The sequence below is a fragment of the Pseudomonadaceae bacterium SI-3 genome (genome assembly GCA_004010935.1).
GTDB lineage: Bacteria > Pseudomonadota > Gammaproteobacteria > Pseudomonadales > Pseudomonadaceae > Stutzerimonas.
This window is the reverse complement of sequence record CP026511.1, coordinates 1,436,826-1,494,496: the sequence shown is the minus strand read 5'-3', so window position 1 is coordinate 1,494,496 and position 57,671 is coordinate 1,436,826. Positions and strand designations below refer to the sequence as shown.

The 57,671-nt window shown below is 59.9% G+C and carries 48 protein-coding genes and 3 pseudogenes (2 of these 51 cut by a window edge); 18 read left to right on the top strand and 33 right to left on the bottom strand.

Annotation, left to right across the window (positions count from 1 at the left end; all coding sequences use genetic code 11):
• Nucleotides 1-11, top strand: partial view of a glycerophosphodiester phosphodiesterase gene (locus tag C1896_07175; GenBank protein AZZ44712.1) — the 3' end only. Its footprint begins 712 nt before the window's first position; only the last 11 of its 723 coding nucleotides appear in the window; its start codon lies off the left edge, out of view; it ends in the stop codon at nt 9-11.
• A 113-nt stretch (nt 12-124) separates the two neighbouring features.
• Here C1896_07175 and C1896_07170 read toward each other — a convergent pair whose 3' ends face one another.
• The 10 genes from C1896_07170 to C1896_07125 form a co-directional block, all read right to left on the bottom strand.
• Nucleotides 125-1,519: a Si-specific NAD(P)(+) transhydrogenase gene (locus C1896_07170; GenBank protein AZZ44711.1), complete on the bottom strand. Its 1,395-nt coding sequence runs from the start codon at nt 1,517-1,519 to the stop codon at nt 125-127.
• A 190-nt stretch (nt 1,520-1,709) separates the two neighbouring features.
• The gene (locus C1896_07165; GenBank protein AZZ44710.1) at nt 1,710-1,940 is read right to left on the bottom strand and encodes a (Na+)-NQR maturation NqrM; all 231 of its coding nucleotides are present in this window, start codon (nt 1,938-1,940) and stop codon (nt 1,710-1,712) included.
• Nucleotides 1,937-2,962, bottom strand: a complete 1,026-nt coding sequence (locus C1896_07160) for a thiamine biosynthesis protein ApbE (GenBank protein AZZ44709.1) — start codon at nt 2,960-2,962, stop codon at nt 1,937-1,939. Before C1896_07160 ends, C1896_07165 begins: the two co-directional genes overlap by 4 nt.
• A gap of 1 nt (nt 2,963) precedes the next feature.
• Nucleotides 2,964-4,187: an NADH:ubiquinone reductase (Na(+)-transporting) subunit F gene (gene nqrF / locus C1896_07155; protein AZZ44708.1), complete on the bottom strand. Its 1,224-nt coding sequence runs from the start codon at nt 4,185-4,187 to the stop codon at nt 2,964-2,966.
• 15 nt (nt 4,188-4,202) lie between these two features.
• Nucleotides 4,203-4,811: an NADH:ubiquinone reductase (Na(+)-transporting) subunit E gene (nqrE, locus tag C1896_07150; protein AZZ44707.1), complete on the bottom strand. Its 609-nt coding sequence runs from the start codon at nt 4,809-4,811 to the stop codon at nt 4,203-4,205.
• Nucleotides 4,811-5,479: an NADH:ubiquinone reductase (Na(+)-transporting) subunit D gene (locus C1896_07145; GenBank protein AZZ44706.1), complete on the bottom strand. Its 669-nt coding sequence runs from the start codon at nt 5,477-5,479 to the stop codon at nt 4,811-4,813. The genes nqrE and C1896_07145 overlap by 1 nt, the downstream gene beginning before the upstream one ends.
• A gap of 2 nt (nt 5,480-5,481) precedes the next feature.
• Nucleotides 5,482-6,270 (bottom strand): NADH:ubiquinone reductase (Na(+)-transporting) subunit C, encoded by a 789-nt coding sequence (locus C1896_07140; protein AZZ44705.1) that lies wholly within the window; start codon nt 6,268-6,270, stop codon nt 5,482-5,484.
• Complete coding sequence (locus C1896_07135; GenBank protein AZZ44704.1) at nt 6,263-7,474, bottom strand: NADH:ubiquinone reductase (Na(+)-transporting) subunit B; 1,212 nt, start codon at nt 7,472-7,474, stop codon at nt 6,263-6,265. Before C1896_07135 ends, C1896_07140 begins: the two co-directional genes overlap by 8 nt.
• A 3-nt stretch (nt 7,475-7,477) precedes the next feature.
• Nucleotides 7,478-8,815: an NADH:ubiquinone reductase (Na(+)-transporting) subunit A gene (locus C1896_07130; protein AZZ44703.1), complete on the bottom strand. Its 1,338-nt coding sequence runs from the start codon at nt 8,813-8,815 to the stop codon at nt 7,478-7,480.
• Nucleotides 8,816-9,135: 320 nt separating this feature from the next.
• The gene (locus C1896_07125) at nt 9,136-10,587 is read right to left on the bottom strand and encodes a glyceraldehyde-3-phosphate dehydrogenase (GenBank protein ID AZZ44702.1); all 1,452 of its coding nucleotides are present in this window, start codon (nt 10,585-10,587) and stop codon (nt 9,136-9,138) included.
• A 159-nt stretch (nt 10,588-10,746) separates the two neighbouring features.
• On the opposite strand from C1896_07125, the gene C1896_07120 reads away from it, so the two are divergent.
• The 3 genes from C1896_07120 to C1896_07110 all read left to right on the top strand — a co-directional run bounded on the left by C1896_07120 (nt 10,747) and on the right by C1896_07110 (nt 18,013).
• The gene (locus C1896_07120; protein AZZ44701.1) at nt 10,747-14,193 is read left to right on the top strand and encodes a transcription-repair coupling factor; all 3,447 of its coding nucleotides are present in this window, start codon (nt 10,747-10,749) and stop codon (nt 14,191-14,193) included.
• A 981-nt stretch (nt 14,194-15,174) separates the two neighbouring features.
• Nucleotides 15,175-17,517 carry a helicase gene (locus C1896_07115; protein AZZ47563.1) on the top strand — a complete coding sequence of 781 codons (2,343 nt, stop codon included), beginning with the start codon at nt 15,175-15,177 and terminating at the stop codon, nt 17,515-17,517.
• 10 nt (nt 17,518-17,527) lie between these two features.
• Nucleotides 17,528-18,013: a GNAT family N-acetyltransferase gene (locus C1896_07110; GenBank protein ID AZZ44700.1), complete on the top strand. Its 486-nt coding sequence runs from the start codon at nt 17,528-17,530 to the stop codon at nt 18,011-18,013.
• Between the two features lie 82 nt (nt 18,014-18,095).
• On the opposite strand, the gene C1896_07105 is transcribed toward C1896_07110, so the two are convergent.
• The 5 genes from C1896_07105 to C1896_07085 all read right to left on the bottom strand — a co-directional run bounded on the left by C1896_07105 (nt 18,096) and on the right by C1896_07085 (nt 21,629).
• Nucleotides 18,096-18,695 (bottom strand): NAD(P)H:quinone oxidoreductase, encoded by a 600-nt coding sequence (locus C1896_07105; GenBank protein ID AZZ44699.1) that lies wholly within the window; start codon nt 18,693-18,695, stop codon nt 18,096-18,098.
• 56 nt (nt 18,696-18,751) lie between these two features.
• A complete protein-coding gene (locus tag C1896_07100; GenBank protein AZZ44698.1) occupies nt 18,752-19,450 on the bottom strand; it encodes a hypothetical protein in 699 nt (232 codons plus the stop codon).
• Between the two features lie 151 nt (nt 19,451-19,601).
• The gene (locus C1896_07095) at nt 19,602-20,477 is read right to left on the bottom strand and encodes an alpha/beta hydrolase (GenBank protein ID AZZ44697.1); all 876 of its coding nucleotides are present in this window, start codon (nt 20,475-20,477) and stop codon (nt 19,602-19,604) included.
• Nucleotides 20,478-20,556: 79 nt separating this feature from the next.
• On the bottom strand, nt 20,557-21,267 hold the full coding sequence (locus C1896_07090) for an LrgB family protein (GenBank protein ID AZZ44696.1): 711 nt from the start codon (nt 21,265-21,267) through the stop codon (nt 20,557-20,559).
• Nucleotides 21,264-21,629 carry a CidA/LrgA family protein gene (locus C1896_07085; protein AZZ44695.1) on the bottom strand — a complete coding sequence of 122 codons (366 nt, stop codon included), beginning with the start codon at nt 21,627-21,629 and terminating at the stop codon, nt 21,264-21,266. The genes C1896_07090 and C1896_07085 overlap by 4 nt, the downstream gene beginning before the upstream one ends.
• A gap of 390 nt (nt 21,630-22,019) precedes the next feature.
• Between C1896_07085 and ccoG the strand changes: the two genes are divergently transcribed.
• Both ccoG and C1896_07075 read left to right on the top strand, forming a co-directional pair.
• Nucleotides 22,020-23,429 carry a cytochrome c oxidase accessory protein CcoG gene (gene ccoG / locus C1896_07080; protein ID AZZ44694.1) on the top strand — a complete coding sequence of 470 codons (1,410 nt, stop codon included), beginning with the start codon at nt 22,020-22,022 and terminating at the stop codon, nt 23,427-23,429.
• A gap of 69 nt (nt 23,430-23,498) precedes the next feature.
• Nucleotides 23,499-24,908 carry a GntR family transcriptional regulator gene (locus C1896_07075; GenBank protein AZZ47562.1) on the top strand — a complete coding sequence of 470 codons (1,410 nt, stop codon included), beginning with the start codon at nt 23,499-23,501 and terminating at the stop codon, nt 24,906-24,908.
• 56 nt (nt 24,909-24,964) lie between these two features.
• Here C1896_07075 and C1896_07070 read toward each other — a convergent pair whose 3' ends face one another.
• The 4 genes and pseudogenes from C1896_07070 to C1896_07055 form a co-directional block, all read right to left on the bottom strand.
• Entirely contained in the window at nt 24,965-25,744 is a 780-nt protein-coding gene (locus tag C1896_07070; GenBank protein ID AZZ47561.1) for a phenazine biosynthesis protein PhzF, read from the bottom strand.
• A 154-nt stretch (nt 25,745-25,898) separates the two neighbouring features.
• Nucleotides 25,899-28,901 (bottom strand): glycosyl transferase family 51, encoded by a 3,003-nt coding sequence (locus C1896_07065; GenBank protein AZZ47560.1) that lies wholly within the window; start codon nt 28,899-28,901, stop codon nt 25,899-25,901.
• 264 nt (nt 28,902-29,165) lie between these two features.
• Nucleotides 29,166-30,848 (bottom strand): annotated as a pseudogene (locus C1896_07060) (hypothetical protein).
• Nucleotides 30,849-30,861: 13 nt separating this feature from the next.
• Entirely contained in the window at nt 30,862-31,461 is a 600-nt protein-coding gene (locus C1896_07055; protein AZZ44693.1) for a glutathione S-transferase, read from the bottom strand.
• A gap of 147 nt (nt 31,462-31,608) precedes the next feature.
• On the opposite strand from C1896_07055, the gene C1896_07050 reads away from it, so the two are divergent.
• The gene (locus C1896_07050) at nt 31,609-32,169 is read left to right on the top strand and encodes a TetR family transcriptional regulator (protein AZZ44692.1); all 561 of its coding nucleotides are present in this window, start codon (nt 31,609-31,611) and stop codon (nt 32,167-32,169) included.
• Between the two features lie 29 nt (nt 32,170-32,198).
• Here the strand turns inward: C1896_07050 and C1896_07045 are convergent, their stop codons facing one another.
• Complete coding sequence (locus tag C1896_07045) at nt 32,199-35,273, bottom strand: multidrug transporter AcrB (GenBank protein AZZ44691.1); 3,075 nt, start codon at nt 35,271-35,273, stop codon at nt 32,199-32,201.
• Between the two features lie 5 nt (nt 35,274-35,278).
• Nucleotides 35,279-36,376 (bottom strand): efflux RND transporter periplasmic adaptor subunit, encoded by a 1,098-nt coding sequence (locus C1896_07040; GenBank protein ID AZZ44690.1) that lies wholly within the window; start codon nt 36,374-36,376, stop codon nt 35,279-35,281.
• Between the two features lie 95 nt (nt 36,377-36,471).
• On the opposite strand from C1896_07040, the gene C1896_07035 reads away from it, so the two are divergent.
• Nucleotides 36,472-37,125, top strand: a complete 654-nt coding sequence (locus C1896_07035) for a TetR family transcriptional regulator (protein AZZ44689.1) — start codon at nt 36,472-36,474, stop codon at nt 37,123-37,125.
• A gap of 81 nt (nt 37,126-37,206) precedes the next feature.
• Here the strand turns inward: C1896_07035 and C1896_07030 are convergent, their stop codons facing one another.
• Nucleotides 37,207-38,415: an ammonium transporter gene (locus tag C1896_07030; protein AZZ44688.1), complete on the bottom strand. Its 1,209-nt coding sequence runs from the start codon at nt 38,413-38,415 to the stop codon at nt 37,207-37,209.
• Nucleotides 38,416-38,761: 346 nt separating this feature from the next.
• Nucleotides 38,762-40,258, bottom strand: coding sequence for a dGTPase (locus tag C1896_07025; protein ID AZZ44687.1), 1,497 nt, complete (start codon nt 40,256-40,258; stop codon nt 38,762-38,764).
• A gap of 119 nt (nt 40,259-40,377) precedes the next feature.
• Here C1896_07025 and C1896_07020 point away from each other — a divergent pair, with 119 nt between their 5' ends.
• The 4 genes and pseudogenes from C1896_07020 to C1896_07005 all read left to right on the top strand — a co-directional run bounded on the left by C1896_07020 (nt 40,378) and on the right by C1896_07005 (nt 43,794).
• A complete protein-coding gene (locus C1896_07020; protein AZZ44686.1) occupies nt 40,378-40,566 on the top strand; it encodes a hypothetical protein in 189 nt (62 codons plus the stop codon).
• Between the two features lie 38 nt (nt 40,567-40,604).
• Nucleotides 40,605-41,282, top strand: coding sequence for an MOSC domain-containing protein (locus tag C1896_07015; protein ID AZZ44685.1), 678 nt, complete (start codon nt 40,605-40,607; stop codon nt 41,280-41,282).
• Between the two features lie 145 nt (nt 41,283-41,427).
• Nucleotides 41,428-41,746 (top strand): annotated as a pseudogene (locus C1896_07010) (DUF2025 domain-containing protein).
• Nucleotides 41,747-41,871: 125 nt separating this feature from the next.
• The gene (locus tag C1896_07005) at nt 41,872-43,794 is read left to right on the top strand and encodes a methyl-accepting chemotaxis protein (GenBank protein ID AZZ44684.1); all 1,923 of its coding nucleotides are present in this window, start codon (nt 41,872-41,874) and stop codon (nt 43,792-43,794) included.
• 362 nt (nt 43,795-44,156) lie between these two features.
• On the opposite strand, the gene C1896_07000 is transcribed toward C1896_07005, so the two are convergent.
• Nucleotides 44,157-45,053 carry an O-acetylserine/cysteine exporter gene (locus C1896_07000; GenBank protein AZZ44683.1) on the bottom strand — a complete coding sequence of 299 codons (897 nt, stop codon included), beginning with the start codon at nt 45,051-45,053 and terminating at the stop codon, nt 44,157-44,159.
• Nucleotides 45,054-45,268: 215 nt separating this feature from the next.
• On the opposite strand from C1896_07000, the gene C1896_06995 reads away from it, so the two are divergent.
• Both C1896_06995 and C1896_06990 read left to right on the top strand, forming a co-directional pair.
• Nucleotides 45,269-45,973 carry a YebC/PmpR family DNA-binding transcriptional regulator gene (locus C1896_06995; protein AZZ44682.1) on the top strand — a complete coding sequence of 235 codons (705 nt, stop codon included), beginning with the start codon at nt 45,269-45,271 and terminating at the stop codon, nt 45,971-45,973.
• A gap of 32 nt (nt 45,974-46,005) precedes the next feature.
• On the top strand, nt 46,006-46,350 hold the full coding sequence (locus C1896_06990; protein ID AZZ44681.1) for an HNH endonuclease: 345 nt from the start codon (nt 46,006-46,008) through the stop codon (nt 46,348-46,350).
• Between the two features lie 21 nt (nt 46,351-46,371).
• Here C1896_06990 and C1896_06985 read toward each other — a convergent pair whose 3' ends face one another.
• Entirely contained in the window at nt 46,372-46,803 is a 432-nt protein-coding gene (locus C1896_06985; protein AZZ44680.1) for a universal stress protein, read from the bottom strand.
• Between the two features lie 121 nt (nt 46,804-46,924).
• On the opposite strand from C1896_06985, the gene C1896_06980 reads away from it, so the two are divergent.
• The 3 genes from C1896_06980 (at nt 46,925) to C1896_06970 (ending at nt 48,844) form a co-directional block, all read left to right on the top strand.
• Nucleotides 46,925-47,368: a globin gene (locus tag C1896_06980; GenBank protein AZZ44679.1), complete on the top strand. Its 444-nt coding sequence runs from the start codon at nt 46,925-46,927 to the stop codon at nt 47,366-47,368.
• Nucleotides 47,369-47,495: 127 nt separating this feature from the next.
• Nucleotides 47,496-48,044, top strand: coding sequence for a non-canonical purine NTP pyrophosphatase (locus tag C1896_06975; protein AZZ44678.1), 549 nt, complete (start codon nt 47,496-47,498; stop codon nt 48,042-48,044).
• Between the two features lie 8 nt (nt 48,045-48,052).
• Nucleotides 48,053-48,844 (top strand): Sir2 family NAD-dependent protein deacetylase, encoded by a 792-nt coding sequence (locus tag C1896_06970; GenBank protein ID AZZ44677.1) that lies wholly within the window; start codon nt 48,053-48,055, stop codon nt 48,842-48,844.
• Nucleotides 48,845-48,920: 76 nt separating this feature from the next.
• Here the strand turns inward: C1896_06970 and C1896_06965 are convergent, their stop codons facing one another.
• Entirely contained in the window at nt 48,921-49,397 is a 477-nt protein-coding gene (locus C1896_06965; GenBank protein ID AZZ47559.1) for a hypothetical protein, read from the bottom strand.
• 271 nt (nt 49,398-49,668) lie between these two features.
• Complete coding sequence (locus C1896_06960) at nt 49,669-51,609, bottom strand: sodium transporter (protein ID AZZ44676.1); 1,941 nt, start codon at nt 51,607-51,609, stop codon at nt 49,669-49,671.
• Nucleotides 51,610-51,773: 164 nt separating this feature from the next.
• Between C1896_06960 and C1896_06955 the strand changes: the two are divergent.
• Nucleotides 51,774-52,606, top strand: a pseudogene (locus C1896_06955) (NTP pyrophosphohydrolase).
• 705 nt (nt 52,607-53,311) lie between these two features.
• Here the strand turns inward: C1896_06955 and C1896_06950 are convergent.
• The 6 genes from C1896_06950 to C1896_06925 form a co-directional block, all read right to left on the bottom strand.
• The gene (locus C1896_06950; protein AZZ44675.1) at nt 53,312-54,310 is read right to left on the bottom strand and encodes an RNA polymerase sigma factor RpoS; all 999 of its coding nucleotides are present in this window, start codon (nt 54,308-54,310) and stop codon (nt 53,312-53,314) included.
• Between the two features lie 98 nt (nt 54,311-54,408).
• Complete coding sequence (locus C1896_06945; protein AZZ47558.1) at nt 54,409-55,224, bottom strand: peptigoglycan-binding protein LysM; 816 nt, start codon at nt 55,222-55,224, stop codon at nt 54,409-54,411.
• A gap of 56 nt (nt 55,225-55,280) precedes the next feature.
• Entirely contained in the window at nt 55,281-56,216 is a 936-nt protein-coding gene (locus C1896_06940) for a DUF368 domain-containing protein (protein AZZ44674.1), read from the bottom strand.
• 17 nt (nt 56,217-56,233) lie between these two features.
• On the bottom strand, nt 56,234-56,911 hold the full coding sequence (pcm, locus tag C1896_06935; GenBank protein ID AZZ44673.1) for a protein-L-isoaspartate(D-aspartate) O-methyltransferase: 678 nt from the start codon (nt 56,909-56,911) through the stop codon (nt 56,234-56,236).
• The gene (locus tag C1896_06930; protein ID AZZ44672.1) at nt 56,908-57,657 is read right to left on the bottom strand and encodes a 5'/3'-nucleotidase SurE; all 750 of its coding nucleotides are present in this window, start codon (nt 57,655-57,657) and stop codon (nt 56,908-56,910) included. The genes pcm and C1896_06930 overlap by 4 nt, the downstream gene beginning before the upstream one ends.
• On the bottom strand, nt 57,657-57,671 hold the final stretch of the coding sequence (locus C1896_06925; protein AZZ44671.1) for a tRNA pseudouridine(13) synthase TruD. The gene runs 1,026 nt beyond the window's last position; 15 of the gene's 1,041 nt are visible here — the last part of the coding sequence; its start codon lies beyond the right edge, outside the window; the stop codon is at nt 57,657-57,659. The genes C1896_06930 and C1896_06925 overlap by 1 nt, the downstream gene beginning before the upstream one ends.

Here is a 57,671-nt window from a genome sequence, read left to right as displayed (position 1 = left end):
GCAACGCATAAAGCGAGGCCGCCTGATTGGCGGCCCGGCAACCTGCCTTAAAAACTTTCCCGATTAGGCCACCGCCAGCCTCGGGGATCTTCTCCGACCGGCTCAGGCCACCGGTCGGAGCCGCTCAAAAAAGCCGGTTTAGCCCGTCGAAAGCGGCCACGCGGTAGGCTTCGGCCATGGTCGGGTAGTTGAAGGTGGTATTGATGAAATACTTGATCGTGTTCGCCGCGCCCGGCTGGTTCATGATCGCCTGACCGATGTGCACGATCTCCGATGCCTGATAGCCGAAGCAATGCACGCCTAGTACCGCCAGCGTCTCGCGATGGAAGAGGATCTTCAGCATGCCGACCGGCTCGGCTGAAATCTGCGCGCGCGCCATGCCTTTGAAGAAAGCCTTGCCCACTTCGTATGGCACCTTCGCTTCGGTCAGTTCACGTTCGTTCTTACCGATGGAACTGATCTCCGGAATGGTGTAAATGCCGGTGGGCACATCATCGACAAAACGCCAGCTGTCGTTCTCCACGATGCTACCTGCCGCCGAGCGCCCCTGATCGTAAGCGGCACTCGCCAGGGACGGCCAACCAATTACATCGCCAGCCGCGTAAATATTTCCGACGTCCGTGCGGTAGTGCTCGTCGACCTTGATCTGTCCGCGGCTGTTGACCTTGAGACCGATGTTTTCCAGGGCGAGCTTGTCGGTATTGCCGGTTCGGCCGTTACACCAGAGGAAAGCATCAGCCTTTATCTTCTTACCCGATTTAAGGTGCAGGATCACGCCGTTATCCACACCTTCCACACGCTCGTACTCCTCGTTATGACGGATGAGTACGTTGTTGTTACGCAGGTGATAGCTCAGCGCGTCGGAGATTTCGTCGTCGAGGAAACTGAGTAGCTGGTCGCGGTTGTCGATCAAGTCAACCAAGACACCGAGACCACTAAAGATCGATGCGTACTCTGAGCCGATCACACCGGCTCCGTAGATGATCAGACGACGCGGTGTGTGACTCAGGGTAAGAATGGTGTCACTGTCATAGACACGGGGATGGGTAAAGTCGACATCATCGGGGCGATAGGGCCGTGATCCTGTCGCGATGATGAACTGGTTGGCCACCAGGGTTTCAACCATGCCATTGGCACTGACCACCTCCACGGTCTGCTCGTCGGCAAAACTAGCGGTGCCGAAGAAGATATCGATGCGGTTACGCGCGTAATACCCCGTGCGGGAAGTCACCTGCTTACCGATGACGCTTTCGGCACTTTTCAGGACGTCGGGAAACGAAAACCAACGGGGCTCCCCGATCTGACGGAACAATGGATTGGTGTTGTACTGCATGATCTGCCGTACCGAGTGGCGCAGCGCTTTTGACGGGATAGTCCCCAGATGGGTCGAGTTACCACCCACATGCGGCCTGCTATCAACCACGGCGACCTTGCGCCCAGCTTTGACCGCGTTCATCGCCGCGCCTTCGCCGGCAGGGCCCGAGCCCAGTATCACCACATCGTAATTGTAGACAGCCATATTCACCCCAGACCACGCAGCAGGCAGCCCTGCCGCTGTTAACGAATTCGGTAAAACCGGGTGGCGGAAGTTGCTATCGACGCCCCGCCGCCTGGATCGTCGCGCCGATGCATGGGTCGCACCAGCGCTGCATGCAAAGACCAACGCCCGGAGCGCTAGATATCCCCGGCCTTTCGATCAAAAACGGCTATCAGCGTCTGGTCGCGTCGTATGCGAGATCTGCTTTGTCACCGTGGCTCGCCTCTTGATTCACCTCTTCACACTTCTCACGGCTACCGCCGCAAATCGAGCATTCCTTCTCGATGCCAAGATTGGCGATGCCCCCACAGGAGCCTGCAATGGGCTTGCGGCCCATGATTACGCCGATGGACATCCCGAAGACCACCAGCAACATGACCAGAAACACGATCAACCAAGTCATTTGCTTACTCCCGCACCGAATAGCTCATCAAAGGCCTCAGTGCTTTTGCTAATGAATTCCTGCCCTTCACGAATCACGAAGAACGCTGCAATGTTTCGCTCCCCCGCGTATGCCAAACCCCGTTCGGGGCCCAGTACCATCAACACAGTAGACAACCCATCTGCCCTCAATGTCGAGGGATCGACAACCGTCACGGCGGCCAAGTGATGATCAATCGGCGCACCGGTCAATGGATCAAGCGTGTGCGAATATCGCTTACCGTCACGCTCAAAATAGTTTCGATAGTCACCTGACGTGGAGACACCAAATCCGTCGAGTTCGACAATCCGCTGCGCTACTCGCTCGTTGTCGTGCGGTGCCTCGATTGCGATACGCCAGGGCTCCCCGCCGGGTTTACGGCCGAGAGCCTTGAGCTCGCCGGTGATTTCCACAAGGTAACGGCGGACGCCGGAAGCCTCTAGATGTGCGGTCACCCGGTCCACTGCATAACCCGCAGCGATACTGTTGAAATCAATCTGTACGGCTGCGTCTTTACAGAGCTGCTCGCCGTCAATCCGGAGATGCTCATGCCCCATGTTGCCGCGAGCCGTGGCTATCTCTTCGGCAGAGGGCACGCGCTCGCCGGTTCCGTGTGGACCGAAGCCCCATAGATTGAGCAACGGTTCAACCGTCAGATCGAAAGCCCCGTCGCTCTCCTCCGACAGCTGCTGGCCGGCTCGGAGGAGCTCGAGGACCCCCTCAGGCATGGCCATGCAGGCGCCGGCAGGAAGCGCGTTGAAAGTCTCGATATCCGAATCGGCACGGTACGTAGACATCTGGCTGTCGATCTCGGCCAGAATTGCATCCGTCTCGTTTCGCAGCTGCTCTTTGGACACGGCGACATCATCGGCCACGTACTTCACCGAGTAGGTGCTTCCCATGGTGGGACCACCGAAACTTTCTACCTCGTCCTGAAACAGACAGCCCGTCAGGGCTGCCGCCAGGGCGGCAACGATGACGGGCTGAAGTAACGCATGGGTCATACTAGCCGCCAAAGTCGTCGAGCAGGATGTTCTCCGGTTCGACGCCAAGGTCGGTGAGCATCTTGATCACCGAGGCGTTCATCATTGGCGGACCGCACATGTAGAACTCACAATCCTCGGGCGCCGGATGGTCCTTCAGGTAGTTCTCGTACAGCACGTTGTGAATAAAGCCGGTTGGGCCGTTCCAGTTGTCTTCCGGCTGCGGATCGGACAACGCCAAATGCCACTGGAAGTTGTCGTTCTCGGCCTGCAGCTGATCGTACTCCTCAACGTAGAAGGCCTCGCGCATCGAGCGTGCGCCGTACCAGAAGCTCATCTTGCGCTTAGACTTCAAACGCTTGAGCTGATCAAAGATATGCGAACGCATCGGTGCCATACCGGCACCACCACCGATGAAGACCATTTCCGCATCGGTATCTTTGGCGAAGAACTCACCGAAGGGCCCGTAAACGGTCACTTTATCGCCGGGTTTCAAGCTGAATACCCACGAAGACATCTGGCCTGGAGGCAGGTCATCCTTACCTGGAGGCGGAGAGGCGATACGGATGTTGAACTTCACCAGTCCAACCTCTTCCGGATAGTTGGCCATGGAGTAGGCGCGGATCACGGTTTCTTCGACCTTCGACACGTACTTCCACTGGTTGAACTTGTCCCAGTCGCCGCGATATTCCTCTTGGATATCAAAATCTTTGTAGCGGACCTCGTGAGGCGGACATTCCAGCTGAACATACCCGCCAGCCCGGAAATCGACTTTCTCACCTTCCGGCAACTTCAAGGTCAATTCTTTGATGAAGGTAGCGACGTTCGGGTTTGACAGAACCGTGCATTCCCACTTCTTGACCCCAAAAACTTCTTCCGGGACCTCGATCTTCATATCCGCTTTGACCGGGGTCTGGCAGGACAGGCGCCAACCTTCGCCAGCTTCGCGACGCGTGAAGTGCGACTCCTCGGTAGGCAGCATCTCGCCACCACCGCTCTCGACGATGCACTTGCACTGAGCGCAAGTGCCACCGCCGCCGCAGGCAGACGAGAGGAAGATGTTGTTAGCGGCCAATGTTTGCAGGAGCTTGCCACCCGCCGGTACCGTAATGGTGCGTTCGCCGTTGATCTCGATGCTCACATCGCCACTGGAGACCAGCTTGGCGCGAGCCGCGAGGATGATCACCACCAGTGCAAGCACGATGGCGGTGAACATGCCGATGGCGAGGAAAATTTCGTAACTCATCAGTTCATCCCGTCCTTACAGCTGTACGCCAGAGAAAGACATGAAGCCCAGCGACATCAGTCCGATGGTGATGAAGGTGATCCCGAGGCCCTGTAGGCCATCCGGCACATCGCTGTACTTGAGCTTCTCGCGAATGCCGGCAAGCAAGGCGATAGCGAGCGCCCAAGACAGACCAGAACCCATGCCGTAAACCACACTTTCAGCGAGGTTGTAGTCGCGTTCGACCATGAAAAGCGTGCCGCCCATGATGGCGCAGTTCACAGTGATCAGCGGCAGGAACACGCCCAGCGCGTTGTAGAGGCTGGGTACGTACTTGTCGAGGGTCATCTCCAGGATCTGAACGATTGCCGCGATCACGCCGATGTAACTCAGCAGGCCGAGGAAGCTCAGATCGACTTCCGGCAAGCCAGCCCATGACAACGCACCTGCTTTCAACAGATAGGTGTAGATCAGGTTGTTCGCAGGAACGGTGATGGCTTGGACGACAATAACCGCGATGCCAAGACCAATGGCCGTTTCGACCTTCTTCGAGATTGCGATGAACGTACACATGCCAAGGAAGAACGCCAGGGCCATGTTCTCGATGAACACGGCGCGGACGAAAAGGCTGATGTAATGTTCCATTAATAAGCCTCCTTGTTAGAGACCTGAGGCGCCATCTTGAACGACGGCTTCTCGACCTGTTCCCGCTTCCAGCTACGGATGCCCCAAATGAAAAGGCCGATCAGGAAGAACGCAGAAGGCGGAAGCAGCAGCAGGCCATTCGGCAAGTACCAGCCACCGTCATTTACGACAGGAAGAATGGTGTAACCCATCAATTTACCCGCACCGAACAGCTCGCGAATGATCCCGAGCGCAATCAGCATGGCGCTGTAACCGAGGCCGTTCCCAAGCCCATCGAAGAATGAGAGCATCGGCGGGTTCTGCATGGCGAACGCTTCGGCCCGGCCCATCACGATACAGTTGGTAATGATCAGACCCACGAATACCGACAGCTGCTTGGACAACGAGAAGGCGTAAGCCTTGAGCACCTGATCCACCAGGATCACCAATGACGCAATGATCACCATCTGCACGATCATGCGGATGGAGCCAGGGATCTGGCTGCGGATCATCGAGATGAACAGGTTGGAAAAAGCTACAACCAGCGTCAGGGCGATGGACATGACCAGCGCCGTTTTCAGGTTGGAGGTGACCGCCAGCGCCGAGCAAATCCCGAGGATCTGCAGGCCGATGGGGTTGTTATTGAAGACCGGATTGAACAGGACTTCCTTAATGGTAGGTTGCGACATACTCAAGCCTCCCCAGCGCGCAGGTTAGCGATAAAAGGACCGAAGCCGTTCTCGCCGAGCCAAAAGTGCAACAGGTTATTAACCCCGTTGCTGGTCAACGTCGCGCCAGCAAGCGCGTCTACCCGGTACTTGGCGTTCGGACTCTGCGGATCGACTCCACCTTTGACGATCTGTATCGCCAGCTCACCATCCTCGTTGTACAACTTCTTCCCTTCCCAGAGGCTACGCCACTTGGGATTGTCTACTTCGCCACCCAGACCAGGCGTTTCTCCGTGCTGGTAGAAACCGAGCCCAGCGACGGTGTTCAGATCTTCCTGAAGGGCAAGAAAACCATAGAGCGTCGACCAAAGGCCGTAACCACGCACCGGGAGCACCAGCGTGTCGAGTTCACCATCGGTTTCGACGATATACACGACGCTGTACTTTTCGCGACGCTTGATCGAAGCGATGTCCTGCTCCGGCGGCAATGCGTCGGACAGTTGCGGGTCCTTCGCAGCAACCAGGGGGTCAAAGGTATTTGGATCGAACTCGTCGCTGAATTTGCCAGTCTCGAGGTTGACCAGCTTGGCGACAATGCGCTCTTTATACAGCGCCTTCACCTCGGCGCCAGACATACCGGCCTCACCGAGCCCCGCGATCGCAAGAATACTGCGCTGCTTGTCGAGCTGACGGTTCTCCAGCTGGGTCGGACGCAGTGCGACCGCCGCACCTGCAACGAACACCGAGCACACCAGACAAACCAGCAGGGCCACTATCAGCGTACGGGCAGTGGATTCTTTTTGACTAGACATTACGCGCCAGCCTCCGCTTGATGTTGGCCTGGATGACAAAGTGGTCAATCAAGGGTGCACAGAGGTTGGCGAATAGAATTGCCAGCATCATGCCCTCAGGGAAGGCCGGGTTGACTACACGGATCAGCACCACCATCACACCGATGAAAATGCCATAGATCCATTTACCGGTATTGGTCATCGCGGCCGACACGGGGTCGGTGGTCATGTAGATCAGACCAAAGGCGAAACCACCCACCACCATGTGCCAGTACCAAGGCATGGCAAACAATGGATTACTGTCCGAACCGATCAGGTTGAACAGCGAGCTCAGCGCGATCATGCCGATCATGGTGCCGGCGACGATTCGCATCGAAGCGATCTTGGTCAGCAGCAGTACCGCGCCGCCGATGAAGATAGCTAGAGTGCTGGTTTCACCCAGCGAGCCATGAATGGTGCCGACAAAGGCGTCCATCCAGGTGATGCCGCTCTCTACGATATTTTCTATGCCACCTGCGAAGCCCAAGCTCAATGCAGTAGCGCTGGCATAGCCGTCAACCGCAGTCCAAACGGCGTCACCAGACATCTGTGCCGGGTAGGCAAAGAAGAGGAAGGCACGCCCGGTCAGAGCAGGATTGAGGAAGTTCTTACCCGTACCGCCGAAGATCTCCTTGCCGATCACGATACCGAAGCTGATGCCGAGCGCGACCTGCCACAGCGGGATGCTGGGCGGCAACGTGAGCGCGAACAGCACCGAGGTCACGAAGAAGCCTTCGTTGACCTCATGTTTACGGATCGAGGCGAACAGGACTTCCCAGAAGCCACCGACAATGAAAGTGACCGCATAAACCGGCAGGAAGTATGCCGCCCCCTGGATGAAGTTATCCCAGGCACTGGACGGATCGAACCCTGCCAACGCACTGATCAGCGCAAACTGCCAACCTTCCTGAACTGCAAGCAGGTCCGGGCTTTGCGCATAGATCAGGTTGGCTTGGTAACCGGTGTTCCACATACCAAAGAACATCGCCGGGAAGGTGCAGAGCCAAACGGTGATCATCATCCGCTTCAGGTCGATACCATCACGCACGTGGGCCGTGGTCTTGGTCACGCTGCCCGGACGATAGAGGAAGGTGTCCGCCGCTTCGTAGAGCGCGTACCACTTCTCGTACTTGCCGCCCTTTTCGAAGTTGTGCTCGATCTTGTCGAGAAATTCGCGAATGCCCATGCCTTAACCCTCCTTCTCGATACGGGTCAGATTGTCTCGCAGGATCGGGCCGTACTCGTACTTGCCGGCACAGACGTAGGTGCACAGTGCTAGGTCCTCTTCATCAAGCTCGAGGCAGCCCAATTTCTGCGCAACCTCGGTATCTCCGACGATAAGAGAGCGCAGTAACTGAGTCGGTAGAATGTCCAGCGGCATGACCTCTTCGTAGTTCCCAACCGGCACCATGGCCCGCGGGCTGCCATTAGTGGAGGTGGAAAAAGCGAACTTCTTGCCGCCCATCAACTTGGAGATATAGATATTGAGGATCGAGTGCTTGTCGCTACCGGCACGCAGGTAGTGCAGCATCTCGCGCTCCTTACCTTCGCGCAGGCAGGAAACCTGCTGGTGGTAGCGACCGAGAAACGCGAAAGCGCCATGCGCCGTACGACCGCCCAGAACCGATCCAGATACGACACGGTTTGCACCAGGCTGCAATTCGCCAGCTGTCAGCTCATCGAGATTGGCGCCCAGGCGAGTACGCACCAGACGCGGGGTTTCAACGACCGGACCGGCCAACGACACCACACGCTCTACCGAAAGCTTTCCGGTAAGGAACAGTGCACCGACCGCGATTACGTCCTGATAACCAACGGCCCACACGCTTTTGGTGGCGCTAACCGGGTCCAGAAAATGAATGTGCGTTCCGGCCAGACCGGCAGGATGCGGACCAGCAAAGCTTTCAGTCTTAACCTTCGCAATCTGCTCGCCGGGTAGCGAGGCGCCTTCTGCTTTACACAGAAACAGCTTACCCAGATTGCCGAGAACCTTTAGGCCTGCTTCGAAATCAGCAGCGCGCTCCGCGATGATCAATGCTGGATCAGCAGCCAACGGATGAGTGTCGATGGCAGTGACGAAGATCGAGCTGGGAACGGCATCGATAGCCGGAACTTTGCTATATGGACGTGTGCGAAACGCAGCCCAGAGACCAGCCTGCTGCAGATTCTCACGAACCTTCTCGTCACCCATCGCTTCCAGCTCAGCCGAGCCGTACTGGCTGAAAGTCACCTCTTCAGCGCCTTCCAAGTCAATGACGACCGATTGCAGGACGCGCTTCTCGCCACGATGAATCGCGCTTACAACACCCGCACCGGGCGCGGTGAAATGAACGCCAGGCGTCTTCTTGTCCGAAAACAACACCTGACCCAGTTTCACGCGATCACCGACCTGAACTTCCATGGTCGGTTTCATGCCAGGGTAATCAAACCCTACTACGGCGACGCTTCGCACGGGCCTTCCGGCCTCGATACGCTGCGCCGGCGCACCTGCAATGGGCAAATCTAGCCCACGTTTTATATTGATCATCGGCTCGCCTAACCACTGATTTTAAAAGACTTTTTTACAGGCCCAGCGATTTAGCTGAAGGTCGAATTGCACGACGCGCGCCGAAAAATATATCGACGCGACGCTATGCCACGGGCCCAGGTAGAAATCCGCCCGATTATAGAGGCCGCGACCCGTGACTGACCACCCAAGGTCTTCCAATTTTTTGACTAAAGACAAGCGGTCATCCGCAACCGACTATTGACGCTCCAGCTGCCAGCGCATCGACCGCAGCATTATCGAGTACATAAGAAACGAAAACGGGAGCCGAAGCTCCCGTTTTCTTTCAGCAAAAGCGCCCGTCAGCGCGGGAAAGCAGGCGGGTTCACGCCGGCCATATCTTCCATTACACGCACTACCTGGCAGCTATATCCGAACTCGTTGTCATACCAGACGTAAAGTACGACTCGGTTATCGCTGCAGATCGTCGCCTCGGCATCGACAACACCTGCGTGACGAGAACCTACGAAATCGCTTGAAACAACCTCCTGCGAATTGACGAAGTCAATCTGCTTCTGAAGATCTGAATGCATGGCCATCTGGCGCAGGTACTCGTTGATCTCTTCGCGGCTCGTGGCCTTTTCCAAGTTCAGATTCAGAATCGCCATCGAGACGTTCGGCGTCGGCACGCGAATGGCGTTACCTGTCAGCTTGCCTTTCAGTACGGGCAGCGCCTTGGCGGCAGCCGTAGCAGCACCCGTCTCGGTGATGACCATGTTCAGCGCAGCACTACGGCCACGACGACTGCCTTTATGGAAGTTGTCGATCAGGTTCTGGTCGTTGGTGTACGAATGCACAGTCTCGACATGACCGTTGACGATGCCGTACTGGTCATTGACTGCTTTAAGCACCGGCACGATCGCGTTGGTGGTGCAGGAGGCAGCGGAGACGATCTTGTCGTCGGCCGTGATTTCGCCATGGTTGATGCCGTGAACGATGTTCTTCAGCTCGCCCTTGCCTGGCGCAGTCAGCACAACGCGGGCAACACCTGGGCACTTGAGGTGCTGGCTGAGGCCCTCGGCATCGCGCCACTTGCCGGTATTGTCGACCAGCAGAGCGTTTTCGATTCCATACTGGGTGTAATCCACCGAGGCCGGATCGTTCGAATAGATCACCTGGATTAGATTGCCGTTGGCAGTGATGGTGTTGTTTTCGGCATCGATGTGAATCGTGCCTTCAAACGGACCATGAACCGAATCGCGACGCAGCAGGCTGGCGCGTTTGACCAGGTCGTTTTCAGCACCCTTGCGCACGACGATCGCCCGCAGACGCAGACCATCACCGCCGCCTGTCTTCTCGATCAGAATGCGGGCGAGCAAGCGACCAATCCGGCCGAAGCCATAGAGCACGACGTCGGTGCCCTTATGGACGCCGGTGGTGTTGCGCTTGCCAGCAACTTCAGCGAGTTCGTCACGCACGAACTGATCAAGGCTGCGGCCGTTGCCCTCGGCCTTGAACTTCGCCACGACTTTACCCAGATCCACCGAAGCGGCACCAAGGTCCATCTGGCTCATGGTCGTGAGGATCTGATGGGTTTCGTTGACGGACAGCTCGGCTTCGTCAGCCTGACGGTGACGAGCGAAACGATGCGCCTTGAGCAGAGCAATGACCGAACGGTTGATCAACCCACGGCCGTAGATGGAAGTCACCACGTTGTTGTTACGATACAGCTGACCAATCAGCGGAATCATCGCTTCGGCGAGGGCTTCTCGATCAATCCATTCACCAAGACACTGGTCGGGCTTCTGAGTCACGGGCAGTTCCTTCCAACATGTAGGGGCTGAGAAAAAGGGCTACATTATGCCGCCGCACCCTAGCGCCGGCAATCTGTGCAGCCGAAACACTGACAGCGTCCCGCGCGGATAGTTACAATCCGGGCGGTCCATTTTTATCGACCGGAGCCACGCCCACTCGTGTCCGTATTGCGCCTTCCGCCCATGCCTGCCGCCAGCGGCAAGCAAACCTGGGGCAACCTTCCTGGTGCCGCGCTGAGCCTGGCCATTGCCGAAGCAGCCAGCAACGCAGATCGATTCACCCTCCTTCTTACCGCCGACAGCCAAAGCGCCGAACGCCTGCAAGAAGAGCTCGCCTTCTTTGCGCCTGACCTGCCGGTTCTGCACTTCCCCGACTGGGAGACGCTGCCCTATGACGTGTTTTCGCCGCATCAGGACATCATCTCCCAGCGGATTGCGGCGCTCTATCAGCTGCCGGAGCTGACGCACGGCGTTCTGGTAGTTCCCATCACCACAGCGCTACACAAACTTGCTCCGAAGCGATTCTTGCTCGGATCCAGCCTGGTGCTGGATGTCGGCCAGAAGCTCGATGTCGAGCAGATGCGGGCGCGCCTCGAAGCGGCTGGCTATCGCTGCGTCGATACGGTCTACGAACATGGCGAGTTCGCAGTCCGCGGCGCGCTGATCGACCTGTTCCCGATGGGCAGCCCCCTGCCCTACCGCATCGACCTGTTCGATGACGAAATCGAAACGCTGCGCACCTTCGATCCAGAAAATCAGCGTTCTATAGATAAAGTCGAGTCGATCCGTTTGCTGCCGGCACGCGAGTTCCCGCTGAAGAAGGAGTCGGTCACCGGCTTTCGCGCACGCTTCCGTGAGCGCTTCGACGTGGATTTCCGCCGCTGCCCGGTTTACCAGGATCTGTCCACCGGGATCACGCCGGCCGGTATCGAGTACTACCTGCCGCTGTTCTTCGACGAGACCTCCACGCTGTTCGATTATCTGCCGGGAGACACCCAGGTGTTCTCGCTGCCGGGTATCGAGCAGGCTGCAGAACACTTCTGGAAAGACGTCCGTACTCGCTACGAAGAGCGTCGCGTCGACCCTGAGCGCCCATTGCTACCACCCGCCGAACTGTTCATGGCGGTCGAAGACTGCTTTGCGCATCTGAAACTCTGGCCGCGTATCGTGGCCAGCCAGGACGATGTAGAAACCGGCATCGGCCGCGAGCGCTTTCCAGCCAGCCGCTTCCCTGAGCTTGCGATCGACGCCAAGGCACCTGAACCCTTGGGTGCCTTGCGACGCTTTCTCGACGAATTTCCAGGCCGCGTATTGTTCACCGCCGAATCGGCCGGCCGCCGCGAGGTTCTGCTCGAGCTGCTTGCTCGGCTGAAGCTGCGTCCGCAGGAAGTTGCTGGCTGGCCGCAGTTCGTTGAAAGCGGCGAGCGTCTGGCGATCGCCATCGCCCCGCTCGACGACGGTTTGCTGCTGCAAGACCCGGCCTTGGCGCTGATTGCCGAAAGCCCACTGTTCGGCCAGCGCATCATGCAGCGCCGCCGGCGTGAAAAAGGTCGTGATGCCGGCGAGAACGTCATCAAGAACCTCACCGAACTGCGTGAAGGTTCGCCGGTGGTGCACATCGATCATGGCGTCGGACGCTACCAGGGATTGGTCACCTTGGAGATCGAAGGTCAGGCCGCCGAGTTCCTGATGCTGCAGTACGCCGACGAAGCCAAGCTATACGTGCCGGTCTCCAGCCTGCATCTGATTGCTCGTTACACCGGCAGCGACGATGCACTGGCGCCGCTGCACCGCCTGGGCTCGGAAACCTGGCAGAAGGCCAAGCGCAAAGCGGCCGAACAGGTACGCGACGTAGCCGCAGAGCTGCTCGACATCTATGCCCGTCGCGCCGCGCGGGAAGGCTACGCCTTCGAAGACCCGCAACTCGATTACGAAACCTTCAGCGCCGGCTTCCCGTTCGAGGAAACGCCGGACCAGCAAGCCGCGATCGAAGCGGTACGCAACGACATGCTTGCACCCAAGCCTATGGACCGGCTGATCTGCGGCGACGTCGGTTTCGGCAAGACCGAAGTGGCCATGCGCGCCGCCTTCATCGCGGTGCACAGTGGCCGTCAGGTAGCGGTGCTGGTGCCAACCACCCTGCTTGCCCAGCAGCACTACAACAGCTTCCGCGACCGTTTCGCCGATTGGCCGGTTCGCGTCGAGGTGATGAGCCGCTTCAAGTCAGCCAAGGAAATCCAGGCTGCCGTGCAGGAGCTGGCCGAAGGCAAGGTCGACATTCTCATCGGTACGCACAAACTGCTGCAGGACGACGTCAAGTTCACCAACCTCGGCCTGGTGATCATCGACGAAGAACACCGCTTCGGGGTGCGCCAGAAGGAACAGCTCAAGGCGCTGCGCAGCGAGGTCGACATCCTCACTCTGACCGCCACACCTATTCCTCGGACTTTGAACATGGCCGTGGCCGGCATGCGCGACCTCTCCATCATCGCCACGCCGCCTGCGCGCCGACTGTCGGTGCGCACCTTCGTCATGGAGCAGCAGAACTCTGTGATCAAGGAAGCGCTGCTGCGTGAGCTGTTGCGAGGTGGCCAGGTCTATTACCTGCACAACGACGTGAAGACGATCGAGAAATGCGCCGCCGATCTTGCCGAATTGGTGCCGGAAGCCCGCATAGGCGTAGGCCACGGCCAGATGCGCGAACGCGAACTCGAACAGGTGATGGGCGACTTCTACCACAAGCGCTTCAACGTGCTGATCGCCTCGACCATCATCGAGACCGGTATCGACGTCCCCAGCGCCAACACCATCATCATTGAGCGTGCCGACAAGTTCGGTCTGGCCCAACTGCATCAGCTGCGAGGTCGCGTCGGACGCAGCCACCACCAGGCCTATGCCTACCTGCTGACACCACCACGCAAGGCCATGACCCCCGACGCTGAAAAGCGCCTGGAAGCCATCGCCAACGCACAGGATCTCGGAGCAGGCTTCGTCCTCGCCACCCACGATCTGGAGATTCGCGGCGCGGGCGAGCTGCTCGGCGATGGCCAGAGCGGGCAGATTCAGGCGGTCGGTTTCACGCTCTATATGGAGATGCTCGAGCGGGCGGTCAAATCCATCCAGAAAGGTGAACAGCCGAATCTTGATCAGCCACTGGGAGGCGGCCCGGAAATCAACTTGCGGGTGCCCGCACTGATTCCAGAGGATTATCTGCCAGACGTTCATGCGCGGCTGATCCTCTACAAACGCATCGCCAATGCGGCAGATGAGAACGGCCTGCGCGAACTGCAGGTCGAGATGATCGACCGCTTCGGCCTGCTGCCTGAACCGGCCAAACATCTGGTCAGGCTGACCCTGCTCAAATTACAGGCTGCCAGCCTCGGCATCACCAAGATCGACGCAGGGCCTCAAGGAGGACGTATCGAGTTCGCTGCGGATACAAGCGTCGACCCGATGGTGCTGATCAAACTGATCCAGAGCCAACCCAACCGTTACAAGTTCGAAGGCGCCACGATGTTCAAGTTTCAGGTGCCGATGGAGCGTGCCGAAGAGCGCTTCAACACGCTTGAGGCATTGCTCGAACGTTTGTCCGCGGAAAAGCCGTAACGATGCCGAAGACGCCTGTACTCACCACCCGATCCACCGATGCAGGGTGACTTTCTCCCCAACCTGCCCGCTGCCTGGCGATTACCGTTTTCCGAAAACGCAATCGCCAGGGGCCAGCAGTACGCTGCGGAGAACCGCATCAGGATCGCCCGTGAGGATTCACGGTATGTCGAAGCGACCTGCCGCGGTTCAGCTGGCAGCGTCTATCGTCAGTTACTGGAGTTATCCCGCGACGGCCGGCTCAGCTGTATCTGCAGCTGCCCGGTTGGCCTCAACTGCAAGCATTGCGTAGCCCTGATAGCGTCCCTCGAATCGCAAGCCGAGCGCTTGCCCGCCAAGCAGAGCGAGCAGTCCGGTGAGCGCTTCCCTGACCGACTGGAACAATGGTTATCGCAGCTCCCCCAGGCATTGGGTGACAACCTGCAAACCGGCCAAGGCTGGTGTCTGCACTATCTGCTATGCCCTGACTTCTCCGTGGAGGTCTACAAGGTGCGTCAACACAAAGACGGCACCTGGGGCGAGCGGCAGCCCTACTATGGATTGCGTGAAGCCAGCTTTCGTAAGCCGACCTTCATGCAGCCGCTGGATTTGCGCATTGCCGCACTGGTCACGCTGGGCCGCACATCAGGCAATGGTTTCAAGCTCAACGGCGAGAACGGCGGCGAAATTCTGCGCCTGATTCTCGAGAGCGGTCGCGCCTTTCTCAGCTGGGATCAGCCCGCACTGCAGCCCGGCCGGCCCCGGCAGGCACGCTTCAACTGGAACGAGCAACCCGACGGCGGTTTCCAGCCTGGACTGAACATGGCCGAACCCCACGGCGAACTGGTTACAGCTGTCGACCCGCTGTACTACGTCGACAGAACGCAGAACGAAATGGGCATGGTCGATCACGGTCTACCTATGCCACTGGCTCGGCACCTCCTCGACGCACCCTCGGTTCCATCCGCCCAGGCCGCCCTGTTCAGCCTGACGCTGCATGAAATCGCCCCGCAGCTGCCGGCCCCCGCCAAGCCCGAAGAACATCAGGTCGACGACCTGCTTCCACTGCCCCACCTGAGCCTCGGCAGCCATCAGTCGGTCAACTACCAGCTCAGCAGCGGTCGCATGGTGAGCGAGCACCAGCATCGTGCCGGGCTGACTTTCCTCTACGGCCACACCCAGGTTCACGGCAAAGCCAAGCCTGGCCAACGCTTACGCCAGACCGAAGGGGCTCGCGTGTTGAGCATCGCGCGCCGGCCGGACGCGGAACAGGCGCTGCGTCAGCAGTTGCAGCAACTGGGTTTTCGCCCAGCGCTGCGCCAGAGTCAGGCGTTGCCGAAGGATTCGGCCGAGATGTTCGAGCTGCCGAGCGAGGCGGCCTGGCTCAATTTCACCCAAACCCAACTGGCCCCGCTGCGCGAGCAAGGCTGGCAGATCGTCATGCAGCCCGGCTTCGCCTACGATCTGACGGCGATTGATGCCTGGTACGTCGACGTCGAAGAGCCGCCAGAGCACAGCTGGTTCGATCTGGAACTCGGCATCATCGTTGAAGGTGAGCGAATCAGCCTATTGCCGGTCCTGCTCGGGCTGATCCGACGCAATCCGGCCCTGCTCTCTGCCCACGCCCTGGCACAACGCGGCGACGACGAAACCCTGCGGGTGCAGATCGATCGGCGCCGCGAAGAAGATGACCAACCGCTGCAAGTGCTGCTGCCCTTCGATCGCCTGAAACCCATCTTGGCCACCCTCTCGGAGCTTTATCTCCAGGAGCAACCAAACGGCGAGAACTTACGACTGGAGCGAACCGATGCGGCCCGGCTGGCTGGGCTCGATTCGCTCCCACTGCAATGGCATGGCGGCGAGCATTTACGGGATTTCGCCCAGCGACTGCGCGATTACCGCAAAGAAGACATCAGCCCACCGCGGGACCTGAATGCAACACTGCGCCTCTATCAGCTGGACGGTCTGCGCTGGATGCAAACGCTACGGGCCCTCGAGGTCGGCGGCATTCTGGGCGACGATATGGGCCTGGGTAAAACGTTGCAGACCCTTGCTCACCTGTTACTCGAGAAGCAAGCGGGCAAGTTGGACCGACCCTCTCTTGTGGTGATGCCCACTACCCTCATCCCCAATTGGCAGGATGAAGCGGCCCGCTTCGCGCCATCGCTGAAAGTGGCGACCCTGCACGGGACGACGCGTCGACAGCTCTACCAGCACCTGACCGACTACGATCTGCTGCTCACCACCTACGCGCTGCTGCCCAGAGACATCGACCTGCTCGCAGACGTCCCGCTGCATGTGCTGGTGCTCGACGAAGCCCAGAACATCAAGAACGCCAGCAGCAAGGCGGCGCAAGCTGCTGGACGTCTGGAGGCCCGCCAGCGCCTCTGCCTCACCGGCACGCCGTTGGAAAATCATCTCGGCGAACTCTGGTCGCTGTTTCATTTCCTCATGCCCGGTTGGCTCGGCGATACCAAGCAATTCACCCGGGATTACCGCACGCCTATCGAGAAACACGGCGACGCCGATCGGCTCGAGCACCTCACCAAGCGGATAAAACCTTTCCTGCTCAGGCGACGCAAAGAACAGGTCGCGCAGGAGTTACCGCCCAAAAACGAGATCTTGCACTGGGTCGAGCTCAGCCCGGCTCAGCGCGACCTGTACGAAACCGTGCGACTGGCGATGGACAGCAAAGTCCGCGAGGAGATCGACCGCAAAGGCCTGGCGCGTAGTCAGATCATCATCCTCGATGCACTGCTCAAGCTGCGTCAGGTGTGCTGCGATCTCCGCCTGGTCAAGGGCGACGTCGCCCGGCCAGTCCGGGGCGGCACCTCTGGCAAACTCGACAGCCTGATGGAAATGCTGACCGAGCTACTCGCCGAAGGCCGACGAATCCTGCTGTTTTCACAGTTCACCTCGATGCTCTCGCTGATTGAAGAAGAACTGCAGAGCCGCACCATCGACTACGTACATATCACCGGCGAAACCAAGGATCGGCGCACTCCCGTCAAGCGGTTCCAGAATGGGGAAGTCCCACTGTTTCTGATCAGCCTCAAGGCTGGCGGCACCGGTCTGAACCTGACGGCGGCCGACACCGTGATCCATTACGACCCCTGGTGGAACCCGGCCGCGGAGAACCAGGCCACCGACCGCGCGCACCGCATCGGCCAGAGCAAGCCGGTATTCGTCTACAAGCTGATCGCTCGCGCTACCGTCGAAGAAAAGATCCAGCAACTGCAGCAACGCAAAGCCGAACTGGCCGCAGGCGTGCTGGATGCCGGTGGTCAAGGCGGCTGGCAACTGGAGCCGAGTGATATCGAGGCGCTGTTCGCGCCCCTGCCCTAGGAGGATGGATATGCGCCGACTGGTCGCCCCTACCGATTTTGATCGGGTCTACGACATCTACATGCACGAGTCAGTGGTGCCCTTCCTCGGCTTCGATCCGATGCCGCGCGAGGCGTTCGGCAAGGTGTTCGACCCATTGTTCGAGAGTGGCTGTTTCTACGTATACGAAATCGATGGCGAAGTAATGGGCTTCTACAAGGCGCAGCGGCACGTTGGTCGTACTGCGCATGTCGCCTACCTAGGAACCTTGGCCGTGGCGCCGGAAGCTCAAGGCCGAGGTATCGCCATGGGAATGATGCAAGACGCCCTTGCGCGGCTGCAGCGAGCGGGCATCACCCGTGTCGAGCTGACAGTCGAAGCGGACAATCCCCGTGCCATCGCGTTTTACGAACGCCTGGGCTTCGTTCACGAAGGCACTCAGCGGGCGGCCTACAAACGTGCCAGCGACACCGGCTATGTCGATGAGCTGATGTACGGGTTGCTGCATGACGCCTGATAGGGCCGAGACGCCGGGCGAGCCAAGCCACCCGGCACCTTCACAGCTGATCAGCCTTTCAGCCTTTCAGCCTTTCAGCCTTTCAGCCTTTCAGCTTGACCGCGGTCTGGGCCACCAGCTCGCCTTGGTAACGGGCAATGGTCAGTTCTTTATTGGAAGGTTGACGCGAGCCGTCACCGCCAGCGATGGTCGAGGCACCGTACGGCGTGCCGCCATTCACTTCAGAAATGTCGAAGAACTCGCCGATACCGTAGCCGGTGGGCACGATGATCATTCCGTGGTGCGCCAAAGTGGTCCAGGTCGAGGTAATGGTCATCTCCTGACCGCCGCCGGTGCCGGTCGATGTAAACACGCTGGCAACCTTGCCGTGCAGCGCGCCCTTGGCCCAGAGCCCACCGGTCTGATCGAGGAAGGTACGCATCTGCCCGGACATGTTGCCGAAGCGAGTCGGCGTACCAAAGATGATCGCGTCGTAATCGGCCAGCTCCGCCGGATTGGCAAAGGGCGCCTGCTGGTCGACCTTGCCGCCGGCATTCTTGAAAGCCTCTTGCGGCATAGTTTCCGGCACGCGCTTGATGGTCACTTCAGCGCCTTCGACACGACGCGCACCTTCGGCCACTGCATTGGCCATGGTTTCGATGTGGCCATACATTGAGTGATACACCACAAGAATCTTCGCCATTTTCAGTTTCCTCTTTCTGGGTTGTGTTCCGGTTTGAGTAGTGGAAGTCGATACGTTCAGCGAACGTCGACCAGCACGATTTCACTGTCTTCCAACGCCTTGATGCTCAGCTGCTTCTCGTCTCGCACTGCCACCCCATCACCTGCCGCCGCGATTCGCTCCCCGACTTCGATACGCCCACTGGCCGCAACCATGTAAACCTTCCGGTCCGCGCCAATCTGGTATTCGGCAACCTGACCGGCAGAAAGTGTCGCCGCAACCAGGCGGGCATCGGCTCGAATGGACAAGGCATCGCCGTCCTCTGCCATCCCGCTGGCCAAGGTAACGAAGCTGCCGGCGCGCTCACCGGCCGGGAAGGGCCGGGTGCCCCAGGCCGGCGGCAAGCCGGACCGATTCGGGTAGATCCATATCTGGAAAATCTCGGTGGTCTCGTCTTCCAGGTTGTATTCGCTGTGGGTGATGCCGGTGCCGGCGCTCATCACCTGGACGTCACCTGCCACGGTCCGGCCGCGGTTGCCGAGGCTGTCCTCATGGGTGATCGCGCCCTTACGCACGTAGGTGATGATTTCCATGTCGCGATGCGGGTGGCTCGGGAAGCCGGAATGCGGTGCGATGCTGTCGTCATTCCAGACCCGCAAGTGCCCCCAGTGCACGCGGGCCGGGTCGTGGTATCCAGCGAAGGAAAAGTGATGACGGGTATCCAACCAACCATGCTGGGCGCTGCCAAGCTCGGCGCGGGGACGAATGTCGATCATTTGGGAGACCTCTAAACGGTGGCCGACTCGACGACAAGCGCGCCGAGTGACGGAATGAGGTGATCTTCTATTGAATCGCCGGGTGCATGGTTGGATTTTTCTGTACGAACCTATCGCCATGATCGATATATCCGCATCGCGATGGCCGACCTCAGGCGAGAAACGCCAGCACTTCTTCCAATAGCAGCTCGGGCACTTCTTCCGGCAGGTAGTGCCCCGCTGGCAGGGCCTTGCCCTGAACGTCTGACGCAACCGCGCGCCATTCCTCAAGCGGATCGAAACAACGTTCGATTACACCCTTGGCACCCCACAGCACCAGCAACGGCGCGGCGATCATTCGCTTGGCGGCACGGTCTTCGCGGTCATGGTCGAGATCAATGCCGGCGCTGGCCCGATAGTCCTCGCAGAACGCATGAACGGTGCCGGGCAGCTTCATGCATCGCAGGTACTCGGCGAACGCAACCTCGCTGAACGGATGCACATGATCGGCGCGGGTGGCCACGGCGGTGCGCAGGATAAGTTCGGGGTCGGCCTCGAGCAGCGTTTCCGGCAGCGGCGCCGGACGAATCAGGAAGAACCAGTGCCAGTAGGCGCGAGCAAAGGCTTCGTCGGTCTGGCTGTACATCGCCAGGGTCGGCGCGATATCCAGGAGGATAAGCCGCCGCACGGCCTGCGGGTGATCCATGGCCAGCCGATGGCTAACCCGCGCCCCGCGGTCGTGGGCGAGCAGGTCGAAGCGCTCGAAGCCCAACGCGCGCATCAGTTCGACCTGATCCCGCGCCATTTCGCGCTTGCTATAGGCGACATGGTCCTCGCCGCCGTCGGGCTTGCTGCTATCGCCGTAACCGCGCAGGTCGGCCGCCACCACGGTGAAGCGCTGAGCCAGCTGATCGGCCACCTTGTGCCAGATTACGTGCGTCTGCGGGTAACCGTGCAGCAAGAGCAGAGGCGGACCGGAGCCGCCCTTGCGATAGTTGATCCGAACGCCATTAACCTCGCACTCGCTACGCTGGAACTGCTCGAACATGGGACCGCTCCTGAGGGAAGAGCCCTAAGCCTAGGCATAGCCGGGCCAATCGCAACAGCTGTCGATGCAACAAAGCCCCTTAGCCCAGCACCAACGGCAGGAACAATGCGATCAGAATGCCCAGCAGACTCATCCCCAGCGCCGCGAACGCGCCGCACTCGTCACCCTCCTCCAGCGCCCTCGCCGTGCCGATGGCGTGCGCGTTGATGCCATAGCTCAAGCCTCGTGCCGCAGGATGATCGACCCCGGCCCAGCCCAGCAACAGCGGCCCAAGCGCGGTCCCGATGACCCCGGTGAGCATGACGAATACCGCTGCCAAAGACGCCAGGCCACCCAGCTGTTCAGCCACCAACATCGCGATCGGCATGGTCGCTGCCTTGGGCGAGAGGCTCATCAGCACCGACAGATCCGCGCCCAGCGCGCCGGCGACCGCCATGGTCAGCGCAACGCCGAGTACACCACCGGACACCAGCGTGATGAGGATCGGCCAGAACAGCTGCTGGATGCGGCGGATATGGCGGTACAGCGGCACCGCCAGCGCCACGGTCGCCGGGCCGACCAGCACCGCGATCATCGAGGCGTCGGCGCGATAGCTCGCATAGTCGATGCCACACAGGTACAGCGTGCCAACCACCAGCAGCATGCCAACCATGACCGGCTGCAACACCAGCCAACCACTGCGCCGGTACAACGCCAGTGCCAGTTGAAAGGCAATCAATGTCAGCGCCACGGAGAACAGCGGGTGATCAAGGGTCAGCGCCCAAACGCTACGCCAGTCGACGCCGCTCATGCCTGGTCCTCCGTCCGGCGGTCCATGCGTCGGATCAGCCGCTGCATCAGCCAGCCGCAGAACGGCACGGTCACCACCAGCGACAACACCAGCCCGGCGGCAATCGCCGGCAGATCTGCAAGCAAGGCCTCGCTGCTGGTCATGATTCCCGCCGCCGGCACGATCAACAGCAACGGCAGATACTGCAGCAGCAGCGCGGCGGTTTTTTCCAGCGGCTCGGGAATGCCGCGGCGCAGCAACAGCAGCCCGAACAGCAGCACCATGCCGATGATCGGACCGGGCAGCGCTGGCAGCAGAGAGAGATGGATGACGCTGCCAAGCAGCTGCAGTACGACCAGCCAGGTCAGGCCTTTGAGAATCATCGAGGGTCCTATCAAAACGGTTGAGCGGAACGGGTAATCATGCAGGGAACGGCCGCTGACAGCACGCATCGGCCACACGCGAGCGACTATGACTTGCCTCGCTCGCCTCGAAACAGGTGCAGATGGGCACGGAAAAACCGCATCAGCTGATTCCGGGGACTGTGGCCTAGCGTCGCACGGTGCAGGCACGCTGCAGCGGCCACATTACCGAGGTCATCGCCAAAGCCCTACGCTACGGCCGCGCACGCCTTGGATGGACCGTCGAGTGCAGATCCAAACCTGCGCAGCGACCATCTGATGCGTATTTTTCAGCGGTACCTGAGGCTGTTATGCGAAACACCCTGATCAGATCATCGGCGCCGCCTGATATAGCCTGACAGGGGCACCCCAATGACCGAACGCATCCGCGCAACAATCATCGACACCGTCGATCCACGCAAGCCGATACGCCTGACCCCGGCACAGGCGGGCGGGCCGATTCACACCCGCAGTTTTACCGGCCTGTTCCGCAATCTGCGCCTGATCGGCGGCGGACTTTTGTTTCTGCTCTATTTCGGCACCCAGTGGTTGACCTGGGGGGGACGCCAGGCGGTGCTATGGGATTTGAACAAACAACAATTCCATATTTTCGGGGCGACATTCTGGCCCCAGGATTTCATCCTATTATCGGCGTTGCTGATCATCGCCGCCTTCGGCTTGTTCTTCATCACTGTGCTCGCGGGTCGAGTCTGGTGCGGCTACGCCTGCCCACAAAGCACCTGGACCTGGGTGTTCATGTGGGCTGAGAAAGTCACCGAGGGTGATCGCAGCCAGCGAATCAAACTGGACGCCGCCCCGCTGTCATTCAGCAAGCTGTTACGACGCGCTGCCAAGCACGCCGTCTGGCTTGCCGTAAGCCTGGCCACGGCGATTGCCTTCGTCGGCTACTTCACCCCGGCCCGTGAACTGGTCATCAATCTGTTCAGTCTGCAGCTGGGCGGAACCACCGCGTTCTGGCTGTTCTTCTTCACCGCCGCGACCTACATCAACGCCGGCTGGCTGCGTGAACAGGTGTGCGTACACATGTGCCCCTATTCACGCTTCCAGAGTGTGATGTTCGATGCCGACACGCTGGTGGTGTCCTACGATGCCACCCGGGGTGAACAACGAGGCGCGCGGCGCAAAGACGCCGACCCAAAGGCCGAAGGCCGTGGCGACTGCATCGACTGCACGCTGTGCGTGCAGGTCTGCCCCACCGGTATCGACATCCGCGACGGCCTGCAACTCGACTGCCTGAGCTGCGGTGCCTGTATCGACGCCTGCGACAGCGTCATGGACAAGATGGGCTACGCCCGGGGTCTGGTTCGATATACCTCCGAACGTGCGCTTGAAGGCGGCCAGACCAGGCTGCTGCGACCGCGTCTGATCGGCTATGCCGGAGCGCTGGTGATTATGATCGGTGCCTTCGTCTGGGCGTTGGAAGCGCGACCGACGTTATCCCTGGATGTAACCAAGGACCGCACCCTCTATCGTGAAAATATCCACGGCCAGATCGAAAACATGTACAGCTTGAAGGTGATCAACAAAACCCAGCAGCCGCACGACTATCTGATCACCCTGGGCGAAGGCCCTTACGAGCTGCACGGCCCGCATCAGATCAGCCTGGCCGCAGGCGAGATCGTCGATGTGCCGGTCAGCGTGGCGCTCGTTGACGACAATGTGAACGCGCACGAGAAGCTGCACTTCTCGGTCACTGACGCGAGCGACCCCGCACGCCAGGTAACGGCTCCGAGTAGCTTCATTGCACCAAGGGTTCGATAGGATGGTGGCAGTTCGCATGCGCCCGCTCACGCGGCTGACCGATATTGCCCCTTGCTGAAGCAGAAGCAGATGAAGCGCTACGAGAAATTCGCTGACGAAATTGCCGAACTGATCCGCTCCGGCGTGCTGGCGCCGGGCGAAAAGGTGCCGTCCGTGCGCCATGCCAGTCGCACCTACGGCGTTAGTCCCTCCACCGTGTTCCAGGCGTACTACCTGCTGGAGGATCGCGGTTTGATCCAGGCCCGGGCGCGCTCGGGCTATTTTGTTCGCGAGCACGCCAGACGCCTGCTTCCGGAGCCTGAGATCAGCCCACGACTGAGCGAAACCACCGATGTCGACGTTAGCGAACTGGTGTTCTCGGTGCTCGCCTCGCTGCGCGATCCGGACACCGTTCCGTTCGGTTCCGCCTTCCCCAGTCCCGACCTGTTTCCCCTGCAACGCCTGGCACGCTCCATGGCGCAGACCGTGCGCGAGATGCCGGGGCGTGAAGTGATCGCCGAGATGACTACCGGCCACCCTGACCTGCGCCGGCAGATCGCGCTGCGCTATATGGTCAGCGGAGTCATGCTGCCGTTGGACGAGCTGGTAATCACCACCGGCGCCATGGAAGCGTTGAATCTCTGTTTACAGGTGGTCACCCAGCCGGGGGACCTGGTCGCCATCGAAGCGCCCGCGTTCTATGCCACCTTGCAGGTGCTGGAGCGGCTCAAGCTCAAGGCAGTGGAAATCCCGGTGCATCCGCGTGACGGAATCGACCTGAGCACACTGGAAAGCCGGCTGAGCAGCTTGCCGATCAAGGCCTGCTGGTTCATGAGCAGCCTGCAGAATCCGCTCGGTGCGAGCATGAGCGAGTCAAACAAAGAGAACCTCTATGCGTTGCTGCAGCGCCATCAAGTCCCGCTGATTGAAGACGACGTCTACGCCGAGCTGTACTTCAACCAGGAGCCGCCGAAACCGGTCAAGAGCCACGACCGTGACGGATGGGTAATGCATTGCGGCTCTTTTTCCAAAAGCCTGGCGCCGGGTTACCGGATCGGCTGGGTGGCGGGCGGCCGCTATGCCGAACAGATCAGCCGCCTCAAGCTGATGACGACAATCTCACCCTCGGTGCCGGCCCAAGCGGCGATCGCTGACTATCTGCAACACGGCGGCTACGACCGCCATTTACGTAGATTGCGTCATGCACTGGAGCGTCAACAGGGAGAAATGCTTGCCTCCGCCGCGCGTCACTTCCCGGCCAGCACCCGGGTAACGCGGCCCAGCGGCGGCTACTTCCTCTGGTTCGAATTTCCCGAGGGGGTCGATTCGCTGCAATTGTTGCAGCTGGCGCTCGCGCAGGGCATCAGCCTCGCTCCAGGCCCGATCTTTTCAGCCACCCGGCGCTTTCGCAATTGTGCACGCCTGAACTACGGCCATCCCTGGGATGAGCGCAGCGAAAAAGCGATGGAGCTGCTCGGGCGGATCGTGAAATCGTTCTAGCGCCCGGTTCGATAGCGGCGCTGCGTGACGCGAGCGCCCCTGTTCCACACCGTGAACTACACCTCAATCGTGCCCTGTAGATACAGGACCGCATGCCCGGCGACAAAAACGCGCTCGCCTTCGACCCGGCAGTGCAGCAAACCGCTTCGGCGTGAGGCCTGCAGCGCCAGCAACTGCGTCTTGCCCAGCCGTTCGCTCCAGTAAGGCGCAAGGCCTGCATGGATGGAACCGGTGACCGGATCTTCATCCCCGCCGTTGGCCGGCCAGAAATAGCGCGAGACGAAATCCTGCTGGCGACCCGGCGCCGTTGCCACGACATCCAATGGTGCCAACGTTTTGAGTAGCGACAGGTCGGGTGCCAGCTGGCGCACCTGATCCTCATCGTCGTACACGGCAAACCAGGCCTGACGGTTTCGCAGCACCGCCCGCGGCAAGGTCCGAAGACCGTTGAACAGCTCAACCGGCGGATTCTCGACGGGCTCCGGGGCACGGTTGGGAAAGCTCATCTCCAGCAAACCATCATCCAACTCGGCGACGCTGATATCGCCAACCGCAGCGGCACGGAAAGTCAGCGGAGCCGTGGCCAAGTTCTGTCCAACCAACACGAAGGCGCTGGCCAGGGTGGCGTGCCCGCAGAAGTCGATTTCAGTCAGCGGCGAAAACCAGCGAATGAGAAACGCACCGTCAGGCTCGCGCACCAGGAAGGCCGTTTCCGACAGGTTGTTCTCCACGGCGATGGCCTGCATCTGTGCGTCGCTCAGCCAATGCTCCAACGGAACCACAGCGGCCGAGTTGCCTTTGAACAGCTGCTGGGTAAACGCATCGACCTGATAGATCGGCAGTTTCATCATCTCTCCCTCGCCCTGACGCGAGCCCTTCATTAGGTTCGCGAAGCGGAAGAGTGTCGCCGAGCACAGGCTGATCGGCAAAGGCCATTTGCGATAAGGGGGCCGATGCGGTCAGGTGCCCCTAACCGCTCGCCCGCCATCGTCAGGCCTTGTTCTCAGTGCTCGCTGTCAGCGTCGGCTTCAAGGGCTCGCCGACGGGCTGGCATTGCGACTGCGCACCGGGCTGCAGATACGGCTGCAGTATCGGCGCCATGCCTTTGAGCACCTGTACCGGTAGCGCAGAGGTAAAGCGGAAGCTGTCCGCCCCGCGGCCCGGCACGTAGGCTGTCAGCGTGCCGAAGTGATTGGGCCCGAGGTAGAACACGAAGGTCGCGGTGCGATTCAGCGCCAGCGAGCTGATCAGTCGGCCGCCCGCGCCGACAGTCTGGATACGGTTGTCACCCGTCCCGGTTTTGCCGCCAACCCGCAGTGCTTCACCATCAGTCTGCATGAAGCTGCCGCGCAAGCGCCGCGCGGTGCCACCTTCGACCACGCTGGCAAGCGCTTCGCGCAAGGCCGTCGCCACCTCACTGTGCAACACCCGCACCCCGACATCCGGCTTGATGCCAAGGCGAGTCTCATACGGCGTGTCGCTGGCGAAATGCAGGCTGTCGATGCGCACACTGGGCAGCCGCACGCCGTCATTGACGATGATGCCCATCAATTCGGCCAACGCCGCCGGGCGGTCGCCCGAGCTGCCCAGCGCCGTAGCCAGCGAAGGCACCAGATGGTCGAACGGATAGCCCAGACGCTGCCAGCGGCGGTGAATATCGGTGAATGCCTCCACCTCGAGCATGATGCGGATGCGGCTATCCCGCGCGCTCTTGTGACGGCTGCGGAACAGCCAGCCATAAACTTCCTGGCGCTCGGCGGTGCTGGCCGCGATTACCTCGGTAATGCCAGCCTCCGGATGCTTGATCAGGTAACCCAGCAGCCACAGATCCAGCGGGTGGACGCGGGCAATGTAGCCCTGGTCCGGCAGACTGTAGGAACCCGGCGCGTAGCGTTCGTACAGCGAGTCGACCGCCTTGTCGGTGAGGGTGGCCGTTGGCAGACGCGCCTTGAGAAAACGCTCGAAAGTCGCGCGGTCCGCTTCGGGCATCAGATACCGGTGGACGGCAGCCAACCTCGATGGCGTCGGGCGCATGCCATCCAACAGTGCCTCGATGCGTTCGTCCGCGCTCTTGTCGCGATACTTGCGCCAGAAACGCTGCAGAAACACCGAGCCTTCGCGATCAGCAAAACGCTGCAGGTACTCTCGCCGCTCAGGGTTGTCATCACTCCTGAGCAGCTCGGCGCCGTTGGATGTCTGGTAGGTGCTGTAGCTCACCAGATCGCGCATTAGCCGAACGAACGGGAGGTTGATCGATTCCTGCAGCGCTTCGCGCATGGTCGGCAGGCGGCCGTCGTCCTCACGGCGGAAGTTGCCGAAGCGGTGCATGCCAGCGCCGGTAAAGAAGCGCTCGGTCGGACTGGCCGAGTAGCGGCGCTCCAGCGCTGCATCAAGCATGGCTGGCAGGTTGCGATCCTCATGCTGAATCAGATAAGCCAGCGCCCAGCGGGTCAGCGGATCCACCGCCTCAGCCTTGCGCAAGGTGGCGACATCGCTCTTCGCGTAACGCTCGTGCAGCTCGGCGATGACCTCCAGATAAGTGGTCAGCACCCGCAGCTTAGCAGTCGAGCCCAGCTCCAGCTTGCTGCCCTCGTTGATGTCGAACGGCTGGTTGGTGTTGTCGGTTTGCACCCGCACACGGAAGCCTTGCTCGCCGCGCTCGAACAGCGTGAAGCTGTAACGCACATCGCCGGTACGCTCAGGCGACAACATGCGCTCGCCAAACAAGCCAACCTCACCTGCGAATGCTGGATCGGCCAGTCGATGCAGATAGTTGCTGATCTGTCCCTGCAACTCGCCATGCAGCGGCGTGGTCGCGGCCAGATCCAGGCGGTCGAGCTCATACAACGACACGCCCAGCAGGTTGCTCAGGCGCATCCGCGCGGCCGTGATGCCCTTGCTGGAAGGCACCTCACGAATGCCCGGCTCGAGACGCAAATTGCGGAACTCAACCTGCTGCTGCAAGGCGGCGTTGCGCAACCGCGTACCGATCACACCGCCATTGGCCAGCAAGCGGATATGGCTGTCGGTGAGCTCCGCCATGTCGGCACGCCCTGCTCCCAGGTAGTACGACGGGCGCCGTTGAGCGATCAACAGCGAGAGCACCTGTCGCAGCGCGAGCCCCTGCGTTTCATAACTGACGCCTTCATTGCGCCGAGCATCGAGGACCCGGTTAACCTCGGCGAAATCGGCGCCGTACCAGAGGCGCAGACCATCGGCGATGCCGTGCACCTCGCCGTGCCCATAGGCGGCAGAGAGCGGCACGCTGTTGAGGTAATCGCGAACGATGCGCTGCCGGGTGACCATGGTTTGCTGGCCTTCGCGGTAGGTCCGCACGCTGGCGGAAATCATCTGCCGGATCTTTTCCTCGGCGTCACCGGTGCGTCCTTCGGGCGAGTGACGGTATTTTTCGACCTGCGTAGCCAGCGTACTGCCGCCGGCTGCCTGCACCGGCAGGCCCAGTTTCTTCTCAACCTGGCTGACCGCTGCCATGGTAAACCGCGGCCAATCCACTGCAGGGTTGGCACGCGGACGGCCGGCGTCGAGCAGCCCACGGTCCTCGATGAACAACAGGCTCATCGCGATGACCGGCGGCACGTCATCGAAGCTCTCGTAGTATTGGTGGGGATAACTGTTGGCATACAGCGGCTCGCCGCGACAATCGTCGATGGTCAGCCCCGCCTTGGATTTCTCCGGATAGGGTACGAAGAAGCCGCGGTTGACGTAGCGCAGCAGCGCGGGCGAAAAACTCACCTGCTGCTGCACACTGAACCCCCGCTGGGTCAGCCGTTCCAGGAACGTCGGCAAGGCCGCATAGCCCAGACGGCGGTCGAATGGTCCTGCCTCGGGAAATTTGATACTGCGGCTCGCACCGGGCTCGAGCTGGTAGTCCAGATTCTCGGCGTAACGGTTAAGCCACAGCGCCTGCAGTTTCGAGGTGTGCATCTCATGCCAGGCGGCATAACCGCCCCCGGCAAGCAATGAAACGCCCAGGAACACGCCCATGCGGCGCGCCAGACGGCTGCCGTGCGTACGTGTTCGCCCAGGCTTGTCAGCAGATGGCGCGCGCTTGCTGCCGTCTGCCCGAGATGTGTCGTTTCGCCATACTGCGCCCATCGTTTCCGGCCTGGCTTCTGATAGAAAAATACAGGCTTAAGCTTAGCTGTCGAGGCATCGCTCGACGTGCTCGAACAGACGAACGGAAGGGCTCAAAACGGCGGTATGCGAACGAATTTCAGGGCTAATTCAATCGCGCAATCACTCGACCCAACGGGGATAGAAACCGAGGCGAGCCTGCAGCCGGACATCCTGCAATCGATAGACCTCGGCGGGCAGCGCCTCCGCGCGGCTTTCGGTGCTCAAAGCATCTCCTCGAAAGAAGAAACGTCGACCATCATCGAGCGTAAGAAACAGGCCCAAGGCACCATGACCGGCCAGCTTCACCAGCACTAGCCGTTCGTCGCCAAACAGATCAAGACTCTCCCCGAACCCGTAAACAGCGCGGCGTTCCAGGCGAAGTGGCTGCCACCTGACCCCGTGAGAAAACTGCCCCGGTATGACCGCGGGTGGCGTGGCGCTTTGCGCGTAGCGAATGCTTTCCGGGCTTGCGAGCACCGGCAGCTCGGCAAAATCCACCAGGCCAGAGGCATGATTCCAGCGCGCACGGCCCAGCACCACCCGGTCAATGGCGAAGCCATCCCCATCGAACTGGTCTCGCGCCGGCTGCACAGCACTGTAGCGTTTTGCGCGCCAGGGGATTACGCCGTTCAGCTGAGCGTCGATTTTCCGTCCGAGACCCGTACCGAACAACAGGCGGCTACCCCGGTGTTCGATCAGCACGGCGACATGATTGAACTCGGCTGGCGGCAGCCAACCACCGTCACGCCAGGCATATTCACCGCTGGAAATAGTCCGCCCGGTTTGGACGAGGCTGAAGCGCAACTCCGCTGCCGATAAAGCGCTGGAGAAAAGTATCAACAACACAGCCAGACTCTTCAGGATACGCATGGCTCAAACTCCCGTTCCAGGCAGAAACGGCGAACTGTCATGCCCAGCAAATGCCAGCGGCAGACGTGAGCGCCGCAGTGTCCAGTGACCGGGCTCCAGCGCGAGCAGGCGTTCGGCGCCAGGCAGAGCCGAAACACCCAGCGCCGCGTACTGCTCGGGCCAGACTACCTCTGCTCGGGCCGGTAGCTGGAGCAGATCGCCAGTGGCGAAATCGATGAATAGCAGGCCGCAGCGGGGTTCACGGACCAGATTGCCAAGCGTGTTGAACAGCCGGTTTCCACTGTAATCCGGCATCCAGAGTCGGCCGTCCCGACCGAGCTCGACGAAGCCCTGCGGCCCGCCACGGTGTGAGACGTCTGCACCGCCGCCCTCCGGGTCCCGGCTGTGGCTGGCGATGAACAGGGTGTCCGCCTGCCTGACCAGTCCCAGCCATTCGTTGGCCAATCCATGCCCCTCGAGCGTCTGCCCCGGCTGGCGCGGAGCCGTATGCCACTGTCGCGCCTGGATGTACTTCGGGCAATTGCCGAATGCCTGCGCCACGGCCACGCTGAAGCCTTGCGCATCGCGTTGGAGGATTCGTCCGTTCAACCTGTTTCGACGGCGCGTCGGCCACTCCAATCCCAACAAGCCAACGGGGCTGTGCGGTTGCAGCAACGGTGCAATCGGATCATCCGCTTGCATGCTGGCCTCGACACACAGCAAGCCCGGGTGCGGCGACCAGGCAAACCCGGGTTTGCCACAGAGCACCGAAGCATAGGGTTGCCCTTCGCTGTCTGATGCAGCGACCAGTAATGCTGGCAGCTGTGCGAAGAACTCCCGGTGCTGTTCCGGCATGACCGAGTGAATCATTCGACTGCCGATCTGCTCGGCTTTTTCGCGCACGCCGACACGGCTCTGTACCCACTGTTCGCCGGCATGGAAAGGACTGGCCATGGCGCTTGCCTCCTTACTCCAGACCGGGCATGCCGACGTAACCCGGCAGCTGGCGAATACGAGAGCACCACGCCCTAACTGCGGCAAACGGTGCGAGATCGAGACCGCCCTCCCCGGCCAGCGCCGCATAGGGGTATATCGCGATGTCGGCGATGCTCGGGCCGGCCGTTTCAGCGAGCCAAGCGTGCTGCGCAAGCTGTTGTTCAAGCATGTTGATGGCGGCCACGGCACGGTTTGCGGCTAATGCTTCGTCGATTGGCCTGGCGAACAGACGCCCCGCACGGGCAGTGGCTGGGCCATGGTGCATCTCGTTGGCCGCGAAGCTCAGCCAGCCGACGATGCGCGCCTGAGCCAACGCATCCTGGGGGAACCAGGCTTCATCGGCATAGCGCCGCGCCAGATAAACGAGGATGGCCTGAGAGTCGATCACGCGGAGCTCGCCGTCCTCAAGTACCGGCACTTGCCCGCGAGGGTTGGTCGCCAGGAACGCTGACTGCCGGTGCTCACCCTTGAGCACATCCACCGGCACCCGTTCAGCCGTTTGGCCGATCAAACCAAGAAACAGGCGAACCTTGTAGCAATTGCCGGACAGGGTCATGTCGTAGAGTTTCATCGTGTCGCTCCTTGAGGATGGGCCTGAATCAGGCACGACTGGATAATAGACAGACCTGTCTGTACACTGCAAGCGCAATGTATGGGTCAGCGGACAATTGGAGGGAACAGTTTCGCTCCCGCATAATGGCCGGCCGAGGAGATCCACATGGCAACCACCAAGCGCGACCTGCTGCTCGCCACTGCGGAGCGGCTGTTCTACACAGAGGGCTACCACGCTACCGGTATCGATCGGATTCTCAGCGAATCGGGCGTGGCCAAGATGACCCTGTATAAGCACTTCAAGTCGAAGGACGAACTGATCCTGGCGGTGCTGGAAGCGCGCCAGCTGCCGATGCTCGAGCGTTTGCGAGAGGCGCGCAACGCGTTGCCGCCGCGCAAGGCGCTGCTGAGCGTATACGATGGACTGAACAACATGATTCACAGCCCAACCGCGTTCTGTGGCTGTCTGTTCATCAACGCAGCGGCCGAATATCTGGATCGAGAACACCCGATCCATCAGCGCGCAGCGGGATACAAGGCGCAATTTCAGCACCATCTGCGCGAGCTGCTTGAAGCACTCGATGCACCGCAGCCTCAGCAGCTTGCACGCCAGCTGCAATTTCTTATCGAAGGCGCACTGAGCATGGCGCACATAGAAGGCCCGGAGGACCAGGCGCTGCTGGCCAAGGCCTCAGCGGAGCAGCTGCTGCAGGCCGCCGGCGTCTAAGCAAGCGGACGCCGACTCCCCTTCAGGCCTCAGCTTTGAGGCACTTCCTTGACCCGGAACCAGGCGGCGTAAAGCGCTGGCAAAAACAGCAATGTCAGCGCGGTCGCGACGATCAACCCGCCCATGATCGCCACCGCCATCGGTCCGAAGAACACACTGCGTGACAGCGGTATCATCGCCAACACCGACGCCAGCGCTGTCAGCACGATGGGCCGGAAGCGCCGAACCGTGGCATCGATGATGGCATTGAAACGATCCTGCCCCGCGCCAATGTCCTGCTCGATCTGATCCACCAATATCACCGAGTTGCGCATGATCATGCCGGACAGCGCGATAGTGCCGAGCATCGCTACGAAACCGAACGGCTTGCCGAACAGCAGTAGGAACAGTGCTACGCCAATCAGCCCCAGCGGTGCGGTCAGGAACACCATCGCCGAACGTGAGAAGCTTTTCAGCTGCAGCATCAGCAGGCTCACCACAACGATGATGAACAGCGGCATGCCGGCATTCACCGAGGCCTGGCCGCGACTGGAGTCCTCGACAGTTCCGCCGACTTCCAGCAGGTAACCGCTGGGCAGCGCCTCGCGTACCTCACTCAGGGTCGGTTCGATCTGTTGCACCAGCGAGGCCGGCTGCTGATCGCCATAGATGTCGGCACGCACCGTTACCGTCGGCATCCGATTGCGATGCCAGATCACGCCCTCTTCGAAGCCGTATTCCAGGGTTGCGACCTGCGACAAAGGCACACTGCGGCCGCTGGCCGTGGGAATCGCCAGGCTGGGCAACATGGACAGGGTTTCGCGTTCGCGTGCGGTGCCACGAATCAGGATCTCGATCAGCTCGTTATCTTCCCGGAACTGGCTCGCCGTGGTGCCGGTAAAGGTGCGCTTGAGGAAGTTCGACAGTTCAACCGTACTGACGCCCAGCGCACGGGCACGATCCTGATCCACGTTCAGCCAGACCACCTTGCTCGGCTCCTGCCAGTCGAGATGGACGTTAGCCACATAGGGGTTCTCGCGCACCTTGGCCGCGACCTGACGTGCCAGCTTGCGCACCACATCAATATGCTCACCAGTGACTCGGAACTGCACCGGATAGCCCACAGGCGGACCGTTTTCCAGACGACTGACGCGACCGCGCAAGGTCGGGAAATCTTCCCGCAATCGCTCGATCAGCCAGCTACGTAACGCCTCGCGCTGCTCGATACTGTCAGCCAATACCACGATCTGAGCGAAGCTGGTGGCCGGCAGCTGCTGATCCAGCGGCAGGTAAAAACGCGGCGACCCGCTACCGACATAGGCCACGTAATTGTCGATACCGGCGCGGTCCTTGAGCATCTCCTCAAGGCGATGGACCTCGGCTTCGGTGGCCTTGAGCGAGGCACCTTCAGCGAGCTTCAGATCGACCATCAGCTCCAGGCGACCGGAGGCGGGAAAGAACTGTTGCGGCACGATACGAAACAATCCGATCGCGCCGACGAACGCCAACAAGGTCAGGATGATGACCGTCTTGCGCCGCTGCACACACCAATGGATCACGCGCCGCACGCGCTGGTAAAACGGCGTCGAATACGGGTCGTGTCCCTGCTCGCTGCCGCCATGCTTTTGCGCACGACGCTTGGCCAGATCGGGCAGCAGCTTCTCACCCAACAAGGGCACGAACACAACGGCGGCGATCCAGGAGGCGATCAGGGCGATGGTCACCACCTGGAAGATCGAGCGGGTGTATTCGCCCGTACTGGACTGCGCGGTGGCGATCGGTAGAAAGCCCGCTGCGGTGATCAGCGTACCGGTGAGCATCGGAAAGGCCGTGCTGGTCCAGGCGTAACTCGCAGCCTTGAGCCGGTCGAAGCCCTGCTCCATTTTGATCGCCATCATTTCCACGGCGATGATCGCATCGTCCACCATGAGTCCCAACGCCAACACCAGCGCACCCAGGGAAATCTTGTGCAGACCAATGTCCAGGTAATGCATGGCCGCGAAGGTCATGGCCAATACCAGTGGGATCGACAGCGCGACCACCAGCCCCGTACGGACACCCAGCGAGAAGAAGCTCACCAGCAGCACGATCACCAGGGCCTCGATCAGCACCTGGACGAACTCGCCCACACCTGTCTTCACGGCCGCAGGCTGGTCCGAGACCTTGCGCAACTGCATGCCCGCCGGCAATTCCTGCTGCAATCGTGCGAACGCCTCTTGCAGCGCCTCGCCGAGCACGAGGATGTCGCCTCCGGGTTTCATCGACACCGCCAGGCCGATCGCCGGTTCGCCCATGTAGCGCATGCGCGGCGCGGGCGGATCGTTGAAACCGCGATAGACCTCGGCAACATCACCGATGCGGAAGGTGCTGCCGGCCACTCGGATGGGGAAGTCGCGAATTTCCTTTACCGTCTCGAAGCTACCGGTAACGCGTAATTGAACACGGTCACTGGGTGTCTCGACGAACCCCGCCGACATGACGGTGTTCTGCGCTTCGAGCGCCTGTTTGACCGCCTCCAGCGGCACGCCGAGATTGGCCAGCTTGACGTTGGAAAGCTCAATCCAGATCTTCTCGTCCTGTAAACCGATCAGCTCGACCTTGCCGACGTTTGCGACACGCTGCAGCTGTAACTGGATGCGATCGGCGTAATCCTTGAGCACGGCGTAATCAAAGCCTTCGCCGGTCAACGCGTAGATGTTGCCGAACGTGGTGCCGAATTCATCATTGAAGAATGGGCCCTGCACACCGGCGGGCAAGGTGTGGCGGATGTCGCCGACTTTCTTGCGGATCTGATACCAGAGGTCAGGGATCTGCTCGGAGTGCATCGAATCGCGCGCCATGAACGTGACGTTGGATTCGCCCGGCCGTGAAAAGGACACGATGCGCTCGTACTCTCCCGTTTCCATCAGCTTCTTTTCGATGCGCTCGGTGACCTGCTGCGAGACTTCTTCGGCGGTCGCGCCGGGCCACTGGGTCTGAATTACCATCGCCTTGAAGGTAAAGGGCGGGTCCTCACTCTGACCGAGCTTGCTGTAAGAGAGCGCCCCGACCACGGCCATCAACAGCATTAGATAGACAACGATCTGCCGGTTACCCAGCGCCCAGGCGGAAAGATTGAAGCGCATCGTGATTACTCCTGCGCTGCCAGCACGACCGGACGGTTGTCACGATCGACCGCCCTCACCGCCTGGTTCTCGTGGAGCATCTGCACACCCGCCAACACAATCCAATCGTCCGCCTGCAAGCCTTTGAGAATCGGCACCGAGGATTCACCGAAGGCCCCCGTTTGTACGACGACGCGCTCAAGAGTGGCGTCCTCCCTGACTCGCCAGACGTAAGCGTTGCCCTGCTCGGCCGTGACCGCCGAAAGCGGCACGGCCAAGGGCACCTCGCCGTTGCTGCGGATCGACACCAGCGCGCTCTGGCCAAGTTCGGCAGGCACCTCGGCATCATCGAAGGCAACGCGGGCAGAGTAGGTCCGGGACTGCGCGTCGGCAGCTGGTGATAGCTCGCGGATGTGGCCGGCATACGTCTTGCCCGGCTGCGACCAGATTTCCACCGAAACAGGTTGGCCGACCGAGTAGCGTTCCAACGCCTGCTCCGGCAGGTTAATGGCCACCTCGCGTTCGCCATCGGCAGCCAGGACAAACGCCGTCTGACCAGCGCCAACTACTTGCCCCACCTCAACCCGACGCTGAGCAACCACGCCTTCGTGCGTCGCTCGCAGGATGGCGTAGCCGACCTGGTTGTTGGCCACGTCGAATTCCGCACGGGCTTGTTGCAGACGTGCCTGTGCGGAGCGATAGGCGTTTTCAGAAGAGTCGAATTGCGAGCGACTGACCAGTTGGCGATCCATCAAGGTCTTGTAGCGCTCATGCTCGGCGCGGGCGACCCGCAAGTTGGCTTCCGCCGCCGCTACCTGAGCACGCATACCCTCGAGTTGCAGCCGCACATCCTGCGGATCGAGCTTGGCCAATGGTTGGTCCTTGCTCACCCGCTCGCCGGCTTCGACCATCCGCTCCGTAACCTTGCCTGCAATGCGAAACGCCAGTTCGGGTTCGTAGCGCGCATGCACCTCGCCCGGATAGCTTTCAAAGGCCTCACTGGCAGGCTGTGGCTGAACCACCATCACCGGCCGCGTCGAGAGTTGCTCAGGCTCGTCATTGCCGCAACCGGCAAGCAAAACGAAACAAAAAACACCGAGGAAGGGCAAGGCATGTCGGAACACGTCGAATCTCTCTCTGTCGCGAGGCGGGTTCTAATACTTATACTGCGCGGTATAGTAAAAATACCGAACTCACCAGTCTAGTATTAAAAACGCCCATGACCGAAAGCTCACCCGTACCGTCTGGCCCAGGCCGTCCGAAGGACCCCGCCAAGCGCGAAGCGATCCTGGCGGCTGCCCAAACTCTGTTCCTCGGCAATGGCTATGAAGGCAGCAGCATGGACGCCATCGCCGCCGAAGCCGGCGTATCGAAGCTCACGCTGTACAGTCATTTCAAAGACAAGGAGGCGCTGTTCGGCGCTGCGATAAAGGCAACCTGCGAGACGCGTCTGCCGCGCCGGCTGTTCGTGCTGGAGGATGGCGGTGAGTTCCGTTCGGTCCTGCTGGATATTGCCCAGGCTTTTCACGAGCTGGTCATCAGCCCCGAATCCATCGGCCTGCACCGACTGATGGTGGCAATGGCGGCCCAGAACCCGACGCTGTCGCGGATGTTCTTCGATGCAGGCCCACAGAAGCTGTTGCTCGATCTGGAGCAGCTGCTCGACCAGGCGCACCGGTGCCAGTTGCTGGATGTGCCCGAGCCGATGCGCGCCGCGGAACATTTCTGTTCGTTGATTAAAGGCGCCGCTCATTTTCGTCTGCTGATCGGCTATGCCGAGCGACTGGACGCCGAAGATGGGAAGCGGCATGTCGAGGATTGCGTCGCCCTGTTCATGCGCGCCTATGCCCGCGAGACCGACACGGTCGATTGAATGGGCAGCTAAGGGTTCCCACTGCGGCAATCAACCCGAATCACCAAAAGCCGGCCGCATCGTCCGGCCGGCTTCCTCAAGTCAGTCGTGGCTCAACGCACCGATGCGGTGGATCGACAGGTCGGCACCGTTGAATTCTTCTTCCTGGCTCAGGCGAATGCCAACAGTGGATCTGAGCACGCCGTAGACCAGGAAGCCGCCCACGAGCGCAACCAGCACGCCCAGGCCCGTGCCTATAACTTGACTGATAAGGCTGATGCCGCCCAGTCCCCCAAGCGCATGCTGACCAAAGATCCCGCAAGCCAACCCGCCCCAAACGCCGCAGAGGCCATGCAATGGCCAGACGCCGAGCACATCGTCGATCTTCCATTTGGCCTGGGCCGCGGTGAATGCCCAGACGAACAAGGCGCCCGCTACCACACCCGTTGCCAAAGCACCGATGGGATGCATCAGGTCTGAGCCTGCGCAGACCGCTACCAGCCCAGCCAACGGCCCGTTGTGGAGAAAGCCTGGGTCGTTGCGGCCAACCGCCCATGCGGCCGCTGTTCCGCCAACCATGGCCATCAGCGAGTTGATCGCGACCAGCCCGCTGACCCCTTGAAGAGTCTGAGCACTCATCACGTTGAAGCCGAACCAGCCCACGATGAGGATCCATGATCCCAGTGCCAGGAAAGGTATGTTCGACGGGGCGAAGGCCATCAGACGGCCATCGCGGTATCGACCGTTGCGTCGACCGAGCAGAATCACCGCGCCGAAAGCGAGCCAACCCCCCATACCGTGCACCACTACCGAGCCGGCGAAATCATGGAACGGGGCACCAAACTGCGCTTCCAGCCAGGCCTGAACGCCGAAATTGCCGTTCCACATCATGCCTTCGAAGAACGGGTAGACGAACGCAACGATCAGCAAGGTAGCGCACAGTTGCGGCCCGAATTTGGCGCGCTCGGCAATGCCGCCGGAAATGATCGCAGGTATCGCTGCAGCGAACGTCAGCAAGAAGAAGAACTTGACCAGTGAATAGCCGTTTTCGGCGATAAGTTGATCCGCTGGCTGCAGAAAGGTCACGCCGTATGCGACCCAATAGCCGATAAAAAAATACGCCAATGTCGAGACGGCAAAGTCGGCGATGATTTTTGACAGGGCATTGACCTGATTTTTCAGGCGTACGGTCCCGACCTCGAGAAAGGCGAAACCGGCATGCATCGCCAGGACCATCACAGCGCCCATCAGGATGAACAGGGTATTGGCACCGTGAATCAGGACTTCTACCGCACTGCTTGGGTTATCCATCTACTACGTCCTATGGAAAGCGCACCAAAACAGCAATCCGCACCAATCAAACGCACCAACTTGCATCACGATTGGTTGAAGGCTTGCCATCAACTGTTGCGGCGGACTTTCGAGACGGCCGTCTCTCGAAAACCGAAGCGTTATTTTTCAGACACTTACGGTTAATTCCGCCTGATTTCGCAGTCGATCGTTGCGCCATTACGGGGCTACGCTCGATCCGCACGCACCAGACAAATGCAAGCGCTATACCAACGAAACGGCAGCGCGAGCAATTTTGGCGCATCGGAGGTGGGCTACAGGCAAAGCGGACGATGATGCCTGCCAGAACAGCAGGCATAGACGGACGTTATAAAGCTGAGAGCGTGCGGTATTCGTCCTGCGCCAGCTGGTCGGTCATTCCGCTGACGTAGTCCTGCAACATCCGGCAGCGGTAGTAGAACTCCCACAATGGCTGCTCTTCACTGCCTTCAGGGTGCGCTTTCAGCGACTCGTGGTAGGCCTTGATCAGTTGGCTGGGCAGGCGGCGGGCGAGCATCTGCAAGTGCGGCTCGCTGCGACAACGGCCTTCGGTCAATGCCTGGAAGGTCTCTGGTGCGACGGCCAACAGCGGCGAATAGGCATCCAGCAGTCCTTGCAGAATCCGGTAGCCCTGCAGTTGCAAGGTTTCGACTTCTCGGTGACAGAACACTCGGTCCATCGCGACATCCTTGAAGGTCTGCACGATGGCGTTGGCAAGACTTGCGTCCTCCAGCAGGGCACGATCGAGCGTGCCGTCGTAAACCGCCTCGATATGCTCGATGAACTGCTGGGCGGCGTGCTGCACCAGCGGGTGTACCAGATTCACACGCAGCCAGATGAAAAACTCGCCCACCTTGTTGATCGGTTCCTTTGCAGCACGCGCCTGGGCGTACTCGACCATGCTGCGAAAACTGCGGCCGGTGCTCGCAATCGCCTCTTCGGGCGAGCCGTGCTCGGTGAATTTGGCGATTAGCAGCTGAGACAGCTGCTCGATGGTGAAGATGCCCTTCTCTACCGAGTCTTCAATGTCTGCAAGGCAATAGGCGATGTCATCGGCTGCCTCCATGATGTACGCGACCGGGTGCCGCGTGCCAGGCAGCAACCCCAGCGCAGCCTGCAGCTCCGCAACGAAAGGCTCCTCCGACAGGTAGAAGCCTGGCTTCTTCAACAGACAGGCACCAGGTGTCCCCTTGGTCGGCTTAGGCGCGTAAGCGGCGCGCACGTATTTCAGCAGGCCCGCCGTCTGTGTGTAGGTCAGATTGAGCCGCAGCAGGCTCACCACCAACCGAATCGCTTGTGCATTGCCTTCGAACTGCTCGAGATCGATCAGCATGCGGCTGCGCAATGCGTTGTTGCCCTGCTCGTCCGGCACCGCCGCGTCGAACAGCTTTTCCAGGTGCCGCTTAAACCACTCGCCAATGGCGAACTCGCCAAAGTGCCCGAACGGTGGATTGCCGATGTCGTGCATCAGACACGTCATTTCCACCAGGCTTTCCAGCGCTCCTTCCAGCCCATCCAGGCCGTAATGCGCTGCCCGTTCACCGAGCTGCTTATACAAGGTGCGCACGATGAAACGGCCGGTCTGCTGGACCTCGAGGGAATGCGTCAAACGACTGCGCACTGCCGCATTGCGCTCCAGCGGAAAGACTTGAGTCTTCTGCTGCAGCCGGCGCACCGCAGCGGAGTTGATGATACGGCCGCGATCGCTTTCAAACTGATCAATGATCAGTGACAGCTCACCCTCTGAAGCTTTGAGACCCGATTCGACGCGTCCATAGGGTCGCTGGCGAGAAATCTTGTCCTTGAAGTTGACGGACCGCGGCATGATTCAAACTCGATTGACGACAGAACCGCGAGCCTAGCGCGGCTCGCAGGCTTTACCAAGCAATCGGGCGACAACGGGGTTGGTCGTTTAGAATCGCCCGCTCAGCTAAAGGAGCAGACATGAGCCGGTCGGAGTTTCATCAGCAACATGCCGAGCGGGCAACAGCCGAAGCGCGACGACTATTGGAACACCGAGAGATATTGGGTCCGCGCTGGCTGGCCTGGGTCGCCACCGAGCTGTATCAGCTGAAGCCGCCGGAGTTTGCCGCCATGGTGCGCCGAGAGCTGGCCCGACTCAACGAAGCTTGAAAAGCGCTTGCCCTTTTTTATCCAATCAGAGCACCGTCATGCAATGGCCGGTTGAAGGCCCCTTCCTACGCGACCAACTGCTGCGGCTGCCGGGCACCGAGAAGCTTTCGGGCATAGACAAGCAACGCGCCACGAATGACGTCTGGCTCGATCTCAACGGGCTGCAAGGTGACCGTGTCGCCGATCACCGTTTCCATGGCGGGCCGGATCGCAGCCTTTGCCATTACCCAACCGATCATTACCGACATTGGTGCAGGCTGTACCCCCACCTGCAAGCGATCGGCCCAGCCGCGTTTGGCGAGAATCTTTCAACGTTGGGCCTGGATGAACGACAGGTCTGCATCGGGGATCGCTTTCGCTGGGGTGACGCCCTGATCGAAGTCAGTCAGCCCCGCTCGCCTTGCAGCAACCTCGACCGACGACATGACGCCCGAGGCCTAGCCCGGCAACTGGCCAAAAGCGGCAGAACCGGATGGCTGTACCGAACCCTGGAACCCGGCGCCATCCGCCCTGGCGCTGATCTGCATTTGATTGATAGGCCGTGCCCGACCGCCAGCGTCTTGCGTGTCTGGCGCGGATTCATGAATGAGGACATCAGCGATACCGAACTCGCCTGGCTGGCCGGTCTGTCGCCGCTTGCAAGCGAATACCGCACGCGCTTTCGTCAACGCCTGGACAGTCGACGCAGGCAAAAGGATCAGGGTGCATTGTTCTGATGACGGCAAGCGGCGTCGTGCCGCTGTTCAGACGCAACGCTGACCGCGACAATGCGTTCCATCGAGCGACCCCAAAAGTAAGGTCGCCAAGCACATCAAACGCCTGCCCTGCGTGTAAACCACCCGAATCGATACCGAGGTTTACATGAGCATCACATCCGCCGACATCTGCCAGGCCGCCGACTGCCTGCAAGGTTTTGTGGGTTTCCACGGCAAAAGCGGCAAGCACATCGTCCGGTTCAGCGAAGACTCGTTCGGCATGGATGTCGCCGATACCAGCATCACACCGGCGAGCGAATTCGTCTGGCAGACCGTCGACAACGAGTTGATGACGCTCAAGCGCGAGCTGATCCAGTTGCTGCTGGACCAGAACATCAATGATCGGTTGGCCGTCACAGAGCCGTTACTGGCGTATGCGCAGGCGGGATTTACCCGAGATCCAGGCGCAACGTGTCAGGCAATGATGTAGCGGCCACTAACGACCGAAAACGGAGCCAAGTCATCAGACAACCTCCTCAAGTATTACCAAATCAAGCCGATGTCATTGTACGACCCATCGTCATCGGCACTGCCAGCCTGAGGAACAACAATGAAAAATCTCAAAGTCAGCTACAAGCTGGCGCTGGGCTTCGCTGCGGTATTGCTGCTCACCATCTGCGTTGCCGCTATCGGCGTGCTCAGCATGGACGCCCTGATTTCACGAAGCGATAAAGCGCAGACCGCTGAAAACCTGCTCAACGAAGCCAATCAGATCCGCTATGCGCAGGTGCGCTTCGAAGAGCGTGGCGACCAGAAGTACGTCGCTCAGGTCACCGACTCGGTGGCTAAAATCGTTCAGCTTGTAGAACAGAAAAAGGCCAGCTTTTCGGAGCCGCAGGACCGCGAGTATCTGCAAGCCATCGTCGACCAGGCTCGGGACTACCAGGCAGCATTTGAGAAGCTCGTCGCGCTGCATGCACTGAAAAAGCAGACGCGTGCCAACTGGGTCGATGCAGGCAACACCACCGACAAGCTGATTGCCAATCTGGAACAACGCTGGAACGGCGTCCAGGGCAATCCGGTCCTGCACCCGACCAGCGACATCGCCAACATTGCCCTGATGACCACCGAGCTTTCCAAGCAGAACCGCCTGCTGCGCTTCACCGTGCGCGGTTATCTGATGGAAGAATCCGAAGCCGCCCTGCAGACCCTGAGCCAGCAATTCGAGGCGTTGAACGCGGCCATTTCACCGCTGGAAGACGAGCTGATCGGCCCTCAAGCCGAAAGCCTGAAAACGCTCAAGGCCAGCGCTACCGAATACGTCGATCTGGTGAAGAAGCTGCCGCCCATCGTAGCCAGCCAACAGCAGGCGCGTCAGGACATGGAGGCCATTTTTGCCAAGCTCTACGACCAGGCCCGCAGCATCATCTCCAGCCAGACGGAGAAAAGCGCCAACGATGCCCAGACGAAGAAGATTCAGGTCATCGGCATTACCTTGGCGGCGGTTGTCCTGGGCGTCCTGATCGGCTGGCTGATCGTCCGTCAGATTACGCAGCCACTCAACCAGGCAGTGCAGATCGCCGAGCGCATCGGCGCTGGCGACATGACCGGTCAGGCTCCGGAGCCGCGCCACGACGAGTTCGGCCAATTGCTTCAGGCACTGGGCAAGACGCGCGGAAACCTGCAAACGCTGATCGGGCATATCGGCGGCATCACCACGCAGCTGGCCACTGCCTCGGAGGAATTATCTGCGGTGACCGAGCAGACCAGTGCTGGCGTCAGCAGCCAGCGCCAAGAAACCGATCAGGTCGCCACAGCCATGCATGAGATGACCGCGACGGTGCAAGAGGTCGCGCGCAATGCCGAAGAGGCCTCGAGCGCAGCCCAACGCGCCGATCAACAGGCGGCCAAAGGCAATACCGTAGTCCAGCGTGCCCTGTCGCAGATCGATCGGCTCTCTAGCGAAGTCACGCTTTCGGCTGAGGCCATGACCCAGCTAAACCAGGAAACCGACGGCATCAGTACCGTGCTGACCGTGATCAACGGCATCGCCGAGCAGACCAATCTGCTGGCGTTGAACGCCGCCATCGAGGCTGCTCGGGCGGGTGAAGCCGGCCGCGGGTTCGCGGTAGTAGCCGACGAGGTGCGCGGCCTGGCTCAGCGCACGCAGCAGTCCACCGCGCAGATCGAGGCCCTGATCGCCAACCTACAGAAAGGCGCCCGCACGGCGTCCGGAATGATGGACAGTAGCAGCACCCTGGCTCGCGATACCGTCACCCTCGCTCGAGAAGTGGGCACGGAGCTGCAAGCCATTACCGAAACTGTCTCGGTCATTCAGGCGATGAACCAGCAGATCGCCACCGCCGCCGAACAGCAGAGTTCGGTGGCCGAAGAAATCAATCGCAGCGTGCTCAGCGTGCGCGACGTGGCCGACCAATCCGCCGAAGCGGCTCGGGAGACGGCCATCTCAACTGCCCGCCTCGCTCAGCTGGGCGGTGAGCTGCAGACGCTGATCGGGCGGTTCAAGATCTGATTTTCGCTCACAAGGGTTGGTTAGCCACGCCGCTAGATGTCGCTATCCATTCCTGCATGGCAGGCGTAGGCTCTGTAAAACTATTTCGATCTTCACGCTCACGCCGAGGTGCATTGGCCACAGAGCAGACCCACGCAAGGATGCATCACTAAGCCACCCATCAGCGAGGCGACATCATGAGCAAAGGTATGGATACAAAGAAGAATGCGAAAAAGAAACCCCTCAAGACTGCGCAGGAAAAGCGCGCGGCCAAACGGGATAAAGCCAGCGGACCCGCACCTCTATTGGGCAGTCACGCTGCCCGCTAGATCATAACGCTGGTACAGCGCCCCGCCCGGACACCGTCGCGGGGCGTTTTGCTGTCAGGCCGCTGGACTGCCGAAAGCCGTGCGCAGTCGGCCAACCACCCATCCCCCGCCTACGTTGATCACCAGACCCAGCATTACCAGCAGCGCGCCAACCGCCTGGAGCAGGCCCAGGTGCTCGTCCAGCAGTACCGCGGCAGAGGTCAGCCCAACGACGGGTACGAGCAGCGAGAACGGCGCAACGGTATTGGCCGGATAGCGCGACAACAGACGACTCCAGAGTCCGTAGCCAAGAATGGTCGCGCCGAACGCTAAGTAGATCAGCACCAGCGCTGAATCCATCCCAAAGCCACGCAATGCACCCCCGATCGCTTCCGGCCCCTCCAGCACCCACGACAGCGCGAAGAACGGAATCGGTGGAATCAGGCTGCCCCACACTACCAGCCCGACCAGATTCACCTTGCCCACCTTGCGGGTAACGATATTGCCCAGTGCCCACATCGATGCCGCGCAGATGGTCAGCAGGAAACCTGCCAGCGTCATGCTGCGGTCGCCTTGCATGCCGATCAGCAGCAAACCGCCAGCGGCAATCATCAGCCCGACCAGATTGCTTGCACGGAGCCGTTCGCCAAGAAATAGCACGGCGAAGAACAGCGTGAAGAACGCCTGCGACTGCAGCACCAACGAGGCCAGGCCAGCCGGCATGCCGACCTTCATCGCAGAGAAGAGAAAGGCAAACTGACCGAGCGAGATGGTCCCGCCATAAGCCAACAACCAGCGCAGCGGCATCTGTGGCCGCTTGATGAACAACACCGCCGGAAATGCCGCGAGCAGAAAGCGCAGTGACCCCAGCAGCATCGGCGGGATGTCATCCAGGCCGACCTTGATCACGACGAAATTCATACCCCAGACGACAATCACAACCAGGGCCAGCATCAGGTCCTTCGGTGCCATGGCACAGTTCCCCAGACAAAAACGCATTAAAGCCGGCTGTGGCGACCCGGTACTCATACAGCAGGCAGGCATTTGGGCGTTACAGTCGACAGCCTTACCCGCCATACGTCCTGCCGCGGCCCTCGAGTTACGCACAGCCCGTGCCTGCTGCCGCAGCAACGGCTAGAATCGCGGTCAGTCGATCTCCAACAACCTCAGCCATCACGAGAGCATTCATGGGCGCACAGTGGAAAGCGAAACATAAGGAAGCGGCAGCCAACGCCAAAGGTCGTACCTTCGGCAAACTGTCGAAAGAAATCATGATCGCGGCGCGCAGCGGCGCCGACCCGGACATGAATCCTCGCTTGCGCCTGGTGGTAGAGCAGGCCAAGAAGGCCTCGATGCCGCGCGAGACCCTTGAGCGGGCCATCAAGAAAGGTGCGGGGCTGCTAGGTGAGAGCGTCAATTACGAGCGCACCACCTATGAAGGCTTCGCGCCGCATCAGGTTCCGGTGATCGTCGAGTGCCTGACCGACAACGTCAACCGCACCGTGGCTGAGATCCGCGTGCTGTTTCGCAAGGGCCAGCTCGGCGCCTCCGGCTCGGTCGCCTGGGACTTTGATCACTGCGGCATGATCGAAGCCGCGCCGGCGACTGCCGATGCCGATCCCGAACTGGCCGCCATCGAAGCCGGCGCGCAGGATTTCGAAGCTGCTGAAGATGGTGCCACGCTGTTCATCAGTGACGCCACGGACATGGACGTGGTCTGCCGCGCCCTGCCGGAGCAAGGCTTCACCGTACAGTCCGCACAGCTCGGCTACCGCCCGAAGAATCCCGTGACGACGCTGTCCGAAGCCGAGCTTGAGGAAGTCGAAGCCTTCCTCAGCGCCATCGACGCCCATGACGATGTGCAAAATGTCTACGTCGGCCTGGCCGGCTAACGCATATCAACCGTTGAGCTAGAGGCACAGCGATGAGTACGAACAAACCCAACACCCCCTATGCCCAGCGCGAACAGGGTTATCGTGAAAAGGCCCTGAAAATGTACCCGTGGGTCTGTGGGCGCTGTGCACGGGAGTTTTCCGGCAAGCGACTGAGCGAGCTGACGGTCCATCACAAGGACCACAATCACGACAACAACCCGGAAGATGGTTCCAACTGGGAGTTGCTCTGCCTGTACTGCCACGACAACGAGCACTCACGCTATACCGACAACCAGTATCACGCCGAAGCCCGGCCAGGGAGCGACCTGGGGCCGAAAGAGACGTTCAAGGCCTTTGCCAATCTGGCCGACTTGCTCAAGCGCAAGCCGGACTGAGGATGACAAAACAGGTGTCGGTCACTTCACCAGAAGGACCGGCACCGAGACCTCATGAACCACACGATTGGCGACCGAGCCCATCAACATGCCAGTAAAGCTGCCCAGGCCGCGGGTGCCCATCACTACGGTGTCGCAACCAAACCGTTGCACGGCATCGTTCACCTGCTCCGCCACGTTGCCCAGAATGGCGTGAGTCTGGTGCGCAATTCCCGCTGTCTTGAGTGCCGCAGCGGCTTCAGCAAGGGTTCGGTTCGACTTGTCGATAAAACTCTTGTTCAACTCATCAACCGTACCCGCAGTGACGAACTCGCCATAGAGCACCGGCTCCTGCTGCACGTTCAGCACATGCACCTCGGGCGGCTTAGGCGCATCGGTGGCGAAATCGATGATGTATTGCAAGGCCCGTTTGGCGTTGTCCGAACCGTCATAAGCGAGAAGAATGTTGCGCATAGCGAGTCTCCAACCAGTTTTGTCGACAGCATAGACCATCATCCAGGCGCGCCCGACTACCAACATCGCATCCGTTGCTCTGGATCAATCTCCACGGTCGTCGCCATTTCGAGGCCTTACCATGAATACAACCTCCAGCGTTCCGTTTGGCGTAGGCGATGCTTCGTTCCAGGCAGCGGGTGGCGAGTCTGGGCTGACACGCCTGGTCGAAGCGTTCTACCAGATCATGGACGAGCGCGAAGACGCGATCTGCGTCCGCCGCCTGTATCCACGCGACCTGATCGAATCGCGCAAGCGGCTCGCTGCCTTTCTTTGCGGCTGGTTGGGTGGCCCACGTCGCTACGCGGAACACTACGGCAGCATCAACATTCCGCAATTTCACACCCGCTGGACGGTCGGCGAAGCCGAGCGCGATGCCTGGCTCGAATGCATGGCTCTGGCGATCGCCAAGCAGGGATACTCCGAAGAATTTGCCGATTACCTGCTGGCGCAGTTGCGAATTCCTGCAAAGCGTATTCTCCAGGCAGGCCGGCACGCCTGCCCCGTACAGTCGGCTCCACTGTAACCTTGCTGTACCTCGGCTCGAGTAGCCTGGCGTCTGCACGCCGCCGAACCCCTTGCACCTAGCTGCGTCATACCTTGTGAGGCCGTTGCAAACACGGCGGCACTGAACCACGCAACCAGGGGATTCCATGAAGATCCGCTTTGCCTCGGTGAACGAGCAGAAGATTCGCGATGCAGAAGAATTTCTAGGCAAAAGCGGTATCGAGATCGTCAAATTCCCGGTGCGCATCGTTGAAACACAGACCGAGGACCTGAACCAACTGGTCAGTGACAAGCTGCTGGACGCATTCAAGCTAATTGGCAAGCCCGTGTTCGTCGAGCATTCCGGTCTGTTCATCAACAGCCTGAACGGTTTTCCTGGCGGCCTTACACAGACTTTTTGGGATCGTCTGCACGCCGTACGTTTTTCCGATCTGATTGGCAGCCTCGACGACCCATCTGCCGTGGCACGTACCTTGATCGGCTACTGCGACGGCCGCAAGCGGCACTTCTTCAAGGGCGAGGTCACAGGCAAGATCTCCCGTACTCCTGCCGGCGACCAGGGTTTCGAATGGGACAACGTGTTCGTGCCAGACGGCTATTCGTGCACCTTCGCGGAACTGGGCGGTATCCATAACGATCTTTCGATGCGCAGGCGTGCTCTGGATGCCTTCATCACGCATTTGCGAAGGGGCTGAGGTAGTTGATGCAAAAGCTTCTGGAGGCATACAAAAATAACCGCCTGATTCTCTTTGTTGGCTCGGGGGTGTCCGCCAACATCGGGCTGCCGCCATGGCGCGAGCTTATCGATGAGATCGCCGCTCAGCTCGAGTACGATCCCGACGTATTCGATACCTACGGAAACTTCCTTTCGCTTGCCGAGTACTACCGCATCAAGAAAGGCAACATCGGGCCGCTGCGCAGCTGGATGGACCGTGAATGGCACAAGAACATCGATATTCGCGACTCGGAAATACACCGGCTGATTGTCCAGGGCCGGTTTCCTGCCATTTACACCACCAACTATGATCGCTGGCTAGAGAACGCGCACGACGCTCACGGCGTCAGCTATCTGAAAATTGCCAATGCAAGCGATCTGGTCAAGGCGCGAGACGGCGTGCGACAGATCGTCAAGTTCCATGGCGACTTCGACGACGATAATTCCATCGTACTCGACGAGACTAGCTACTACGAAAGGCTGCAGTTCGAAACACCGCTGGATATCAAACTGCGCGCGGACACCTTGAGCAAGGCCGTCCTGTTTATTGGCTACAGCCTTTCCGATACGAATATCAGATTGCTGTTTTACAAGCTTTCAAAGATCTGGAACCAACACGAAACGCTCGGCGTCCGGCCGATCTCATATGTTTTCTCGCATAAACCCAACCCCGTGCAGGAAGAAATCCTCAGTCAGTGGGGCATTCGCATGATCACCTCTGAAGATGACGAACCAGGGCTGGCATTGCAGAACTTTCTGAGAGAATTGGTGGAGGGCTGAGGGAGGTTGCGCACAGTTGAATCCAGCGCAGCGCAAATAGCAAGTGCGATGCCGTTAAACATCGCACTTGTTGGCTTCAGTAGTTGTAGCCAATACCGACGCTGTAGAAGAACGCGCCGTCATCGTAACGATCCCGCGCATCGCTTCCACTTTTGAAGAGGAATTGATATTCGGCCATTGCAGTGATGAAGGTTTTGTCCTGAACCCAGTATTTAATACCGACTTCCGGCCCCCCCATAAAGGTCTCGTCAACCTCCTCGCCATAGATCCCACCAACACTCACCCCGACGAACGGACGAGTATTGCCACTACCGAAGTGATAGTCGTAGAACACACGGGTCGAACCGTCGAACTGCACGCTCTCCCCTTCCGAGTCACGGGCATTTACGGTTTGCCGAACACCCCACATGGAAGCCTCGTCCAGATATGTGCCCCAACTACCCTGTACTGAGAGCACTGTATCGTCGAAGTCCTTATCGCTGCTGCCCGCGCCACCCAGCGTGACTTCACGATCACCTGCCACCGGAGCGGCAACTGCGATGGCGGGAAGCATGGCGGCGACCAGGAGGGAAGTTTTGAAAAGTCTGTTCATGGCAACACCTCTTGTTCTTGCTAACTATGGCGGAATGCGCAACTTATTCGATGCGCATTGTTAATGACAGGAACACGTCATGACTGTTCATTTTATTTTAGGTATATAATGCAAGCACCTGTTTATCAATGACTTTTTTATTAGTAAAACCCATTACAGCAGATACTTTCTCAGCAATATAAAACAAACGAAACGGGAAACTAGCGAAACGGCAATTCACTCGGGATGGTGATCAGGAAGTGCTGCGTTCGGGTGTCGCCATTTCATCCGGCAGCGGTTCGCCTTCGGGGTCGCTATCGAACTCATGTCCCACGGCGATCCGCAACCAGACCGGCACCAGCAACAAGCCCACCGCTATGCATACCCAGCTGATCACAGAAGAACCATCCGGTGGCGGAAACATCAAGCGCCCTACACCGACCAGCAGGGAGAACAGCGAAACGGCAGTCACCGCAACAGCAAAAAGACGTGTACCAAGCGCCTTGACCGAAACAGAGGCCGCTACCCCATTGAGCCTCGCCGCACGCCGCCAGAAGCCAAACGGACGTACACGACTGTAGAAGCGCTTAAGTGTGGCGTCGTCGGTAGCGGGGGTAATTAAGGTCACCAGGATTGCGGCGGAGGTGGTCGTCAGTGCCATGATCCCAAGGCGCACCCACTCGCGATCAGGGTCGGTGCCGAGGTAATAGAGCAGCAGTGGCGCCGTGATCAGCGACACCGCCATCGCCGTCAGCTCCGAATAGAGGTTTATCCTCTCCCACAGCCAGCGCAGCACCAGTACCGAACCCATTCCCGCGCCGAATAGCAGTGATATGAACCAGGCGGTCTGGATCGAACCGAGATTGGCCATGATGATCATCGCGATCACCAGAATCAGTACATTCGACAACCGTGCGACCAGCACTAGCTCGCGATCCTTTGGCTTTCGCTTGAGCACATGTGGCGCGAACACGCCTCCATAGACGTCATTACTCCAATAGGAAGCCCCCCAATTGAGGTGCGTATCGACGGTTGAAGCCAGCGCAGCCAGCAAGCCGACGAGCATCAAGCCCCTTACGCCTGGTGGCAGCAGATCTTCGATACCCTGCACGAACAAGGCCTCTCGCCCAGCAGCGAAACCGTCACCGGCCATGTCACCGGGGGTGAAGGGATACAACACCAGTAATCCGACGGCGATCGCCATCCAGAACAGGCTGCGCAGGAATATCTGCAGCCAGGTGAACACCAAGCCGGCAATCCGAGCGTCACGGTCGGTGGGGCATGCCATGCTCCGCTGCGCCAGGTAGCCGGTACCGTCAGCGTTCATCTGGAAGAACCACTGCAGACCAACGATCACCAGAAACGGCATCAACGCCTCGCCCGCATCTGCAGGCGGGACGAAAGACAGCATCCTGCTCGCCTGTTCGCTGCCGTAGAGTTCGACGATGCGGTCGGTCAGCCCGCTCAAACCACCCGCTGCGTCAACCACGAACCAGGCGTAGAGCAGTGTGCCGATCATCGCCAAGCTGAACTGCATAACGTCAGTCTGTACCACTGCGCGTAAACCGCCCGTAATCGAATACATCGCGGTAAATGCGAGGATCAGCAGGATCGAAATCAAGTTGTTGGCACTCATCATCGCCGGATCAAGTCCAGTAATGCTCTCGCCAAGCTGGATACCCAGATTGGCGATCAACGCGACGATGGGCTCATAGAGGCCAGCCGGTAACCACAGATGCCACGGTAGGAATACCTCAGCGATACGAATGGCAGCTACCAGGACCATTGCCAACACCACACAGTTGATCACCGTGCCGTAATAGATAGCCTTGAGCAGACGCAGCGGCGTGACACCTTTGCCGCTATAGCGCACACAGGTCAGTTCTGCGTCGGTCAGCACTCCGGCGCGGCGCCAGCCCACCGCAAAGATAAATGCCATCAGCAGGAACGCGAGGCCATAGATCCAAAGACGCCACAGCGCAAAGACGCCCGCCGTCGCGACCAGACCGGTCACCAACAGCGGCGTATCGGCCGCGAACTGGGTCGCCCCCATGGAAAAGCCTGCCTTCCACCCCTTGATAGTCCTGCCTGCCAGAAAGTATTCGTCGAGGCTTTGGGACGCCTTGCCCCGTGCGCGCAGGCCGGAACCCAGACCGTAGAGAACGAAGGCCATGACGATCAGTAGGTCCAACATTCTGTTATGTCCTAGCTGGAGACTGTTCTTCTGAGAGCGCGAGCTATGGTGGAAAATTGCAGGCGCCGGATGAACGGAGCGAACATCGAATCCAGCTTGGACCCGTAGCCCGCTGACCCGACGAGCATCGGTTAATATCCGGCAGCATTGATGGAGAACTGCTCATGGAAGTACCTCAGTTGCGTCAGCTGCCAGACCAAAGCCGACCTTTGCTTAACAAATTCTACCGAGCCCATCGCAGCCATATGCGGGCGCCAGCCGGTGCTCGCTACTGGGTCGCACAGCATGTGGAGATCATTGCGGGGCTATGCCTCACAGGCGTCGATGGCGGCAATTGGCTAACCGCTATGCTGGTCGCGCCAAGTCACCGTAACCAGGGACTGGCGACACGCCTGGTGGCCCAAGCGCTGGCCGCCTGCGAAGGGCCTGTATGGTTATTTTGTGAGCCGGGGTTAGCGTCTTTCTACAAGCAACTGAGTTTCAGTGAGACCACTGCTTTGCCAGAGTCACTCGCCCTTCGCCTGCAACGTTACAACCAACACAAGAAGCTTGTGGCGCTATGCCACGATAAGGAGCAAGCGGCATGACATTAACCGTGCTGAAAATCGCCACTGCCTGCCTGCTTGATGAGGCGGGACGCGTATTGATCGTACGCAAGCGCGGAACCCATGCGTTCATGTTGCCTGGCGGCAAGATCGAGGGTGAGGAGACGCCTCGGCAAGCGCTCGAGAGGGAACTGCATGAAGAACTGGACCTGCTGATGGAGCCGTCGAAGCTAGAGTCGCTCGGCCATTTTCAGTCGCGGGCGGCAAACGAGCTGGACCATTGGGTGGAAGCTGACGTGTTCATTGCGCGCCTAGAAGCCTCGGTAAAGGCACAGGCGGAGATCGACGCGCTGGACTGGCTGGAAGTAGATGCAGCGCGGCAGGGACACTTGGCGCCCCTGCTACGAGAGCAGGTACTTCCCGCATTGCGCCGTAGGCTGCTTGCAGACTAAAGGTAGGGCACAGTCAGCAGCTACGGAGAAATAGGATCGCTTGCCGGGAAGGTCTCTTCCAAGGCCTCATCCAGCTGGTCTTCATTAGCCTCATCTGGATCACGTTTGACCGGGTCTTCTTCATCTCGCCCGGGCTGGGCAGGTTGATTCGGTTCGTTGCCGTTCATGGTGAGTACCTCTGAGTTAGGTTACGGCTATTAGTCCGTTCACCGGCGCAGTCGTTCGCGCACCCACCTATACAAAAAATACACACAAAAAAAGGGGCGGGGGTTAACCCCCGCCCGCCTCCTTCCCTACTTCCCTTTTTTTCCTACTCATCGTCCTGATGAAACCGCCTCCAGCGGCTGATCCTGCGCGACATCCTTGCCGGCTGTGCTTGTCCCTGAGCACGGTTGCGATATTAAGGATTTGAGAGACAACGGCAACTCTGAAAAATGCATGATGGCAACTGAGCCACTATCCTAATAAAAATTATTAACCAACTAAATCAATGACTTAAACATCTATTTTTCTTGGAATGGCGTTCCACCCGGTCAACGCTACTAGCTTTGCTTACACACTCTGTAAGCAAATGCTTACGTGAAGAATCGTCTAGACAGAAGTCGTAAGAATCCGGGGTTAAGCCCGCTTTTCAATCGACAGCCGCTAAGCTGCAGTGCAGCAGGCATAACGTGCCCCTTACCGCGCAGGTAAGGGGCAACGGGCCTAGCGGAACAGCGATTCACTGGAAAGACCGTTACGCTCCAGAATTTCACGGAGCCGTTTGAGTGCTTCAACCTGAATCTGCCGAACCCGCTCTCGGGTCAAGCCAATCTCCTGGCCGACCTCTTCTAAAGTGCAGCTTTCATGGCCGCGCAGACCAAAGCGTCGGATAACCACTTCCCGCTGTTTTTCAGTCAGGTCGGACAGCCACTGATCGATGCTCTCGGACAGATCATCGTCGAGCAAAAGCTCGCACGGGTCGCTCGGGCGGTCATCGGTTAGGGTATCGAGCAAGGTCTTGTCGGTGTCCGGTCCCAGGGAGACGTCAACCGAGGTCACGCGCTCGTTCAGCCCCAACATTCGCTTGACCTCAGCAACCGGCTTTTCAAGCAGGTTGGCGATTTCCTCGGGGCTAGGCTCATGGTCGAGCTTCTGCGTCAGCTCGCGCGCTGCCCGCAGGTAAACGTTCAGCTCCTTGACCACATGAATCGGCAGACGAATCGTCCGAGTTTGATTCATGATCGCCCGCTCGATGGTCTGCCTGATCCACCAGGTTGCATAGGTCGAGAAGCGGAAACCACGCTCAGGGTCGAATTTCTCGACCGCTCGAATGAGTCCAAGATTTCCCTCTTCCACCAGATCCAGCAGCGATAGACCTCGATTGACATAGCGTCGAGCGATTTTCACGACCAGCCGCAGATTGCTTTCGATCATGCGCTTGCGCCCCGCCGGATCGCCCTTCTGCGCGAGACGCGCGAAGTGCACTTCCTGTTCGGGTGTCAGCAGGGGGGAAAAACCGATTTCGTTGAGGTAGAGCTGGGTGGCGTCGAGCGCGCGGGTGTAATCGATGAATTTGTGTTGCTTGACCGTTGCGGTCTTGGACTTGGTGCCGACTGAACCGACGCGGGAGATCTCGGTAATCGAATCTGTTTCCGCGGACGGTTCCATGAGTAGAACTGCATCGTCTACGTCAAACTCCGGCACTTCTTTTTTGAGAGCCATTATTGTTTTCCTGTTCTGAGTTCGACAACAGGCTTGGGCGGCACGCGTTCCCTGGCATCGCTCAAGCCCCTCCTAGTGCCAGAACAGGCAGCATCAAATCATCGCTTTGGCAGATATTGCAGCGGATCTACAGGTTTGCCTTGGCGGCGAATCTCAAAGTGCAGCTTCACCCGGTCGGTTCCAGTCGATCCCATCTCGGCAATAGTTTGCCCAGCTTTGACTTGTTGACCCTCCTGAACCAGCAGCCTGCGGTTGTGGCCGTAGGCACTTACATAGGTATCGCTGTGCTTGATGATCACAAGTTCGCCGTAACCCCGTAAACCACTGCCGGCGTACACAACAGCCCCATCAGAAGCAGCTAAAACAGGCTGTCCTAATTCCCCGGCGATATCAATGCCTTTATTCAAACTTCCGTTTGAGGAGAAACGGCCGATAACCGTGCCGCCTGCAGGCCAGGCCCAGCCGCTTGCGGAGCGGGTAACCGGCTTGATCGGGGTGTTCGGCGCAGCAGGCTTGGGCGCCGCTACGGTGGGTCGCGTCAAAGGCGGCGGCGTCGGGACCGGATTCGTCACGATGGGCGGCGTGCTGGGCGTAGACGCGGGAGGAGCGGTTACCGGACGAGTGGCAACGGCACGGGGTGCCTGGCCACTGAAGCGAATCGTCTGGCCTGGGTAGATCACATGCGGTGGTCGGATATTGTTGACCCGTGCCAGATCGCGCCAGTCCCAGCCAAAGCGGAAAGCGATCGACCAGAGCGTGTCTCCGCGCTGAACGGTGTAGTGCCCGCTGGTTACACGGTCCCGGTTGTTACGATCGACGACACTCACGCCGCCTGACGGCGAGCTGGCGCACCCGACCAGTAACGAACCCGCCAACAAGGCGACAAGCGCGCAACGGACTGATGAACTGCGTATCCATTGCGTGCTGGCTGTGAGCTTCAATACCCGCTCCCTATGATCGACAAGTCGGTTCAGACGCTTTGTGCGACTGGCTGGTGACGCCCGGCAAACCACTCCAGCCCAAGCACCAGCGCGATGCCGGCGCCCGCCAGAAGGATCGCCAGCAGCAGCTGCGGATCCTGCCCGGTCAGATCGCCATAAGCGCCCGGCAGCAGGTTTTGCTCTAGTAGCGGCACGGGCTCACCGTGCGAGTTGGTGCGCCAGGTCAGCGTCTCTTTCCAGGGCCATACCTTGTTCAGCGAGCCGAGCATCAGCCCGGTTAGAAATGCCAGGGTAAGGTCGCGCCAACGCCGCAGAACCAAACTCAACACACGCGCAAAGCTCAACAAGCCGACCAGACAACCGGCGGCAAAGGTCAGCATGATGCCTAAATCCAAGGCTTTAACCGCGCCCAGAATTACGGGGTACAGGCCGAGAAGAACCAGAATGAAGCTGCCGGATATCCCCGGCAGGATCATGGCGCAGATCGCGATGGCGCCAGCGAAGAACAGACTGACACTGCTGGTGCTCCATTGCATTGGCGACGCGACCGTAATCCAGTAGGCAAAGCCGATACCCAGGCAGAGACTGATCAATCGTGACAGGTTGCGACGCTGGATCTCCTTGCTGACCAAATGAACGGAGACCAAGATCAGCCCAAAGAAGAACGACCACACCGGAATCGGGTGCTGCTCGAGGAGGTAGGTAATCAGTTTTGCCAGGCTGAGCACGCTGGTCAGAATCCCAGCGAACAACACCAAGAGAAAGGTCCCGTTGGCGGTGCGCCATGCTTCGGCGATGCGCCCCTTCAGCAGTACGGGAATGGCGTTCGGCACTGCGCCGATGGAGCGCAGCAATTCATCGTAGATTCCGGTTATGAATGCGACGGTACCACCCGAGACGCCAGGCACCACATCCGCAGCCCCCATCGCCATCCCCTTGGCGTACAACAGCAACGCGTTTTTCATGCTTCCATCCGCTGTGATCAAACTACAGGTCCATTGAGCAGCGGCACGAAGCGCACGGTATCCAGCAGATGGCGGGAAAAACCGTCTTCCTCTCGAATGATCAGCATCAATTGCTGGACTTCGCCAACCCCGACCGGGATCACCAACCGCCCGCCGGGAGCCAGTTGATCGAGCAGAGCCTGGGGCACATCGGCTGCCGCCGCGGTAACGATGATGCCATTGTAAGGGGCCAGCGCAGGCCAGCCCTCCCAGCCATCACCCCAGCGAAAGACCACGTTACGCAACTTGAGTTCGACCAAGCGTTCTTTTGCGCGGTCTTGCAGCGCCTGGATTCGCTCTACCGAGAACACCCGCTCGACCAGCTGTGCCAGCACAGCTGTTTGATAGCCGGAACCGGTGCCAATCTCCAAGACCTTGTCAAGCGGGCCGTCAGCGAGCAACAGCTCGCTCATACGCGCCACCATGAAGGGTTGCGAGATGGTCTGGTTGTGGCCGATGGGCAGCGCGGTGTCTTCATAGGCGCGATGAGACAATGCCTCATCGACGAACAGGTGGCGGGGCGTGCGACGAATCACCTCGAGCACGCGAGGATCTGAAAGCCCTTCTTCGTATAGCCGCTGGATCAGCCGGTCCCGGGTGCGTTGTGAGGTCATCCCGGTACCATGGCGCAGCAGGTCATCGGATCCGCGGTTCACAACACGCCCTCCAGCCAACTGTCGAGGCCCTCGAAGGCCTCATGAAAGGTTCGGTCCAGCTGCAATGGTGTAATCGAGACGTAGCCCTGCATGACCGCGTGAAAATCGGTGCCTGGCCCGCCATCTTCAACGTCGCCGGCCACCGAGATCCAGTAACCGTCCTTGCCACGCGGATTCGCCTGCTTCACTGGAGGCTTGGCCCTGCTGCGATGGCCCAGGCGGGTCAGCTGTATGCCGCGAATGTGGTCCAGCGGCAGGTTTGGAACATTGACGCTCAATACAGTACGCGGCGGAAGCTCAAGCGACGCCTGATGCTCAACCAGCTTGCGTGCGACATAGGCCGCAGTCGGCAGGTTATCGGTCAGCCGCGACACGAGGGAAAAAGCGAAGGCCGGCTTGCCGGTAAACCGTCCCTCGATAGCTGCGGCGACGGTACCGGAGTACAACACGTCGTCGCCGAGATTGGCGCCCAGATTAATACCGGAAACCACCATGTCAGGCGCGTCTTCAAGCAAGCCGTTAATGCCTAGGTGGACGCAATCCGTAGGCGTGCCGTTCACGCCGATGAAACCATTCGGCATGGTTGTGGGATGAAGCGGGCGATCCAGGGTCAGTGCGCTGCTGGCGCCGCTCATGTCCTGAATTGGGGCAACTACCCTGCACTCGGCAAAATCCGCCAGCGCGTCATAAAGCGCGGCGAGCCCAGGTGCATACACCCCGTCGTCGTTGGCGATCAGAATACGCATCAGATGTCCGTCTG

What these genes read in the sequence shown, in the direction of transcription:
- C1896_07170 (AZZ44711.1), bottom strand. Translation starts at nt 1,519, where the DNA reads ATGGCTGTCTACAATTACGATGTGGTGATACTGGGCTCGGGCCCTGCC.
- C1896_07165 (AZZ44710.1), bottom strand. Translation starts at nt 1,940, where the DNA reads ATGACTTGGTTGATCGTGTTTCTGGTCATGTTGCTGGTGGTCTTCGGG.
- C1896_07160 (AZZ44709.1), bottom strand. Translation starts at nt 2,962, where the DNA reads ATGACCCATGCGTTACTTCAGCCCGTCATCGTTGCCGCCCTGGCGGCA.
- nqrF (AZZ44708.1), bottom strand. Translation starts at nt 4,187, where the DNA reads ATGAGTTACGAAATTTTCCTCGCCATCGGCATGTTCACCGCCATCGTG.
- nqrE (AZZ44707.1), bottom strand. Translation starts at nt 4,811, where the DNA reads ATGGAACATTACATCAGCCTTTTCGTCCGCGCCGTGTTCATCGAGAAC.
- C1896_07145 (AZZ44706.1), bottom strand. Translation starts at nt 5,479, where the DNA reads ATGTCGCAACCTACCATTAAGGAAGTCCTGTTCAATCCGGTCTTCAAT.
- C1896_07140 (AZZ44705.1), bottom strand. Translation starts at nt 6,270, where the DNA reads ATGTCTAGTCAAAAAGAATCCACTGCCCGTACGCTGATAGTGGCCCTG.
- C1896_07135 (AZZ44704.1), bottom strand. Translation starts at nt 7,474, where the DNA reads ATGGGCATTCGCGAATTTCTCGACAAGATCGAGCACAACTTCGAAAAG.
- C1896_07130 (AZZ44703.1), bottom strand. Translation starts at nt 8,815, where the DNA reads ATGATCAATATAAAACGTGGGCTAGATTTGCCCATTGCAGGTGCGCCG.
- C1896_07110 (AZZ44700.1), top strand. Translation starts at nt 17,528, where the DNA reads ATGCGCCGACTGGTCGCCCCTACCGATTTTGATCGGGTCTACGACATC.
- C1896_07105 (AZZ44699.1), bottom strand. Translation starts at nt 18,695, where the DNA reads ATGGCGAAGATTCTTGTGGTGTATCACTCAATGTATGGCCACATCGAA.
- C1896_07100 (AZZ44698.1), bottom strand. Translation starts at nt 19,450, where the DNA reads ATGATCGACATTCGTCCCCGCGCCGAGCTTGGCAGCGCCCAGCATGGT.
- C1896_07095 (AZZ44697.1), bottom strand. Translation starts at nt 20,477, where the DNA reads ATGTTCGAGCAGTTCCAGCGTAGCGAGTGCGAGGTTAATGGCGTTCGG.
- C1896_07090 (AZZ44696.1), bottom strand. Translation starts at nt 21,267, where the DNA reads ATGAGCGGCGTCGACTGGCGTAGCGTTTGGGCGCTGACCCTTGATCAC.
- C1896_07085 (AZZ44695.1), bottom strand. Translation starts at nt 21,629, where the DNA reads ATGATTCTCAAAGGCCTGACCTGGCTGGTCGTACTGCAGCTGCTTGGC.
- ccoG (AZZ44694.1), top strand. Translation starts at nt 22,020, where the DNA reads ATGACCGAACGCATCCGCGCAACAATCATCGACACCGTCGATCCACGC.
- C1896_07075 (AZZ47562.1), top strand. Translation starts at nt 23,499, where the DNA reads ATGAAGCGCTACGAGAAATTCGCTGACGAAATTGCCGAACTGATCCGC.
- C1896_07055 (AZZ44693.1), bottom strand. Translation starts at nt 31,461, where the DNA reads ATGAAACTCTACGACATGACCCTGTCCGGCAATTGCTACAAGGTTCGC.
- C1896_07050 (AZZ44692.1), top strand. Translation starts at nt 31,609, where the DNA reads ATGGCAACCACCAAGCGCGACCTGCTGCTCGCCACTGCGGAGCGGCTG.
- C1896_07045 (AZZ44691.1), bottom strand. Translation starts at nt 35,273, where the DNA reads ATGCGCTTCAATCTTTCCGCCTGGGCGCTGGGTAACCGGCAGATCGTT.
- C1896_07035 (AZZ44689.1), top strand. Translation starts at nt 36,472, where the DNA reads ATGACCGAAAGCTCACCCGTACCGTCTGGCCCAGGCCGTCCGAAGGAC.
- C1896_07030 (AZZ44688.1), bottom strand. Translation starts at nt 38,415, where the DNA reads ATGGATAACCCAAGCAGTGCGGTAGAAGTCCTGATTCACGGTGCCAAT.
- C1896_07025 (AZZ44687.1), bottom strand. Translation starts at nt 40,258, where the DNA reads ATGCCGCGGTCCGTCAACTTCAAGGACAAGATTTCTCGCCAGCGACCC.
- C1896_07020 (AZZ44686.1), top strand. Translation starts at nt 40,378, where the DNA reads ATGAGCCGGTCGGAGTTTCATCAGCAACATGCCGAGCGGGCAACAGCC.
- C1896_07015 (AZZ44685.1), top strand. Translation starts at nt 40,605, where the DNA reads ATGCAATGGCCGGTTGAAGGCCCCTTCCTACGCGACCAACTGCTGCGG.
- C1896_07005 (AZZ44684.1), top strand. Translation starts at nt 41,872, where the DNA reads ATGAAAAATCTCAAAGTCAGCTACAAGCTGGCGCTGGGCTTCGCTGCG.
- C1896_07000 (AZZ44683.1), bottom strand. Translation starts at nt 45,053, where the DNA reads ATGGCACCGAAGGACCTGATGCTGGCCCTGGTTGTGATTGTCGTCTGG.
- C1896_06995 (AZZ44682.1), top strand. Translation starts at nt 45,269, where the DNA reads ATGGGCGCACAGTGGAAAGCGAAACATAAGGAAGCGGCAGCCAACGCC.
- C1896_06990 (AZZ44681.1), top strand. Translation starts at nt 46,006, where the DNA reads ATGAGTACGAACAAACCCAACACCCCCTATGCCCAGCGCGAACAGGGT.
- C1896_06985 (AZZ44680.1), bottom strand. Translation starts at nt 46,803, where the DNA reads ATGCGCAACATTCTTCTCGCTTATGACGGTTCGGACAACGCCAAACGG.
- C1896_06980 (AZZ44679.1), top strand. Translation starts at nt 46,925, where the DNA reads ATGAATACAACCTCCAGCGTTCCGTTTGGCGTAGGCGATGCTTCGTTC.
- C1896_06975 (AZZ44678.1), top strand. Translation starts at nt 47,496, where the DNA reads ATGAAGATCCGCTTTGCCTCGGTGAACGAGCAGAAGATTCGCGATGCA.
- C1896_06970 (AZZ44677.1), top strand. Translation starts at nt 48,053, where the DNA reads ATGCAAAAGCTTCTGGAGGCATACAAAAATAACCGCCTGATTCTCTTT.
- C1896_06965 (AZZ47559.1), bottom strand. Translation starts at nt 49,397, where the DNA reads ATGCTTCCCGCCATCGCAGTTGCCGCTCCGGTGGCAGGTGATCGTGAA.
- C1896_06960 (AZZ44676.1), bottom strand. Translation starts at nt 51,609, where the DNA reads ATGTTGGACCTACTGATCGTCATGGCCTTCGTTCTCTACGGTCTGGGT.
- C1896_06950 (AZZ44675.1), bottom strand. Translation starts at nt 54,310, where the DNA reads ATGGCTCTCAAAAAAGAAGTGCCGGAGTTTGACGTAGACGATGCAGTT.
- C1896_06940 (AZZ44674.1), bottom strand. Translation starts at nt 56,216, where the DNA reads ATGAAAAACGCGTTGCTGTTGTACGCCAAGGGGATGGCGATGGGGGCT.
- C1896_06930 (AZZ44672.1), bottom strand. Translation starts at nt 57,657, where the DNA reads ATGCGTATTCTGATCGCCAACGACGACGGGGTGTATGCACCTGGGCTC.